At 69.1% G+C, this 43,742-nt stretch carries 37 protein-coding genes, 5 tRNA genes and 1 pseudogene; 15 read left to right on the top strand and 28 right to left on the bottom strand.

The genetic code is table 11. The features are described 5' to 3' along the window. The 3 genes from AB0K14_RS21260 to AB0K14_RS21250 all read right to left on the bottom strand — a co-directional run. Positions 1 to 1,951: tetratricopeptide repeat protein (locus AB0K14_RS21260; RefSeq protein WP_364338524.1), on the bottom strand; the 1,951-nt coding region annotated here is incomplete at its 3' end. Between the two features lie 308 nt (positions 1,952 to 2,259). After that, positions 2,260 to 4,572 carry a hypothetical protein gene (locus AB0K14_RS21255; RefSeq protein WP_360463171.1) on the bottom strand — a complete coding sequence of 771 codons (2,313 nt, stop codon included), beginning with the start codon at positions 4,570 to 4,572 and terminating at the stop codon, positions 2,260 to 2,262. A 22-nt stretch (positions 4,573 to 4,594) separates the two neighbouring features. Then, a tRNA-Gly gene (locus AB0K14_RS21250) sits at positions 4,595 to 4,666 on the bottom strand. A gap of 290 nt (positions 4,667 to 4,956) precedes the next feature. Between AB0K14_RS21250 and AB0K14_RS21245 the strand changes: the two genes are divergently transcribed. Then, positions 4,957 to 5,811 (top strand): DUF4253 domain-containing protein, encoded by an 855-nt coding sequence (locus AB0K14_RS21245; protein WP_360463174.1) that lies wholly within the window; start codon positions 4,957 to 4,959, stop codon positions 5,809 to 5,811. Between the two features lie 48 nt (positions 5,812 to 5,859). Here AB0K14_RS21245 and AB0K14_RS21240 read toward each other — a convergent pair whose 3' ends face one another. Beyond that, the gene (locus AB0K14_RS21240) at positions 5,860 to 6,501 is read right to left on the bottom strand and encodes a response regulator transcription factor (RefSeq protein ID WP_360463177.1); all 642 of its coding nucleotides are present in this window, start codon (positions 6,499 to 6,501) and stop codon (positions 5,860 to 5,862) included. A gap of 116 nt (positions 6,502 to 6,617) precedes the next feature. Between AB0K14_RS21240 and AB0K14_RS21235 the strand changes: the two genes are divergently transcribed. After that, complete coding sequence (locus tag AB0K14_RS21235; RefSeq protein WP_360463180.1) at positions 6,618 to 9,551, top strand: BTAD domain-containing putative transcriptional regulator; 2,934 nt, start codon at positions 6,618 to 6,620, stop codon at positions 9,549 to 9,551. A gap of 46 nt (positions 9,552 to 9,597) precedes the next feature. Here AB0K14_RS21235 and AB0K14_RS21230 read toward each other — a convergent pair whose 3' ends face one another. The 6 genes from AB0K14_RS21230 to AB0K14_RS21205 form a co-directional block, all read right to left on the bottom strand. After that, complete coding sequence (locus AB0K14_RS21230; protein ID WP_360463183.1) at positions 9,598 to 9,780, bottom strand: hypothetical protein; 183 nt, start codon at positions 9,778 to 9,780, stop codon at positions 9,598 to 9,600. A gap of 198 nt (positions 9,781 to 9,978) precedes the next feature. Next, the gene (locus AB0K14_RS21225; protein WP_360463211.1) at positions 9,979 to 11,124 is read right to left on the bottom strand and encodes a BMP family ABC transporter substrate-binding protein; all 1,146 of its coding nucleotides are present in this window, start codon (positions 11,122 to 11,124) and stop codon (positions 9,979 to 9,981) included. A 173-nt stretch (positions 11,125 to 11,297) separates the two neighbouring features. Then, positions 11,298 to 12,452, bottom strand: a complete 1,155-nt coding sequence (locus AB0K14_RS21220; protein ID WP_360463186.1) for an acyl-CoA dehydrogenase family protein — start codon at positions 12,450 to 12,452, stop codon at positions 11,298 to 11,300. 183 nt (positions 12,453 to 12,635) lie between these two features. After that, the gene (locus AB0K14_RS21215; RefSeq protein ID WP_360463189.1) at positions 12,636 to 13,166 is read right to left on the bottom strand and encodes a GNAT family N-acetyltransferase; all 531 of its coding nucleotides are present in this window, start codon (positions 13,164 to 13,166) and stop codon (positions 12,636 to 12,638) included. A 45-nt stretch (positions 13,167 to 13,211) separates the two neighbouring features. Further along, complete coding sequence (locus tag AB0K14_RS21210) at positions 13,212 to 15,659, bottom strand: tetratricopeptide repeat protein (protein WP_360463191.1); 2,448 nt, start codon at positions 15,657 to 15,659, stop codon at positions 13,212 to 13,214. A gap of 181 nt (positions 15,660 to 15,840) precedes the next feature. Continuing rightward, a complete protein-coding gene (locus AB0K14_RS21205; RefSeq protein WP_360463193.1) occupies positions 15,841 to 16,734 on the bottom strand; it encodes a fibronectin type III domain-containing protein in 894 nt (297 codons plus the stop codon). A gap of 510 nt (positions 16,735 to 17,244) precedes the next feature. Here AB0K14_RS21205 and AB0K14_RS21200 point away from each other — a divergent pair. After that, positions 17,245 to 21,126 carry a GDSL-type esterase/lipase family protein gene (locus AB0K14_RS21200; protein WP_360463196.1) on the top strand — a complete coding sequence of 1,294 codons (3,882 nt, stop codon included), beginning with the start codon at positions 17,245 to 17,247 and terminating at the stop codon, positions 21,124 to 21,126. A 100-nt stretch (positions 21,127 to 21,226) separates the two neighbouring features. Here AB0K14_RS21200 and AB0K14_RS21195 read toward each other — a convergent pair whose 3' ends face one another. Further along, on the bottom strand, positions 21,227 to 22,105 hold the full coding sequence (locus tag AB0K14_RS21195) for a hypothetical protein (RefSeq protein ID WP_360463199.1): 879 nt from the start codon (positions 22,103 to 22,105) through the stop codon (positions 21,227 to 21,229). Positions 22,106 to 22,291: 186 nt separating this feature from the next. Next, positions 22,292 to 23,164, bottom strand: a complete 873-nt coding sequence (locus AB0K14_RS21190) for a helix-turn-helix transcriptional regulator (RefSeq protein ID WP_360463202.1) — start codon at positions 23,162 to 23,164, stop codon at positions 22,292 to 22,294. A 131-nt stretch (positions 23,165 to 23,295) separates the two neighbouring features. Between AB0K14_RS21190 and AB0K14_RS21185 the strand changes: the two genes are divergently transcribed. Continuing rightward, complete coding sequence (locus AB0K14_RS21185) at positions 23,296 to 24,201, top strand: oxidoreductase (protein ID WP_360463205.1); 906 nt, start codon at positions 23,296 to 23,298, stop codon at positions 24,199 to 24,201. Positions 24,202 to 24,404: 203 nt separating this feature from the next. Here AB0K14_RS21185 and AB0K14_RS21180 read toward each other — a convergent pair whose 3' ends face one another. After that, positions 24,405 to 25,859, bottom strand: coding sequence for a non-reducing end alpha-L-arabinofuranosidase family hydrolase (locus AB0K14_RS21180; RefSeq protein ID WP_364338518.1), 1,455 nt, complete (start codon positions 25,857 to 25,859; stop codon positions 24,405 to 24,407). Positions 25,860 to 26,666: 807 nt separating this feature from the next. On the opposite strand from AB0K14_RS21180, the gene AB0K14_RS21175 reads away from it, so the two are divergent. From AB0K14_RS21175 to AB0K14_RS21160, 4 genes are all read left to right on the top strand, one after another. After that, positions 26,667 to 27,155 carry a DUF1345 domain-containing protein gene (locus tag AB0K14_RS21175; protein WP_360458809.1) on the top strand — a complete coding sequence of 163 codons (489 nt, stop codon included), beginning with the start codon at positions 26,667 to 26,669 and terminating at the stop codon, positions 27,153 to 27,155. After that, positions 27,077 to 27,247, top strand: coding sequence for a hypothetical protein (locus AB0K14_RS21170; RefSeq protein ID WP_360458960.1), 171 nt, complete (start codon positions 27,077 to 27,079; stop codon positions 27,245 to 27,247). The genes AB0K14_RS21175 and AB0K14_RS21170 overlap by 79 nt, the downstream gene beginning before the upstream one ends. A gap of 793 nt (positions 27,248 to 28,040) precedes the next feature. Then, entirely contained in the window at positions 28,041 to 28,331 is a 291-nt protein-coding gene (locus AB0K14_RS21165; protein ID WP_360458811.1) for a DUF4342 domain-containing protein, read from the top strand. 421 nt (positions 28,332 to 28,752) lie between these two features. Beyond that, positions 28,753 to 29,073, top strand: coding sequence for a hypothetical protein (locus AB0K14_RS21160; protein WP_360458812.1), 321 nt, complete (start codon positions 28,753 to 28,755; stop codon positions 29,071 to 29,073). Here AB0K14_RS21160 and AB0K14_RS21155 read toward each other — a convergent pair. From AB0K14_RS21155 to AB0K14_RS21145, 3 genes are all read right to left on the bottom strand, one after another. Further along, positions 29,066 to 29,482 carry a MerR family transcriptional regulator gene (locus tag AB0K14_RS21155; protein ID WP_360458814.1) on the bottom strand — a complete coding sequence of 139 codons (417 nt, stop codon included), beginning with the start codon at positions 29,480 to 29,482 and terminating at the stop codon, positions 29,066 to 29,068. The genes AB0K14_RS21160 and AB0K14_RS21155 overlap by 8 nt on opposite strands. A 122-nt stretch (positions 29,483 to 29,604) precedes the next feature. Further along, positions 29,605 to 29,808 carry a thioredoxin domain-containing protein gene (locus tag AB0K14_RS21150; protein ID WP_360458816.1) on the bottom strand — a complete coding sequence of 68 codons (204 nt, stop codon included), beginning with the start codon at positions 29,806 to 29,808 and terminating at the stop codon, positions 29,605 to 29,607. Between the two features lie 105 nt (positions 29,809 to 29,913). Further along, positions 29,914 to 30,216, bottom strand: a complete 303-nt coding sequence (locus AB0K14_RS21145; RefSeq protein ID WP_360458818.1) for a metalloregulator ArsR/SmtB family transcription factor — start codon at positions 30,214 to 30,216, stop codon at positions 29,914 to 29,916. 61 nt (positions 30,217 to 30,277) lie between these two features. On the opposite strand from AB0K14_RS21145, the gene AB0K14_RS21140 reads away from it, so the two are divergent. Together AB0K14_RS21140 and AB0K14_RS21135 are read left to right on the top strand one after the other, a co-directional pair. Next, entirely contained in the window at positions 30,278 to 31,312 is a 1,035-nt protein-coding gene (locus AB0K14_RS21140) for an NAD(P)/FAD-dependent oxidoreductase (RefSeq protein ID WP_360458952.1), read from the top strand. A 155-nt stretch (positions 31,313 to 31,467) separates the two neighbouring features. Next, entirely contained in the window at positions 31,468 to 31,668 is a 201-nt protein-coding gene (locus AB0K14_RS21135) for a hypothetical protein (protein ID WP_364338514.1), read from the top strand. Between the two features lie 167 nt (positions 31,669 to 31,835). Here the strand turns inward: AB0K14_RS21135 and AB0K14_RS21130 are convergent. The 4 genes from AB0K14_RS21130 to AB0K14_RS21115 form a co-directional block, all read right to left on the bottom strand. Next, positions 31,836 to 31,907: transfer RNA gene (locus AB0K14_RS21130), tRNA-Val, on the bottom strand. Between the two features lies 1 nt (position 31,908). Beyond that, a tRNA-Cys gene (locus tag AB0K14_RS21125) sits at positions 31,909 to 31,980 on the bottom strand. A 58-nt stretch (positions 31,981 to 32,038) separates the two neighbouring features. After that, positions 32,039 to 32,111 (bottom strand) — tRNA-Gly (locus AB0K14_RS21120). A 144-nt stretch (positions 32,112 to 32,255) separates the two neighbouring features. After that, positions 32,256 to 32,681: an SsgA family sporulation/cell division regulator gene (locus tag AB0K14_RS21115; protein ID WP_360458820.1), complete on the bottom strand. Its 426-nt coding sequence runs from the start codon at positions 32,679 to 32,681 to the stop codon at positions 32,256 to 32,258. Between the two features lie 243 nt (positions 32,682 to 32,924). Here AB0K14_RS21115 and AB0K14_RS21110 point away from each other — a divergent pair, with 243 nt between their 5' ends. The 4 genes from AB0K14_RS21110 (at position 32,925) to AB0K14_RS21095 (ending at position 34,935) form a co-directional block, all read left to right on the top strand. Then, positions 32,925 to 33,569 carry a sigma-70 family RNA polymerase sigma factor gene (locus tag AB0K14_RS21110; RefSeq protein ID WP_360458822.1) on the top strand — a complete coding sequence of 215 codons (645 nt, stop codon included), beginning with the start codon at positions 32,925 to 32,927 and terminating at the stop codon, positions 33,567 to 33,569. Beyond that, a complete protein-coding gene (locus tag AB0K14_RS21105; protein ID WP_360458824.1) occupies positions 33,566 to 34,360 on the top strand; it encodes an anti-sigma factor in 795 nt (264 codons plus the stop codon). Before AB0K14_RS21110 ends, AB0K14_RS21105 begins: the two co-directional genes overlap by 4 nt. A gap of 25 nt (positions 34,361 to 34,385) precedes the next feature. Continuing rightward, entirely contained in the window at positions 34,386 to 34,814 is a 429-nt protein-coding gene (locus AB0K14_RS21100; RefSeq protein ID WP_360458826.1) for a TIGR02611 family protein, read from the top strand. A gap of 49 nt (positions 34,815 to 34,863) precedes the next feature. Beyond that, positions 34,864 to 34,935, top strand: a tRNA-Val gene (locus AB0K14_RS21095). 117 nt (positions 34,936 to 35,052) lie between these two features. Here AB0K14_RS21095 and AB0K14_RS21090 read toward each other — a convergent pair. From AB0K14_RS21090 to AB0K14_RS21080, 3 genes are all read right to left on the bottom strand, one after another. After that, complete coding sequence (locus tag AB0K14_RS21090; protein WP_360458828.1) at positions 35,053 to 35,859, bottom strand: site-specific integrase; 807 nt, start codon at positions 35,857 to 35,859, stop codon at positions 35,053 to 35,055. Positions 35,860 to 35,961: 102 nt separating this feature from the next. Continuing rightward, entirely contained in the window at positions 35,962 to 37,059 is a 1,098-nt protein-coding gene (locus AB0K14_RS21085) for an integrase core domain-containing protein (protein WP_360458830.1), read from the bottom strand. Continuing rightward, positions 37,029 to 37,448: a hypothetical protein gene (locus tag AB0K14_RS21080; RefSeq protein WP_360458832.1), complete on the bottom strand. Its 420-nt coding sequence runs from the start codon at positions 37,446 to 37,448 to the stop codon at positions 37,029 to 37,031. Before AB0K14_RS21080 ends, AB0K14_RS21085 begins: the two co-directional genes overlap by 31 nt. 1,101 nt (positions 37,449 to 38,549) lie before the next feature. Here AB0K14_RS21080 and AB0K14_RS21075 point away from each other — a divergent pair. Next, positions 38,550 to 38,702, top strand: a pseudogene (locus AB0K14_RS21075) (IS481 family transposase); the annotation flags it as partial. A 258-nt stretch (positions 38,703 to 38,960) separates the two neighbouring features. On the opposite strand, the gene AB0K14_RS21070 reads toward AB0K14_RS21075, so the two are convergent. The 5 genes from AB0K14_RS21070 to AB0K14_RS21050 form a co-directional block, all read right to left on the bottom strand. Beyond that, positions 38,961 to 40,931, bottom strand: coding sequence for a hypothetical protein (locus tag AB0K14_RS21070; protein WP_360458834.1), 1,971 nt, complete (start codon positions 40,929 to 40,931; stop codon positions 38,961 to 38,963). 29 nt (positions 40,932 to 40,960) lie between these two features. Continuing rightward, positions 40,961 to 41,587, bottom strand: a complete 627-nt coding sequence (locus AB0K14_RS21065; RefSeq protein WP_360458835.1) for a hypothetical protein — start codon at positions 41,585 to 41,587, stop codon at positions 40,961 to 40,963. Further along, positions 41,584 to 41,895 carry a hypothetical protein gene (locus AB0K14_RS21060; RefSeq protein WP_360458837.1) on the bottom strand — a complete coding sequence of 104 codons (312 nt, stop codon included), beginning with the start codon at positions 41,893 to 41,895 and terminating at the stop codon, positions 41,584 to 41,586. The genes AB0K14_RS21065 and AB0K14_RS21060 overlap by 4 nt, the downstream gene beginning before the upstream one ends. A 300-nt stretch (positions 41,896 to 42,195) precedes the next feature. Further along, on the bottom strand, positions 42,196 to 42,459 hold the full coding sequence (locus tag AB0K14_RS21055) for a hypothetical protein (protein WP_360458838.1): 264 nt from the start codon (positions 42,457 to 42,459) through the stop codon (positions 42,196 to 42,198). Next, positions 42,460 to 42,780 (bottom strand): DUF6247 family protein, encoded by a 321-nt coding sequence (locus tag AB0K14_RS21050; protein WP_364338508.1) that lies wholly within the window; start codon positions 42,778 to 42,780, stop codon positions 42,460 to 42,462. Positions 42,781 to 43,742 lie beyond the last annotated feature (962 nt).

Genomic DNA, 43,742 nt, shown 5'->3' with positions numbered 1-43,742 from the left:
CCAGATCACCCGCCGACTGGTGGGCGTCGGCAAGGTTGTTGCGCGAGACGAGCGTGTGCGGGTGGTCGGGGCCCAGCACTCGCTCGAGTTTGGTGAGGGTGGTTTCGTACAGCGGGATTGCCCGACCCAGATCACCCGCCGACTTGTAGGCGAAGGCGAGGTTGTTGCGCGAGAGCAGCGTGTCGGGGTGGGCGGGACCCAACACTCGTTGGCGGTCGGTGAGGATGGCTTCGTACAGCGGGATCGCCCGGTCCAGGTCGCCCGCCGAGTCGTAGGCGGTGGCCAGGTTGCTGCGCGAGGTCAGTGTGCTCGGGTGGTCGGGACCCAGTACTCGTTGGCGGTCGGTGAGGGTGGCTTCGTACAGCGGGATCGCCCGGTCCAGGTCGCCCGCCGAGTCGTAGGCCGCGGCCAGGTTGTTGCGCGAGAGCAGCGTCTCCGGGTGGTCGGGACCCAGCACACGCTCGCTGTCCGTGAGAGTGGCTTCGAACAGTGGGATCGCCCGACTCAGGTCGCCCGCCGAGTCGTAGGCGGCGGCCAGGTTGTTGCGTGAGGTCAGTGTGTCGGGGTGGTCGGGGCCGTGGAGGCGGTGGAGGCTGTCGGTGGCGCGGCTGTGGTGGGCGATGGCGGTGCTGACGTCGCCTTGGCCCTTGTGGTAGCGGCCCAGTTCGTTGAGGAGCCAGCTGGTGTGGGTGGTGTCGGTGTCGGGTGTGGTGTGGTCGAACAGGGTTCGTGCGTGGGGCAGGACCGTCCGGTAGGTGGGCCAGGCGGCGGGATCGTGCGGTTGTCCGGCGAGAGCGGTGGTGAGAGCGGCGGTAGCGGCGTCACGGGCGGCGGCGATGTCCGCGGGCTGCCGGTGGGGGTCGGTGGGGTCGGGGGTCCGGGTGACCGCTTGGACCAGACGGTGCACGGACACCGTGTCCGTGGTGAGGGTGATCATGTTGTAAGCGGCCAGCCTGCCCAGTGCCTCCGACAGCTCCGGCTCCCCGACGATCCCGCCCGCACCCACCAGGGTGCGGGGGATGCCGTCGGGTGCGTACCAGGCCAGCTGTCGCAGCACCTGCCCGGCGGTGGGGGTGTCGGCGAGGTGGTCGAGGGTGACGTGCCAGACCCGTGCCATCGTGCGCTGCGCGTCACCGCCCTCGGCCGTCGCGGTGAACATCCTGACCGGATGCTCCCGCAGCCGCTCCAGGTAGGCGGTGGGGGTGATGCGGGTCTGGGCCAGGTAGGCGGCCGCCTGCTCCACCGCCAACGGCAGCCGGCCCAACTCCGCGCATAACCGATCGGCTCCGTCCAGGTCGGCGTCAGACCACTCCGACCGCACGACCCGGACCAGCAACTCCACCGCTTCCCGCTCCGGCAGCACGTCCAGGGGCACGGTCTCCATCCCCCGCCACCCCGAACCCCGACGGCTGGTGACCACCACCGTCCCCGTCCGCACCCGGCCCAACAGGCCCTCCACGTCCCGCGGGGCGGTCACATTGTCCAGCACCAGCAACCAGCCCTCGTGGGTCGCCAACCACCGCACACCCAGCTCCACGCGCTGCTCAGACGGCAACACCGCCGCCTCCGGCGCCACCGCGACAGCAAGCTCCGCCAACCCGGTCTCGACCGCCGCCGACGAATCCGCCGTCACCCACCACACCGGCGAAAACCGCCCGGCGTGCACCTCGGCGAACCGCGCGGCCAGAGTGCTCTTACCCACCCCGCCCAGACCGTGCACCGCCACCACCACCGCACGACCGCCCGACCCAGCGACGGCGGCCTCCAACCGCGCCAACTCACCCAACCGGCCCACGAACACACCCGAACCCACCGGAACACGACCAACACCCGGAACCGCGGCAACCGACTCCATCCGCGGCACCACCAACGGCGCCTGGACACTGACATTGACGTCCCGCCCCGCCTGGTTGAGCACCGACCCGCCCGAGGCCGTGCCCTCCTGGGTCACCGAGCCCGGCCTACCAGCAGCGTCAGAACCAGCCAACACCCACCCCGAACCCCTCGACAACCACACCCGCCCGCCACCACAACCGACCCACCAACCGAGCACAACGCACAACTGCGGAAACCACCAATTCGAGATCAGGCGAAGATCCGCTCATTCCGCCGAGCGAGCACTCACCTGACGTGAATGCTCAAGCAACGCGAACGTTCGCGAACGGTTCCGCGTGTACAGGACCCTCTCGACGGCCCTGGTGCCGCGTTGTCGGCTCTCGGTGGCCGGTGCGGCTGCCCCCGGTCTGCTGCAGATCCGGGTCAGCTGCGGCCGGAGGGGGTCAGCAGCGGGTGTTTGTTCTCGGTCCAGCCGAGGAACCGCACGGCCGTGCCGTGCTGCACGGTTCCGGTTGGCGTGAAACGGCCGCCGTGGAGCACGTGCAGCAGACCTTCGACCGCCGGTTCGAGTGCGGTGCCGCGCGCCTCGCCCGCCAGCCTTTCCGCGTGGGCGAGCTGCACGGCGGGCTCGCAGAAGGCGAGCAGGAACAGGGCTTGTCGCCACGCGTACGCCGCGTTCTTCACCTGGATCAGCGCCGCGTGCCGGTGGGCCGCGCGCTGGGTCAGCCTGCGGACGATCCAGCCGAACGCCTGCCACGCGAGTTCCGGCGCGCGTTCGCGCAGCTCGTCGGTCAGGTCCAGGCCGTCGACCAGCACGGCGAGGTTGTGCGTGGTCAGGATCTGGCTCTGCTCCAGCACCATGCCGTTCGCCGCGGTGGAGCCGCCGGAGGTGCCCGCCCGCTCCCGGCACAGCGCCGAGAAGTCCTCGGCGGTGTGCTTGCCCCAACGCAACCTCCCCTTGCGCGGGGGCTTGGGCCAGTCTGTCGGCAGGTCGTAGTAGTTCGCGTAGAGCGTGCCGGCCAGCAGGCGGCTCGCCACCGCGCCGGCATCGCGCCATTTGGTGGTGAACGTGCCCATGAAGATGTCCGCGGCCACTTCCTCCACGAGCGGCAGTTCCAGCCCCGCCTGCTTCGCCAGCGTCCTCAGCTCGGTCACCAGCGGGTTCGGCAGCAGTGCGTGCGGGAACGCGGTGAGCGCCAGCATCGTGGTCTGCCGCAGGGCGCGATGTGCGGCCGCGGCGTTGTCCGGCTTGGGCGAGCGGCAGGGGGCGAGCGCGGCCACCCAGGGCAGCTCGGTGAACCGCACCTGGTGTTCGAGGTTGAGCAGCAGCAGGCCGCGACGACGCCGGAACGCCGTGTAGGTCTGCTCGTGCAGCCCCGCCACGACCGGGTCGTCGATCGCCGCGCTCAGCAGCCGTGAGGTGAGTTGCGGCAGCACGATCGCCAGCGTCTCCCCCGACGTGATGACGCCGAGGCGCACCAGCTCGTCCACCGGTGCTTCGAGCGACCGCGCCGCCTTGTGCACCAGGTGGTCCGGCATCGTCGTGCCGCAGGGGATTTCGTCGGTCGCCTCGGCTTCGGACACCTCGGCCGCCGCGACGTCGAGCGACGGCAGGCCTCCGTCCGCCGGGTACCGGTCCAGCCTGCCCGCGAGCACGCCGGCGAGTGCGGCGTGCGTCGGCGCCGCGACGGTGGCCACCCGGGCGGTGCGCCACGCGTTGCGTTGTCCGGTTCCCGGAGCGCCCCGGTGGGTCACCGTGCTCGCGATGACGCGGCGGATCCAGCCGACCTCCCGCGCGGTGAGCGCGTCGCTGCCGTCCGGGCAGGACTCCAGTGCGCTGCGCAGTCTCGCGAAGTTGCTCTTCGGGTTGGTCTGCCTGCCCGAGGGTGCGTGGGTGCGAGACGTCTCGGCGAAGTCCGCGAGCCACTCGGTCCTGGCCGCCGTCCAGTCCGCGGGCCACGTCCGGCACGGCCAGCCGCCGCGTACGGTCCCGTTCTCATCGAGGTGCGGCAGCTCGTCGTCGACGGTGCGGCACCACAGCGCGACCAACCGGTCGTACAGCGGATCCCACACGGTCAGCGCGTCGCGCATCCTGGCGAGCTGCACCGGCACCCGCGCGGAACGCAGCGACGCGGCGGCTTCCTTCACCGAGGTGAGGCGGACGGCGGCATCCGAAGGCCGCGCGACCGGTTCGAACCGTGGCGTCAGCCGCAGCCGGTGCATCAGCGGGCGCAGTTCGGCGACCAGGTCGAGCGCCTGCTCCGGGAAACCCTTGTCCAGCAGCAACGCCACGACGGGCAGCGCCGCGTCCTCCGGAACCTCGACCCGGTAGTGCCCGCTGCGGATCGCGTCCAGCAGCTCGGCCTGGCCGGCGTCGCCGAGGTACCAGGAGTTGAGCCGTTCCCGCTCGTTCCTGCCGGGCACGTCGTCCGGGAGGGAGGCGACGCGGGCCGTTTCGTCCTCGGACAGCTGCACCTCGGCCAGGTACCGGCCGGTCGCGAACCCGCCGTGCGCGACCTCGAGCGTCACCCATGCCGGGGTGTCCGCGACCGGGGTGCGGGAGCCGACCGTGAGCGTGCCGTCGGCCATCCCGTTGACGACGTCCTCCCAGCGCCGCAGCTTGCGCAGCGCCCGCTCGCGGTCGGCCTCGGTACCCGCGGAGACCGCCGCGGCCAGCGCCCGCGCCAGCTGACCGGTCGCGTAGCCGGACGAAGCGGTGTGGACCTGGTCGGACACTGCGGACTCCACGGTTGATCGGACATGGAGGCGGGGATCGAACCCGCGCCCTCCCCGTTGGAAGCGGGGCGATCTGCCACTGATCTACTCCATGAGGTGGGCGGATCGTATCGACCACGCACGCAGGCCGCTCCCGATTTACCCGAAGGACCATGACCGCCGACCTCCACGGCGACTCCGAGCTGATCGCGCCGCGGCCATCCTCACCAAGCTGGACCTCGACAACCGCGTCCACATCGCACTGCTCGTCCACGACGCCGACCTCGATCCGCAAGCGTGAGCCGACCGCTCCCAGAACGCGCACGTGCCGCGAAGAGGGTGGTGGAGCGGGCCGTTGTTCGCTGACTTCCGCGTCGTTCCCGCTCCCGCACTACGATCCGCCTCGTGATCTCCGAACCGCCGCTGCCCGCCGATGTCCGGGCGCTGTTCGCCGACGGCGCCGAGGCCGGCCGGTCGCTGTCCGTCCCGCTGCCACCCGGTCGCCCGGTCACCCCGCAGGGCGGTTCCGGGCGTCCCGCGTTCTGGCTCGGTGACGGGCCGGCGGCGGCGGGTCTGTGGGCGCGGCTGCGCGCTGAGCACGAGCGGTCCGGGTTGTGGCCGTTGCTGCTGGACGCGGCGGACGACGAGGATCCCCAGTACCGCCCGTGGGGCAATGGTGACGTGCGGCCCGACGTGATGTCCTCACCCGACGGGCACGACCCGGCCGTGCTGCTCGCGCGGTGGTGGACCGACCACACCGCCGAGGACCCCGACGACACGCTGACCGCGGCCGAACGCGCCGCCATCACCGCCCCGTTCGGCACCACCTGGCCGGGCCCGGCAACGACCCCGCCCTCGGTCGGGGACGTGGACCGCATCGCCGACGGCCTCGCCGAGCACCTCCTGGCGGGCCACCCGTCGCTCCGCCTCGGGCTGGTGGCGACCGACCGCGTCGCGGACGCGGTGACCAGGGCCGGCTGGACGGGTGCGACGAACCAGACCGGTGACACCGCCGAGATCTCGGCCGTGCTGCGCGGCTGGGAGGACAGGTTCGGCGCACGGGTCGTCGGCGTCGGGCCCGCCACGCTCGTGCTGAGCGTCGCCGGCCCACCCACCACGCGCGAGGCCGCACTGGCCGTCGCCGCCGAGCACTTCGCCTTCTGCCCGGACAACATCTGGCAGGGGCAGGACCCCTGCACGCTGGCCGCCTACGCCGAACGCCTCGTCGACGACCACTCGTGGACGTTCTGGTGGGACTGAGGGCGGCCGACCCGACCGGGTCCACCGCCGTGTGCCGTCGCGCGCCCCTCAAGCGGTGAGTTCCCCGATGGAGATGAAGCCGTCGTCGAGCAGCCGTGTCACCAGGTCGCTCTTGGTGGGCGCGTGGCGGCCCGCGTTCGCGTACTTCGTCCGGACCCGCTGGATGTAGGTGTCCACGGTCTTCACGCTGAGGTAGAGCTCGTCGGCGACGAGCTGCTTGGACGGTGCGGCGAACCAGGCGCGCAGCACCTGCAGCTCACGGGGCGTGAGCTTCGGCCGCGTGGCGGAGTCCGCCAGGACCGCGCCGCTCAGCTCCGGGCTCAGGTAGGTCCGGCCCGCGGCGGCCGCGCGGATCGCGGGCACGAGGCGGTCGGCGCCCTCGTACTTCGGCACGCACCCGTGCGCGCCGAGGGCCAGGCACCGCACCGCGGCGCCCCGATCCGGGTGCTGGGCGTACACGACAACCCGCCTGCCGGCCTCGACGAGCCGCCGCAGCGCGGTGGCGCCCTGGCTGCGGGAGAGCTCGACGTCGAGGATCACGACGTCGGCCGCCGCGCCCGGGCCGGTCCACGCACCGGCGAGGCTGCCGCCCGTGTCGAGCAGCTCGATCGGTGGATCCGCCTGCGCACACCACTGCCCGACGCCCGCGACGATCGCCGCGTGGTCGTCCACGATCACCGCCGTCGTCACAGGTCCCCCTCACCGTCACACGCACTGGTGGTGAGCCTGTCCGGTCGACCTCTCCAACGGATATCGGATGATCATGAACCGCCACTACCCTGGGGTCGGAGGCTGAAGGGGACTTGATGGAGTTTCGTCTGCTCGGACCGCTTGAGGTCGTCGACGGCGGGACAACGGTGCGAGTGGGCGGCCTGCGACAGCGCACACTGCTGGGTGTCCTGCTGCTGCACCGCGGCCGGGTGGTCCCGCTGGAACGGCTGGTGGACGCGGTGTGGGACACCGACCCGCCGCCGTCGGCCCGGGACCAGGTCCGCAACGGCGTGTGGGCGCTGCGCAAGGCGCTCGGTGACGCACCGGGCCGGATCGTGGTCACCGAGGACGCCGGCTACCGGCTCGACACCGACGGGCACGTCGTGGACGTGGACCGGTTCGAGGACGGCGTGCGCACGGCCCGGGCCCGCGCCGAAGAGGGCGATCCGGATCAGGCGAGCGCGGTGCTGCGCGCGGCCCTGGGCCTGTGGCGCGGGCCCGTGCTGGCCGGCCTGCGCGCCAGGCTGGTGCGTGACACGGCGACAGGGCTGGACGAGCGACGGCTCCTCGCGCTGGAGGAACGGCTGGAGCTCGACCTGTCCCTGGGCCGGCACGGCGAGCTCGTCGGCGAGCTCACCGACCTCGTCGGCGAACACCCCGGGCGGACGCGGGTCGTCGGCCAGCTGATGCGCGCCCTGCACGGAGCCGGCCGCTCCGCCGACGCGTTGACCTGCTACCGACGGGCCAAGCGGTACCTCGCCGACGAACTCGGCCTCGACCCGCCCGCCGAGCTGCGGGAGCTGGAGGCCGCCATCCTGCGGGACGACCCGGAGCCGGCCGCACCGCGCGCGGCACCAGGGCTCCACCCCATCGAGGTGCCGCCCACGCGTGGCCGCACGGTGCCCAGGACGTTGCCGTACGACGTGCCGGACTTCACCGGCCGACCCGCCGAGCTGGAACGGCTGGTCGCCATGGGCGCGGCGGCGCGGACGGTGGTGATCTCGACGGTCGAGGGCATGGCCGGCGTGGGCAAGACCGCGCTGGCGGTGCACGCCGCGCACGCGCTCGCGGACCGGTTCCCCGACGGCCAGCTCTTCGTCGACCTGCACGGCTTCACCCCCGACCGGGTCCCGACCAGCCCCGAGGACGCCCTGGCGGTGCTGCTGAGCACGGTGGGCGTGCCCCGCGACCGGATACCGTCCTCCGTGGACGAGCGGGTCGCGATGTGGCGGACCGAGGTCGCGGGCAGGCGGCTGCTCCTGGTCCTCGACAACGCCGCCGACGTCAAGCAGGTCGCACCGCTGATCCCCGGTGGCCCCGGCTGCCTGGTGCTCGTCACCAGCCGCCGCAGGTTGACCAACCTCGACGGGACCGTTCCGGTGGAGCTGGGCGTGCTGCCGGAGCGGGAGGCGGTGGCCCTGGTCGTCGCCATCGTGGGCGCGGCGCGGGTCGCCGACGAACCGGGGGCCGTCACGGACCTGGTCGGGTTGTGCGGGCACCTGCCGCTCGCGATCCGCATCGTCTCGGCCCACCTCCAACGTCGTCCACAGTGGACCATCCGGTCCCTCGTCGAGCGGATGACCAGGGAGAAGCGCAGGCTCGCCGCGCTCACGGCGGCCGCCGACCACGCGGTGACGACCGCGTTCACGCTGTCGTACCGGGCGCTGACCCCGGACCAGCGACGGGTGTTCCGGCTGCTCGGACTGCACCCCGGTGTCGAGATCGACTCGCACGCGGCCGCCGCGCTGGCGGGCCTCGACGTCGACGTCGCCGACGCCGTGCTGGAGCAGCTCGCCGACGAGTACCTGCTCCAGCAGTCCGGCCCCGGTCGCTACACGTTCCACGACCTGCTCCGCGCCCACGCCCGCGCGTGTGCCGAGGACGACGAACCCGCGGCCGCGCGGTACGAGGCGCTCACCGGCCTGTTCGACCACTTCCGCCACGCCGCCGCGGAGGCGGTGAACCTGCTGGACCCGCACGAGCGGGACCGCAGACCACGTGTCGAGCGTCCCCGCGCCGGTCACCTGCCGTTCGGGCACGACGTCGCGGCGGCCCGCGCCTGGCTCGACCGGGAGACCCCGAACCTGCTCTCCGCCGCAACCCAGGAGGGCTGGCCGGCCCACACCTGCGACCTGTCCCTGATCCTCTGGCGGTACCTCGAACAACAGGGACGGCACCGGGAGGCCGAGGCACTGCACACCGACGCCGTCGCCGCCGCACGTGCCACGGCCGACCCCGTCGCCGAGGCGGGCGCCACCCGCAACCTCGGCCGCACCCAGTGGTACCTGGGCGACCTCCCCTACGCGGCGCAACAGTTCGAACGTGCTCTCGAACTGTTCGACCACTCCGCGAACCCGCTGCTCACCGTGACCGTCCTCAACGACCTGGCCACGACCGTGTTCCAGCTGGGGCGGCACGACGAGGCGATCAACCACTGCGAACGCGCGCTGACCATCTGCGCGGGGACCAACGACCCCACCGGCGAGATGCAAGTGCTCATGACCCTCGGCAACGGCCACTCGTTACTCGGGGACGACGAGGCGTCGAGCCGGTACCTCCACCAGGCGCTGCGGCTCGCCCACGACGTCGGCAACCGCAACATCGAAGCCCGCGCCCGGCTGAACATCGGTGACATGTACGCCGGCACCGGCTTTCCCGACCTGGCGAAGACCTACCTCGAACGCGCGTTGGAGCTGTACCGGGAGATCGGCAACCGCGAGGGCGAAGCGGTCGCGCTGGCCAACCTCGGCAGCGTCCACACGCGACTCGGCGACGAGCGACGGGCCGCGGGGTACCTCGACCGGGCACTGGCCTTCTTCCAGCGCAACGGCGACCGGCGCTGGCAGAGCGAGGCACTGCGCGAGATCGGCACCCTGCACGCGCGAGCGGGGCGGCACGAGCAGGCCGACCGGTACTACAACGAGGCACTGGACCTCGTCCGGCAGATCGGCAACCACTCGGCGGAGGCGGGCATCCTCGACCGCCTGGGCGAGAACGCCGATGCGCGCGCCGCCCGGGCGACCGAGTGAGACCTCACCACCGGACGCCGTCCCGGGGCTCACGAGGTCGCGGCCGTCACCACCAGGGGAAACCCCACTTCCGGCCCTGAGTACCCACTTCGGCGCCCTCCGCGGAGCCGGCACCCGCGTTCGCCGCCGAGCCCGCCACGACGTCCGTGCCACGACCAGCCGACACCTCGCGGTTGTCGTCCAGCGCCAGCGCCGGTGCCACAGCACCGAACGCCATCGCCGCGGTCATGACCCCCACCACCACCGATCGGTTCCACAGCCTCATCCGAAACGTTCCCTCCAGTCCGTGCCCGTCAGCGAAGGCGACTCCTTGAACCTCGCCCTGGATCCTAGGAACGCCGACGCCGCCGCACTGTCAGGCGAACACCCGACACCTGCCCGCCGGGGACCGGCGTCCGCAGGGGTCGGGTGGCCGTGAACCGAGGGCCTACGGCTTGTCCGCGACCTTGATCCTGCCCTCGATGATCTGGGCCTTGAACCCTTCGAGGATCCCTTGCAGCTCCGCGTCGATCCGGCCGCCCGACGTGGCGTAACCGACACCGTCCACCTTGAGGTCGAAGACGTCCGGCAGCGAGGCCAGGTCATCCCTCGCGGCGGCCTCGAAGAAGTCGTAGACGGCCACGTCGACGCGCTTGAGGCTCGACGCGGCGATGACGTCCCTGTTGTCCGCGAGCGCCGGCTGGTTGTACTGGTCGGCGTCACACCCGATCGCCAGCACACCAGCCTGCTTCACCGCGGCGAAGACGCCGATGCCGGACGCGCCGGCGGCGGGGTAGAGGACGTCCGCGCCCTTGTCGATGAGCCCCTTCGCGGTCTCCGAGCCCTTCGCCGGGTCCTGGAAGCCGGTGAAGTCGGTGGCCGGCGTGATGTACTTCGTCTCGACCACGATCTTCGGCGCGGCGGCCTTCGCACCCTGCACGTAGCCCGCCTCGAACTTCCGGATCAGCGGGATGTCGACGCCGCCGATGAAGCCGATGTGGCACTTCTTGCTCTGGTACGCGGCCACGACGCCGGCCAGGAACGCCCCCTCCTGCTCGGCGAAGACCAGCGGGGTGACGTTGGCCGCGCCCTCCACGGCGGAGTCCACCAGACCGAACCGGACGTCCGGGAACTCCGGCGCGACGACCTTCAACGCCTCGGTGTAGGCGAAGCCGACGCCGACGATCGGGTTGAAGCCCTCGCGCGCGAGTTGGCGCAGGCGGGACTGCTTCACCGACTCGTCCTCGTTCGGGGCGGCGGAGAGCTCGCGGGTGTTTCCCCGCTCGATGCCCAGGTCCTTGATCGCCCGGTCGAACCCGGCCGCGGCGAGGTCGTTGAACGACGCGTCGCCACGACCACCGATGTCGTAGGCCAAACCGATCTTCAGCGCACTTCCGTCGACCTTCCGGTCCTCGGCCTCGCCGACGGCGGCACTGGTGTCCGAGGTGGCGGGCGGGCTGGGCGGCGTCGCGAACTCGCAGGCGGCACCGGCGACGTCGGTCGAGCCGGTGGTCCCGCCACCGGGGTCCTTCGCGCAGGCACTCGACACCATGAGACTGGTGAGCGCGATCGCGGCAACAGCGGTGCCGAACACAGGACGGCGCACGGCTCGTCTCCCTCCCTGCTCATCGAGCAGACAACCGTCCCCGATGGCCGTATCAGGGCTTTCGCGACGGACCGTACCTTCTCGCCGTGATCATCCGGGTGGGCGCTCATCTGCTGGGAACGGCGTTCGGCCACCCGTCCGGCAGACCCGGTTCGGAAGGGCTAATCGGGGTTGTCGGGCCGTTCGGGAGCCGCGAGCATGGCGGCGGCTCCGATGTGGTTGAGGCAGAACTCCACCGAGTGGGCCATCAGCCAGCCGGTCTGCGCGTCGCGGAAGATCCGTTGGATCGGGGAGGTGGCGACGAAGCCGGATCCGCCGCCGACTTGCAGGCACAGCTGCGCGATGTCGCGGGCGACGCGGTTGGCCGTCGGTTTCGCGCGCATCGCGGTGGGCAGGAAGTCGGGGGAGTTCCGGTCGGCGAGCCAGGCGTTGTTGTGGGCGACCAGTGCGGCCGCTTCGAGTTGGAGCACGGCGTTGGCGACGTCGAACTGGAGGTGCTGTTCGGCCGCCAGGGGTTGGCCGGTGGAGGGCAGCGTTCGTGTGCGCGCGTAGCGGATGAGCGTGTCCAGCGCGGTGTCGGCGATGCCGAGTGAGAGCCAGGCCAGGCCGGCGGCGATGTGGTTGGGCCCGGGCCGCGAGGACGGCGGGCAGCGTCGGTCGGAGCGGAGCACGGTGCCGTTGAGACCGATCAGGTGGCTGCGGGTGGCGCGCAGTCCCAGGGTGTCCTGTGGTTCGAAGGTCACGGTGGGGTCCGGTTCGAGCCCGAACAGGGTGGGTTGGCCGTCCACGAGTGCGTTGATGAGGAAGTGGTCGGCGATCTCGCAGCCGGACACGAACCGCTTCGCGCCGGTGAGCCGGTACCCGCCGTCGACGGGTTCGGCGACCTGCTGGGGCGAGAGGAACTGGTTGCCGCCCGAGGGTTCGGACAGGGCGTTGGCGAAACGGCGTCCCGCGATGAGCTCGTCGGCGTAGTAGCGGGCCACGTCGGGGGTGGAGTGGCGCACGAGGCCTTCGGCGGCGCCGATGTGCATCAGCCACAGGCAGGCGGTGGACGGGTCCGCGGCGCTGAGGACCCGCAGGACCGCGCCGACGGTGCGGTAGCTCAGCGACTGCCCGCCCCACTCCCGCGGCAGGGTGGCCTGGTCGAGGCCACTGCCGTGCAGTGCCCGCAGGTTCGCGACCGGCAGTTGCGCGGTCCGGTCGAACTGGTCGGTGGTCGCGGCGAAACCGGTGGCCAGGTCTGCGGCCACCCGAACCCACGAACGCTCGTCCGGTGGTGGGCCGAGCGGGTGGTCGTCGGACATCGGCGTGGTCATGGTTTCCAGGTCCTCCCGCGTGAGCGTCTGTGCAGGTGGTCGAGGTGGAACGGGTGGTGAGCGGGCCGGCTCGACCCCGGCCCTGCGCGACACGGGCGCGGTCGAGGCTGCCCATCGCTCGTTCTACAGCCCCTGGCGTCAGGAGCCGGCTCGACAGCGGAGCCGCCCTCAGGCCCGACCGGGTCAGAGCCGTTTCGTGGTGAACAGGGTGGTCCCGTGGACCGCGTCCACCTCCTTCCGCCCGGTCTCGGTGAACCCGAGTTTGGCCAGCACACGGCGAGAAGCGGTGTTCCAGTCCCAGACCGTGGCCCACAGACGTTCGTACCCGGACGATCTCGCCCAGTCCAGGACCGCCGCCGAGGCTTCGGTCGCGTATCCCTGACGCCAGACCCGGCGCAGCAGCTCGAACGCGAGTTCCGGTTCCCCCTCCGAACCTCGACCGCCGACCAACCCGCAGTAGCCGACGACGTCACGAGTGGCCTTCCGCTCGACCGCCAGTAGCCGGGACGACGACAGGTCGGTCCGGATCGAGTCTTCGAGCTCCTCGACCGTGGGGTGCCCCTCGGCATCGATCCGGCGGTGCGGCGGCACTCGTGGATCACGTTCGGTCCACAGCTCACGCAGGACGACAGCCTCGGCCACCCGCCACGGCCTGAGCAGCAGGCGACCCGTCTCGAGTGCGACCTCGCGTCCCGGCGTCCTCCCGACTGCCATGACAGCAACTCTCCCACGCGCCGTTGACTCGGCTGGGCACAGCCGTCAGGGGCGTGGCCGTTCGGGGTCGAGGGTGGCGAGGAGGCGGGTGGTCCGGGCTGCCTGCGGGGTGTTCATCGCACGTTGGACGGTCAGTGCTTCGTGGAGGCGTGAGATGGCTTGGAGGGTGTCGCCCGCGTGGTGGAGGCAGTGAGCTTCACCGATGAGGGCGTTGGCTTCGTGGCGTTTGGTGCCGCAGGCGCGGGCGAGCCCGAGGGCGGTGGTGTAGTGGTTGTGGGCGGATCCGCTCTCCGGGTGGTCGAGGGCGAGGTCACCCAGTGCGTTGTGGGTTTCGGCTTGGGCGTCGATGTCCTCGCCCCGCGTGAAGAGGTGCAAGGCGCGGGTGAGGTGGGAACGGGCGGGTTCGGGTTCGTGTCGTCGGTGGTGGGCGATGCCGACGCCGAGGTGCGCGTTCGCCTGTCCCAGCAGGTCTCCTCTGCGGGTGTGCAGGTCCAGCGCCCGTTCCAGCGTGTCGACCGCCCGGTCCGTCTGCCCCCGCAGCAAGTGCACGTAGCCGAGGTTGTTCAGCGCGTTGGCTCGTGCCAACGGATCCTCGCTGCGGCGGTACACCTCGACCGCCTGCGCCAGGGTGTCGCCCGCCTCGTCGGCCTCTTCCCGCAGCAGGTGCACGTAGCCGAGGTTGTTCAGCGCGTTGGCGCGGGCCGCCAGGTCGTCGCTGCGGGCGTACAGGTCCACCGCGCGCCTCGAAGTGTCGACGGCCTTGTCCGACTCGCCTCGCAACAGGTGCACGTAGCCGAGGTCGGTGAGCGTGGCGGCCTGTCCGGGCGTGTCGTCGGTACGGGTGTACAGCTGGAGGGTCCGGGTCAGAGTGGCTGTGGCGGCGTCCAGGTCGCCTTGTCTCCGGTACACGTAGCCGAGATCGCTCAACACGGAGGCTTGGGCGCGGAGGTCGCCGGTTCGCGTGGCGGTGGTCAGGGCGGTGCGCAGCATGGCGCGGGCGTGGTGCCAGTGCCCGACCGCGCGGAAGTACGGGTAGAGCGCGGTCGACAGGCCCAGGGTGTGGGTCGGGTGCGTGGTGTGGGTGTGCTCGACGGCGGTGACGAGAACGGGTAGTTCGGTGGTCAGCCAGTCGAAGGCGTGGTCCGTGGTCGTGATCGGAACGGGGTGTGCCGGGGGAGCGGGAGCGATCGGTGTGCTGCGCGGGCGGCGCGCTGGGAGGAGGCGGGTGGCAGTGTGCGCGGTGTGCAGGTAGTAGTCGAGGGCTCTGGTGGTGGCTTGCCCGCGGTGCTCGGGGGACAGTCGGGTGGCGCGGGTGTGGGAGTAGGCGCGGAGCAGGTCGTGCAGGCGGTAGCGCTCCGGGCCGGTTTCCTGGACGAGGTGGCGGATGTGCAGGGCGTCGAGCGTGCGGCGTGCGCGGGTGGGGGTGATCCCCGCGAGGGCCGCGGCGGCCGGGACGTCGATCTCGGGGCCGTGGTGGACGCCGAGCAGGGCGAACATCTGCTGTTGCCGGGAGGTCAGGTCGTGGTGGCTGGTGTCGAAGGCGGCTTCGACGGAACGGTCGCCGTAGTCGAATTCCTCCAGCTTGTCGGCGTCCTGGGCGAGTTGGGCGGCGACGGTGTCCGCGAGGTGTCGGACGGGCCAGGCCGGGTGGGCACGGAGTTGGGACGCGGTGATGGCGATCGCCAGCGGCAGTCGTCCGCACAACTCGACCAGTCGGGTCACCTGCTCGGCTTCGGCCGGGTCGGGTGTTCGGCGGGCCAGGCGCAGCAGCATCCGGGTGGCCTCGGAGGGTGGGAGGACGTCGAGGGTGAGGGGGTGGACACCGTCGAGTTCGGGGAAGCGGTTGCGGCTGGTGATCAGCACCAGGCTTCCTCTGGTGCCGGGGACGAGAGGGGTGACTTGGTGGTGGTCGGCCGCGTCGTCGAGCAGGATCAGGAGCCGGCGATCGGCGACGACGCTGCGCCACAGGCGCGTGCGATCATCGAGGGTGCCGTGTCGGGCGAGGACGTCGTTGCGCACCCCCATGTCCACCATCAGCGCGTGCAGGGCGTCGAAGGGATCGCGGGGTTTCTGCCCGGGGGTGTGGCCCCAGAGGTTGAGGAACAGCGTGCCGTCGGGGTAGTTCGAGGCGAGGGTGTGGGCGGCGTGGACGCCCAGGGTGCTCTTGCCCACGCCGGGCATGCCGTCGATGGCATGGATGGCGACGGCAGTGGCACCACCGCCGGAGGCTTGCTCGACGGCATTGAGCAGTTGGCGGAGTTCGCGTTCACGACCGGTGAAGTCGGCGAGATCCTGCGGCAGGGTTCTCGGCACCAGCGGCATACCGGCCGAAGTGGGGCGCATGATCGACGAATCGGCGGACATCGTCGTGGTGTGGAAGTGGACGCCGCCGTGGACAGTTCCCGCCTGCACGATGTGGCCGTAGCCCGACTCCAGGTGGTTGACGACGCGCGCTTCGCCCTCACCGTCGTCGCGAACCGGTCCGCGTTCCACGACGGCACCCTCCAGAGGAGTTCTGTCCAAGCCCGGTCGGGCCCATCGTGCCAGTGGCGTAGCTCATCAAGGCGGACTTCCCGACAGCTCGTCGCGAGTGGCTGACGCGCGCATGCCGACCCTGTCGTGGCGCCGGGGTCCGCCGAGCGGCGGACCCCGGTGATCGGGAGACGCGCGCGGGTCAGGCGCGCGGCAGGGTGAAGATCAGGCCTTGGCTCATGGTCGAGCGGATGCCCTGCACGTCCACGGTGACGACCTTCGCCCGGTGCTGCTTGTCCGGGGTCAGCCCCGTCAGCGTGACCTGCTCCTCAGTGACAAGGCCGGTGTGCCCTCCGTCCAGGTACACCTCGTAGCCCTTGGTGGGGTTCCACCAGGAGTAGCCCTCCCAGTCCAGCGTCACGGACGTCGGCGTCATCGAGACCACCCGCAACCAGCTCGGGCGCGGTGGCCGCTCGAAGTGGGCCGCCTGCGACAACACGGTGCCCAGCAGGTCGTTCTGCGCCGGGTCGTGCGAGCAGGACGCGGTGACCGTGCCGAGGGGCGTGCCGTCGGCGCGCTCGGGGCGCAGTGTCAACGTCAGGTCGTCCACGCGCAGGTCGTAGGAGCCCGGTGTGCTCAGCCGCTGCACCGGGAAAGAACCCGCGGCCCGCACCGCGGTCCTCTCGGTGGTCGTCAGCCACGTGGGCGCGAGGGTGAACGCGGCCTGGGTGGTCCGCGTCCCGTCCGGGCCGATGATCCTCGCGTCGAGCGTCGCGGTGCTGTCGCCGTCCAGGCGCACCCCGCCGGCGAAGGTCATGGCCGGGCGCAGCTCGCGCAGGTCCAGGTCCACGTCGATGTGGGCGTAGTCGTGGCTGGCGACGGTGTTCAGGCCCGCGCCTTCGTCCGGCAGGCCGCCGACGACCCACACGGTCAGCCCGACGTCCGGTCCGAGGGAGGTCGTGCAGGCGTAGCTCATCCGCACCGCGGTCGTCTGCGCCGACGCCGAACCCGCGGCCCCCGTCAGCGCCCCGGCGGCCACCAATGCCGGGACCAGTGACCACGCGGTGACGCGAAATGGGTTCCATTTTTTGCGCAACTTTATGCCCCCTCCGTGTTCGCTCGCCCACGGACAGTGTTCCGCACATCAACGTCTTTGCGTGTGAACCATTCAGCCGCAGCAAGCGAAAAACGATGCCGATCAACGCCGACACACCACGCCACAACGAAAGCGCACTCCTGCCACAGAACGGTCGTCATTGCGACGCAACCACATTCCGACCGCGTGTCACCTATCCTCGGTGACCTTCATAGCTTCAGTGTTGACCAAACAAGCAATATGACCTCCCTGTCAGGTGTTCACCGGACACCCGAGGCGGCCTCGGCTTCCTAACGTTGTAGGCGGGCCGCGGCGGTCGAATGGGGACGAACCGCCGCGCCCGCCCTTCTTCCGCGCCGCCGCGCCTACCGCATCACGCATCCAGCCCCACCAGCGGCTCATCACGAGCGGGGCACCTGGTGACGGCACTCGCGAGGGGAGCAACAATTGAGACGACGATTCGCCAGACGCAGGAGATTACCCGTCCTGATCGTGGTCGCAGGTCTGCTGGTGACCGGATCGATCACCGATCAAGCCCTGGCGTCGCCGCCGCCGAACCCGGTGCCGCCGAACGCGGCCTCGGGCTGGAGCACCCCGGCCGGCGACAAGCGCGGTGAAGGGCGACCGGACCACGTGCCCCCGGCCGACCGGAACGCCCTGCTGGGCGACGGCTACGAGAAGTCGGCCGACCGCGCCTGGGACACGTCGTCCGACGCGACCGGGTTCCACCTCCTCGTCGCGGACGAGAAGAGCGGGTACACCTGGCGAACGGCCGCCTCCCTGTCGGAGCCCGGGTTCGACACGGACATGTGGGTCGGCAACGCCTGCCTGGCCGACCCCGAGCACGCCGTCGTCACCTACGCGCCGCGCACCTTCACCAACGAACCCCAGCTGATGGCCCGCGGTGCGTTCGCCGCGACCGTCGACCTCGCCACGGGTGAGGTCACCAAGCTCCCCCACACCGCGTCGCTGGCCTACTTCTCGCCCGGCTGCGGCACCGACGGCACAGCGGTGCTGTCGCAGTTCTCCGACGAGACGACGTCGGAGAAGAACGAGACGCGCCTGATCCCCGTCGACGCGCGCACCGGCGCGGCGGGTGAGCCGGTCACGCTGGCCGGTCAGGTCACCTCCGCCGTGCCGGTCGCCGACGGGTGGGTCGCCGCCGACGGCGACCGCCTGGTCAGGGTCGGGCGCGATGGCGAGCAGAGCGCGATCGCCGGCACGCACGGCACCCCGTTCCAGCTGACCGTCGACGGCGAGGGCGGTGTCACCTTCCTCGACCGCGCTCCCGCCACGGGCGAGGAACCCGCCAAGGGGTACGTCAAGCGGATCACCGGCGGTCAGATCCGCACGAACCAGGAGGCCACGACGCTGGCCGCGGGGGAACTGACCGGTCTCGACCTGACCCGCACCGCGACCGGCACGGTGTTCGTCACCGGCCAGGCCGAGAGCACGGGCGCGCTGCCGGCCGCGGTGAGCAATCCCGGCGGGATCGACAAGGACGCGCGGGTGTCCACCCACGGCCGTGCCGCGGTCAGGGCGGTGTGGGCCGACGGCACGGACCCGCGCGGCAAGTCACCGGACGAGCTGCGGCAACGCCCGGCCCGCATCGACCTCACCCACCTCGTCACGGGCCGCAAGACGGCGTTCGAGGTGGTCCCGGAGGAGGAGTCGGAGCCGCAGGCAGGGGTCCGGCCCCTGTCGAACGTCAGCGACCCGGCGTCGGTCCGCACGTGCGCCGTGGAGCGCGGCAACCCGCAGCTCCAGGCGATGCAGCCCACGCCGAGGCAGGTGGAGTGGGCCGTCGACCAGGCCATCACCGGCGCCCTCGACCAGGGCGCGTCGCGTCCCGCGAACTGGAACAACACCGGCCTGCCCGCCTATCGACCACAGGCCCTCGCGGGCGGGCTCACCACGATCCGCTCGCCGTTCTCGAACCGGCGAATCCCCGCGCAGATCATGCTCGGCATCACCGCGCAGGAGTCGAACATGTGGCAGGCCACCCGGTACGCGGCACCGGGCATGACGGCCAACCCGCTGATCGGCAACTACTTCGGCATCCGCTACGACCCGGGCGGCGACACGCAGGACCAGTGGGACATCGACTGGGCGGCGGCCGACTGCGGCTACGGCGTCACGCAGGTCACCGACGGCATGCGGCTCGCGGGCAAGGAGAAGCCGGGCGAGACGGCGAAGTCCCCGCTGGCGCAGAAGGCGATCGCGGTCGACTACGCCGCGAACATCGCCTTCGGCGTCAACATCCTCGCCGAGAAGTGGAACCAGCTCTACGCCGCGGGGATGCAGGTCAACGACGGCGACCCGCTGAACATCGAGAACTGGACCATGGCGCTGTGGGCCTACAACTCCGGGTTCCACCCCAGTTCCGACGCCGCCGCGAACGCCGGCAAGTGGGGTCTCGGCTGGACCAACAACCCCGCGATGCCCTGGTACAAGGCGAACCGCGCGCCGTTCCTGGCGAAGCGGACCCTCTGCCACACCCCGGGCTGCACCTACCTGTACGAGGACGACTACTCGCACGCCGCGAGCCCGCAGTACTGGCCCTACCAGGAGAAGGTGATCGGGTGGGCCGCCCGGCCGATCTCGGCGATGGAAGCTCCCGGCCAGTACGTGGCCGGCTACCGTCCCGCGTGGTGGACCACCGAGGAGGGCCGGTGGGCCGCCAAGCCGCCGGTCGACCTGTTCTGCACCACGGCCAACGAGTGTGATCCCGATCTGATCGAGGGCGCGGAACCGGGCAACGACGCCACGTCGCCCTGCCTGCGCCGGCACGACTTCCGCTGCTGGTGGACGCAGGACGTGGAGTGGAAGGACTGCGGCGACAACGAGTGCGGGTACGAGCTGTTGCGGTTCAACCCCGGCTACGCGCCGCAGCCCAACGGCACCCCGCACACCCCGAGGTGCGGCGCGATCCTGCCCGCCGCCGCGGTCATCGTGGACAACGTCGCCGACGGCCAGCGGATCGCGTCCGCGCCGGAACGCGCCTGCCCGTCCGGCACGGCGTCCTCCGGCGGCAGCTTCGCCTTCGACTTCAGCGGCACGGAGGACTCGGCCCGCATGGAGGTGCACCAGCTCTCCGGCGGCTACCAGAACCACGTCTGGTTCTCCCACACCGTGAAGAGCTCCGACTCGCCCACCGCCGTGACCGGTACGTGGACCGCGCCGGAGAGCGTGCGCGGTTGGCACCGGGTCCTGGTGCACATGCCGAGCATCTCCGCCCGTTCACAGCAGGCGAAGTACACCGTCCAGGGCACCGATTCGAGTTCACCCTCGCGGGTCGCGCCGCAACGCCTCATGACGAACACGTGGCGCTCGCTCGGCACCTTCAACTTCACGTCCCGGGCGAAGGTGTCCCTGTCGAACCTGACCGCCGAGAAGGCCGAGAACCTGCCCATCGCCTGGGACGCCGTGGCCTTCCAGCCGATCGCCGACAACCCGTACCACGTGGTCGGGATGGGGGATTCCTACGCGTCCGGCGAGGGCGCCTCGGCCGGCGGCGGCCTCGACTACCTCCCGGAGACGGACTACGTGGAGGAGTGGGAAGGCGGTGACCTCCGCAACTCGTGCCACCGCTCGAAGGACGCGTGGATCCGGAAAGCGAGGCTGCCGGGGGACGTGGACAACATCGGCAGGTTGTCCGACATCTACTCCGACGTCGAGCTGTCGTTCGTCGCGTGCTCCAGCGCACGCACCTACCACGTGCGGTCGGGCGGGAAGTGGCAGTCGAGCTCGCTGCCGCAGAACGACCTCGGCTACCTGGACAACCACACCGACCTCGTGACGTTGTCGATCGGCGGGAACGACGCCCGCTTCAGCGCCGTGTTCGACAACTGCGTCGCCCAGATCGGCCAGGGGATGTGCATGAGCAGCACCCTGCCGGTCGTCGACCCCCTGACCGGCGACGAGAAGGCCGGCCAGACGGAGGAGTTGGAGACCCACCTGCCGAAGTGGATCGACAACGAGGTCAGGACCAACGTCGTGTCGGTCCTGACGGAGATCAAGCAGAAGGCGCCGAACGCGCGGCTGATCCTCATGGGGTACCCGAAGCTGATCGGACCGGAGGACTGCCTGGCGGCGTCGGTCGGGTTCACCCTCCAGCAGGCCGAGCGGGCGTGGCTCGACGAGACGCTCGCACCGAAGCTCTCCAGCATGCTGGCCGCGGCCGCCGGTCAGGTGGGAGCCGACTACGTGGACCCGGACGGCGAGTTCGAAGGGCACCGGATCTGCGACGACGACCACGCCATCTGGGGCGTGGTGTTCACCGACAAGGCGAAGGCCGACAGCGGGACGGGGAAGCCGGCGATGAAGTCGTTCCACCCCGACACCGACGGCGCGGCCCTCTTCGCGCGGGCACTGGAGCGCGAACTCTCGTGATCGGCGCTTCAACCGCGTGGTCGTGGTGATCGGTGAGGCGGTCCGGCAACGGATCCGACCGATCGCGGGGACGTCCCGGGCACCCGGGGCGTCCCCGCGGTCAGCGGATCTCCGGTCGACCTCTTGTCGACAGCAGGACGCCGACGACGACCATGGCGGTCATCGGGCCCACCCGCAACAACACCGCCAGGAGGTACGAACCTCCCGCCCAGGGCACCAGGACCTCGTCGAGGAGGATGTCGATCGCGAACGCGATGCCGGCGCCGAGCACCCAGCCGGTGAGGACCCACGCGGCGGATCGGCCGGGGCCGATCACGGTGACGAGCGCCGGGAAGGCGACTTCGGCGAGGAACACCGCCACGACGAGGATCCACAAGAGCACGCCGGAGGTCGGCACGGCCTCGACGATCGAGGGCGAGTCGACGGCGAACCACACCGCCCCCGCGACCCCGGCCACCGCGGTGGACCACTGACGTCGCCGGTGGCCGCCGCGGAGCACCCGTGTCGCGGCGAGCAGTGCCGCGACCGTCACCGGACCGCACAACGCGAGTGCCGTGGCGGGGTACGCGAGGTGGCCGATCCCGATCGTGATCCACAGCGGCAGGCTGCCCGCGAGGACACTGCCCCAGACGGCCTGTCGCCGCGCGCCGAGCAGGCGGTGTCCGATCGCCACCTGGACGATCGCGGGCACTCCCAGTTGGGCGAAGTCCCGGACCGTGAACGTGGGGGGAAGGCCCCCGACGGTGAGCACGACCACGAGGAACGCCCCGAGAACCGGAACCGGGATGCAGAGAAGCCCGCACAGGACCAGCCACGGATCGCGCCGGGGTGGTGGTGGTGGCACGGCATCAGCGGACTGGTGGAAGTGGACGCCGCCGGTCACCCAACCGGCTTGCACCAGGTTCCCGCTCACCGGACCGTTGACCTCGTTGCGGGTCGACGACGCGGGCTCGTCCTGCTCCGGTCCTCGTTCGTCCATGGCCACCGTCCGCGACTCGCAGGGGCCACCAAAGTAGTGCTGTGGCCGGCCGGACGGACGTGGTTCGGCGGTCGGGTCATCCGGTCGGACGATCAGCGCCGAACGTCGCGCCGGTTGCTCAGCAGGGGCTGCCCGGCACGCTGAGGTTCCCACCCCACAGTTTCGCCGCGGAGCACTCTTCCCGGCCTAGGAGAAGTGCTCGTCGGCGAGTGCCGAGCGGGTCGCGTGCAACGACGCCAGGAGTTGCAGCCGGTCCGCGTCGGTGCTGCCCGGCTCGGCGGTGAAGACCAGCATGATCGGGCCGGGACTGCCCGGCAGTGGGTACGTGTCCCAGTCCAGGACGATGTCGCCGACCTCGGGTACCCGGAAGGTCTTGGTGCCGCTGACCGACTCGCGCACGTCGTGCCGGGCCCACAGCCGTCGGAACTCGGCGCTGCGGATGCTCAGCTCACCGACGATCGCGGTGGCGCGGGGATGGGTGGGGTCGGTGGCGACGGCGGCGCGCATCATGCCGATGTAGTCCAGGGCCTGCCGCTCCCAGTCCGGGCAGCTCCGCTCGCCGGTGACCGTGTCGTCGAACATCAGCAGGAGCATGTTGAGCCGGTCGGGCGGGTAGGCGTCCGGGGCGCCGAGCAGCGCCTCCGCCATCGGGTTCCAGTCGAGCAGGTCGAGGTGCCGGCCGAGTACGACCGCCGGGGTGTCCATCACCCGCAGCAGACGCCGCGTGCCGTCCGGCACCCGTTCCGGGCCGTGGTCCACCCCGGCGGGCATCGGCCGGCGGGCGGCGCGGGCCAGGGCGAACAGGTGCCGGCGTTCCTTGTCGTCGAGGCCGAGCGCGCCGGCGAGCGCGTCCAGGACGTCGTCGGACGGGCGTACCTCCCGGCCCTGCTCCATCCGCTGGTAGTAGTCGGTGCTCAGCCCGGCCAGCTCCTCGCGTCGCAACCCGGTGACCTTGCGCCGGCCGCCCGGCTCCAGACCGACGTCGTGTGGACGCAGCCGGCTGCGCCGGGCGCGCAGGAAGTCTCCGAGCTCACGAGCGTACGGATGAGAGCTGCTCACGCCGCAAGTGTGCGTCGGCCCCGACCTCCCAAGGTAGGTCGCTCAGACCTGGGCAACCGGGGACCAGCGAGCCGTCCGCAATCGCTCCTAGCGTCGTCGGTCCAGCGCACCGACACTCCCAGGAGCAGCAGATGACCGAACGGACCGCCGACCGCATCCCCGACCAGCGCGGCCGGGTCGCCGTCGTGACCGGCGCGAACTCGGGCCTCGGCCTGGTCACCGCCACCGAGCTGGCCCGCCACGGAGCCCACGTCGTGCTGGCCGTCCGCGACACCGCCGCCGGCGAGGAGGCCGCCCGCCGGATCGGGGGTGACGTCGAGGTGCGCGAGCTGGACCTGGCCTCCCTGACCTCCGTGCGGGTCTTCGCGGCGAAGCTGGCCGCCGACCACCCGGCGATCGACCTGCTGGTCAACAACGCCGGCGTGGTGCTGCTCGGCCCGCGCCGCACCTCCGCCGACGGCTTCGAGCTCCAGTTCGGCACCAACGTGCTGGGCCACTTCGCGCTGACCGGCCTGCTGCTCGACAACCTGGCCGCGGCGCGGGAAGCCCGGGTGGTCAGCCTCAGTTCGATCACCCACAAGACCGCGCACCTGGACTTCGACGACCTGATGTTCGAACGTGACTACCGTGCCGCCGCCGCCTACGGCCGGTCCAAGCTCGCCACCACGGTCTTCGGCGTCGAGCTGGACCGCCGCCTGCGCCTCGCCGGATCCCCGATCGTCAGCGCGCTGGCCCACCCCGGTCTCACCCGCACCAACCTGACCCCGCGTGCCTGGGAGCACCGCGGCCGGTTCGGGCGGCTGATCGCGTGGCTCGGCCTGCTGGCCACCCAGCCGGTGGCGCAGGGCGCGCTGCCGCAGTTGCGCGCCGCGACCGGACCCGGGGTGCGGGGCGGCCAGTTCTTCGGCCCGTCCGGGCTCTGGGAGACGCGGGGCCGGGTCACCGAGACCCGGCTCAGCCGGGAGGCCGCCGATCCGGCCGTCGGCAAGCGCCTCTGGGCGGCGGCCGAGGAATTGACCGGCGTCAGCTACCTCTGAACCCGGCGGTCACCGTCCGCGTTCGGCATCCGGCCGGGATCCCGGCGAAGCCTCGTGGGCCATCGGTCCAGTCAACAGCGTTGAGCGTCCACGATCGCCGCAGGAGCCGAACCGCTGTGGAGTTCCGACACACCGCAGGCCCACCCCTCACTCCGGTGAGGGATGGGCCTGCGGGCTTGGTCGGGCGGCCTTGCGTCAGGCGATCAGCGTCGCAGCGTCAGCAGGCCCGGTCGGTAGGGCAGCAGGCCGTAGTCCGTGCCGTCGGAGCGCGGGTCGCGGCCTTGGTAGAGGAGTTGGAGGTTGCAGGGGTCGATGGTCTTGGTCTGGTCGGCGTTGACGCGGATCAGGTCGCCGTGGCTGATGTCGTTGGTCCAGGTGGCGCCGCTGTTGGCCTTGCCGGCGAAGGGGTTGCTCTCGGTGGCCGCGTTCGGGGTCCAGGAACCGCCCAGGCTGCTGGAGGTGAACGACCGGAAGTAGCGGCCGTTGGAGCCGATCGCCTCGACGATCATGAGGTACTGGTTCTGGCCCTGGACCTTGTACACCTCGACCGCTTCGAACAGGTTGTTCGTCGTGTCGCTCATGATCGTGGTGTAGGACGAGCCGAAGCTGCTGGGGAAGTTGCCCAGCGGCATGACCTGGCGGTAGATCTTGCCGTTGTCGCCGGCGAAGAACAGGTACATGTTCGTGCCGTCGCCGATGAGCGTCTGGTCGATGGGGCCGGTCTGGGAGCCGGTGATGCTGGCCGTGGAGAGCACCTGCGGCGAGGACCACCCGTTCGGGTTGGTCGGGTCGCTCGACGTCCGGTAGGTGAACGCGGTCCCGCCCCACTGGTAGGCCAGCACCCAGATGTTCTTCGGGGCGAAGTACAACAGCGTGGGCGCCACGGTGCCGACGTTCATGGCCTGCTGGGGCGCCGAGGCCATCTCCGACCAGTTGCTGAACAGCCCGAAGTTCATCGACCCCCACCTCGTCCCGAAGTCGTGGGTCGTGCCGTAGACCAGGTGCTTGCCGTTGTGGGGCACGTAGGTGAAGTCCTTGAGCGAGACCCACCCCTGCCTCGGGTTCGCCAACGAACCCGTCGACGTCCAGCTGTACCTCGACGGCAGGGTGCACTGACCGGGCGTCGAGGTCGTCGTGGTCGTTGTGGACGTGGTCGTCGTGGTGGACGTGGTGCTGGTCGTCGTGGTCGTGGTCGTGTCACCGGTGCAGGCCACGCCGTTCAGGGCGAAGCTCGTCGGAACCGGGTTGCTGCCCGTCCACGACCCGTTGAACCCGAACGACACCGTGCCGCCGGTCGCCACCGATCCGTTGTAGCTCACGTTCTTCGCGGTCACCGCGGAACCGCTCTGCGTCAACGACGTGCTCCACGACTGCGTCACCGCCTGCCCGGCGCCGAACGACCACGTCAGCGTCCACCCGTTCAGCGGGTCACCCAGGTTGGTGATCGACACGTTGGCGCTGAACCCGCCCTGCCACTGCGACGCCACGGTGTAGTTCACCGAACAGCCGGCGGCCGCGGCGCTGGCGGGTGTCGTCGCCAGCAAGGCCGCCGCGACCAGCGCTGCGGTGCTCACCGACGCGGTGACGGCGGCGGCGACACCCGCCAGACGACGCCGGCGGGGGAGGGCTGTGGGCGGTTGGAGGCCTGATCTGGCCATGGGCGTGCTCCTCTTCGTTGAGGTGTCGGGGGAACGCGGTACGGGCCGGGCCTGCGCGTGCAGCTACCGCCCGCCGCGAGTTGTCGGTGCTACGCCGGAGTGCCGGTGGACGTCCCGTTGCCGGTCATCCGTGCCGTCCGGCCGTCGTCGTCCTGGTCGCAGTGACCTGCGCGGAGTCCCGGCGACCGCTGGGTCCGCCCGTGTTCGGGCGCGGCCGCCACGCGGACCGGCGGTTCAGTCGGGGGGAGCGGGGAACGCGATGTCGCGTGGACCTCGTCGCATGGTTGTCCCGTCGTCGTCGACGTGAGTCGCATCGGCTGGGGACCGCAAGGTCACCTTGAAACTTTCGCCTCTGCGCCCTGAACTTTCGGTCAATATAGCTGTGCGCGCATCGGTTGACAACGGGTCGTGACCGGTCGGTTGTGCGCGCTCACTCCGACCTTCCGGGCGGAACCGTCGTCCGGTCAAGCGCTTAGGCGCAGGTAGAGGCACTATCCGTTCCCGTCGCCTGGCTGGATGGACACAGCGGGCTGAACGAACAGTGTTAGCGCTAACTCGCCGTCGGTAGGGCGGTTGTTGATCATATTGACTCAACGGCTCGAACGCGCGTGCCGCCGGACTGCTCGGGTCGCGCGAAGAGCGTCAGCCGCGTTCATCGGCGTTCGGCTACTCGACCACACCGCGCTCCGACGCCTACTGCGAACGCGGGATCGGCGGCCCGGCCAAGCTGTCGTGAACCAACGGGTCGTGGCGTCACTCGGCCTCGGATGGACGTGGTGACCACATCCGAGCTGCCATCTGTCCTCTATGGAGCGTCCGGTGCGCACGCGCTCGGGCCACGGACGGCCTATAGCCGTTCTCAACGTCGCTCCCGCGGAATGGCCGTCGTCGTCCGGACGGGGTGGTGGGCCGCCGCAGCGGCACCCTGTTCACCAGCTTCATCGGGATCACGTCCGGCCTGACCATCGTGCTCATCGAGGACGGCAGTCGAGCGGCGGTGCTCGGCAAGGCCGTGGGTGTGCCCGCCGTACTACTTGCGTGGGCGATCCTGCACTTCGGCTACGCCGACCGCTACGCACAGGCCTATACAGCGCCCTGCCCGAGGAGCTGCTGGTGTTTCCCGGCACCGAGCATCCGACGTTCATCGACTTCGCCTACTTCTCGTTCACCGTCGGCACCACGTTCGCGGTCTCCGACTCGAGTCACGCACCTCCGGGATGCGGCTGCGGGTCCTCGCGCACGGCGTGCTCTCGTTCATCTACAACACCGCGATGCTCGGCATCGCCATCGGCGTGATCCGCGGCTGCCACGAGTCGCACGTTGGAACGTCCGCTTCTGCCGACGAGCGCATGTTCCGAAAACCCGTTGACCGGCGGTCGGCAGGTTGAACATCATGGCCGGCATGCAGCAGTGACCAGTGACGACCGGAGAGGCCGACGGCGGGTTCGAGCAACTCCCCGCCGCCCTTCGCCGTGCCGCTCGAAGCCCGCACCGTGTGATCGGTGCCGGCCGCACACCACTGGTTCCGAGGCGATGCACCGCATCACGCCTCCTGCACGAGCACTGGAGTCCACGGAAGCCATGAGCGAACTCCGTCGTACCGTCCTGCCCGCCGAACGTCCCGGGTCCGGCATCGACCGCGAAGCGCTGTGGGTGATCGATGACCTCGGCCTACCCGCCGCCCACACACCGAGAGAGCTCAGCCGCGAACGCATCCACGTCCCACTACCGGAACGCGATCGGCGGCGGATGTTCGAAGGCGACGAGCACGTCCACGGTCCGTCATCCGGCCGGGGCCGCCACACCGCCCGGCAAGGCCGCGTGCGAGCCCGACGGGAGCGGCACCTGGGCACCGGTGCCCGGCACGCCGTGCTCCGCGCTCGACTGCGGGGTCGAGGTCGCCGGCAGCTGTGAACGGCTGTCACCGGCGCGCTGCAACACGACGCGCGTCGGTGCAGTCCCGTGCGGCGTCACCTTGTACAGCGGTGACACGATCACTGGGACATGTTCTCGACACGGTGTCGCCCTGCTCTACCAGCGATGATGACGTTCGAGCGGCACAGGCGTCGGTGAGCGGTGTCAGGGACGAATCAGGCGAGGGTCAGGGAGACCCCTGATGGCAGGGTGTCCGACCGCGGGCACGCTGGAGGCGTCAACGATCATCCGCTGTCGAGGAGAGTCATGAGCGAGTTCAAGCCCGAGTCCACCCGTGCCGCCGTCGATGCCGTGGTCGACACCGTTCGCGGACTGGTCAGCGAGGGCATCAACCGTCGTGTGGTCGTGCGTGACAGCAAGGAAGATGTGGTGCTGGACGTGCCGGTGGCACTCGGGTTGGTCGTGGCGCTGGCCGCTCCGGTGGTTACGGCGATCGGTACCGGTGTCGCGCTGGCCGGCAAGTGCGGGATCAAGCTCGAGAACCGCCAACAGCCCGGCAGCCGGCCCGTGGCAACGGTCGACACCGAGCAGGCGTAACCAGTCGCGCGCAACAGCACGGCCATGCGGAGGACGACCGAGGGGATCCAGCGACTGGCGGACAACGGGCAGATCACCGGAGTAAGCGGTGGCCCCCCGACATCGAAGGCTCGGGAACAGTTCGCATGACCAACCTGGGCAAGTGATGTGCGCCGTCGACGCCAGGCGGGGATCGGACCGGCCGGGCGAGCCGGTCCTGGCCGCCTACACCGGCCTGGTCCGCCAACCTACCCAACCCGCCTCCCGAAGGACTCCCGCATGACAACCGTTCATTGACAGCGCTCAAGATCGAGACGCGGATCGATTGTGGTGAGGAAGCGACATTGCGGACGCCGGCCCTGCGCTCGAAACGGCGACCAATCCCGTTGTCCGACGTGCGGCGTCGACCAGTGAACACGGCCGGGGGCGGTCAGCACGAGCAGTGGCCGCCCGCACAGTCATGGCCGGTCTCGCGCCGCCGCGTCCGGCGGCGGTGGACGAACCAGAGCAACCGGCGACACCGAACAGCGCCACCGACACGGCGAGGAGCCCGGTTGTCGCCGCCGCGATGCCCGCGCCGCTGATCAACCCGAGCGGAACCAGCAATGGCAGCGCGCAGCACCCGACGCACGCGATCGCGGCCAGGAATGCGACGACCTTGCTTCGCCCGGGCGGCCCGACCTGGTCATCGTGGGCCTGGTGGACGGGCTGGATGGACAGAGACACGGTGTCGGGCCCGGGCTTGACCGGTGTGTTCACGTGAGACCTTCCGCAACGGTGGCCAGTTCGACGAAGGGAAGTGGACAGTCCGGGCACGTGCAGTGGGTCAGGCTGTCGCAGCGGGCGTCGATGACCTGCACGAGTTCTTGTCGGATCGTGTTCAGGTCCTCCATCCTGCGGTCGACCTCGGCGAGCTTGGCCCGCGCGCGGGACTGCAGGTCCGGAGTGGGATGGCGCCGTCGACCGGCATCGACGAGTTCGGCGACTTCATCGAGGGTGAAACCGAGCCGTTGTGCCGACTTGACCACGCGGAGCAGTGCCACCGCGTCCTCGTCGTAGTTTCGATACCCACCCGGTGAGCGTGGCGGCTCGGGCAGTAGCCCTCGCCGCTCGTAGTAGCGCAGCGTCTGTACGTTGACCCCCGCCGCGGCGGCCAACTCTCCTGATCTCATCGCCGATCCCTCCTCACCTGCGCGGTCGCCGCCGCCTCAACCTGGGATGCCAAGCCGTCGAGGACCACTTCCCTCGTCCGCCGGCACCCGTACGTCGACGACAACCTCGTCACCGTCGCGGCCTACGACGAAGTCGAAGAGCAGGTCCCGCAGTCGGCGTCGACCTTCACCAACCGCACGCGAGGCGCGAACTCGGCCGCCAGTTGATCGAGGGCCGGCGCGATCCGTCGGCAGTTCCCGCACCAGGTCGCGTAGAACTCCACCACCGGGACAGGAGATGAACCGACTTCCTGCTCGAACGTCGCCTCGGTGACCTCCACCGCCATGCCGCCCCACCTCTGGATCACTCCCGGTCCGACCAACACCACAACGCTAAGGCTGTACCTCGGTACAGCCTTCAACATGGCTTGTGTCACAGGGGAGCGAACCGGTTAGCCCATGGTGGGAGGGCAGCAGGCGCCGAGGTAACCCTGTAGTTCGGCGAGCGCGGTGGAGATGCCGGTGGGGTTGGCGCGGTAGTGGACGGTCTTCCCGTCGCGGCGGGAGGTGAGCAGGCCGCCTTGGCGGAGCGTGGAGAGTTGCTCGGAGGCGGTGGAGTGGGCGATGCCCGCTCGTTCGGCGACCTGGCCCACGGTGAGTTCGATGTCGCCTGCGAACTCCAGCATGAGCTGCTGCCTGGTCTCGCTGGCCAGGGCCTTGAGGAAGCGGCGGGAGGTCTCGCCCAGTTCAACCACGTGGTCAGGATTGCAGACGTATCGTTATTTCGCGAATATCCGATACTATCGAGCAATGTCGATGGAGCAGTGGGTGGTGATCGGTGGTGGCCAGTCCGGGTTGGCCGCCGCCTGGGCTGTGAAGGCGGCCGGTGGACAGCCGGTCGTGCTGGAGGCGGGGAAGTGGCCGACCGGATCGTGGGCCGGCTACTACGACAGCCTGGCCTTGTTCTCTCCGGCTCGGTTCAGCTCGTTGCCGGGCCTGGCGTTCGGCGGTGACCCGGACCGGTACCCGCACCGGGACGAGGTGGTGGCCTACCTGGCGCGGTACGCCGAGTGGCTTGGGGTGGAGATCCGCACCGGGAGGCGGGTGGAGAAGGTCGTGGCCGGTGCCGGTGGGTTCGAGGTGGCTGTGGCCAGTGGCGAGCGGGTACCGGCTCGGCGGGTGATCGCGGCGACCGGCGGGTTCGGTACGCCCTACCGGCCGGCGTTGCCGGGACTGGGGCGGTTCGCCGGTTCGGTGGTGCACGCGGCGCAGTACCGAAACCCGGAGCCGTACGCGGGCAAGCGGATCGTGGTGGTGGGAGCGGGGAACTCTGCGGTGCAGATCGCACACGAACTGGCGGCGGTGGCGCGGGTGACGCTGGCGAGTCGGAAGCCGGTCCGCTTCGTCAAGCAGCGGCCGTGGGGGCGGGACGTGCACTGGTGGTGGTCGGTGACCGGGGTGGACCGGGCGCCGGTCGGGCGGTGGTTGCCCAAGCAGTTCTCCACCCCGGTGTTGGACGAGGGCACCTATCGGGCCGCGATCACGGCGGGTCGGCCCGATCGTCGGCCGATGTTCACCGACCTCGACGGTGACAGGGTCACTTGGGCCGACGGTAGCCGTGAGCGGGTCGACGCGTTGGTCCTGGCCACCGGGTACCGGCCGGGGCTGGGGTACCTGGAGGCGATGGGCGCGTTGGACGCCGACGGCTACCCCCGGCACCGCTCGGGCCTGTCGACCACGCATCCTGGTCTGGGGTTCGTGGGGTTGGAGTGGCAGCGCAGCCTGTCCTCGGCGACGCTGCGCGGCGTCGGACCGGACGCCCGCTACGTAGTGCGGCGCCTGGGACGGTGACCGGCGACTGCTCGCCGTGATATCCGGGATGCTTCCGCCGGTGGGCGGGGACCAGCAGCACTACCTGGCCTCGGTGCTGCGCCCGTTCCTGTCCCAGCGTGACATGGTCTCCCGTCGTCTGCTTCGGACAGTTCAGGCAGGGGTGCACCGATCCGTTGATCGCCAAGGGTTTCGACGACCTGCGGGTGGATTGCAAGAGGGCCAGCCAGAGCGTGTACTTCGGCGGTGATGTCGAGGCCGAGTTCGGCCAGCGCCTGGGCGGCGGGGTTGACGGCGGGGGCGGAGCTGGCCGAGCGGATGGGTGGGTCCGGGGCGTCTACTCGCATGTGACCCAGGTCATGGTGGACGGGATGTAGCCCCGGTGGGAACGTGCACCGGTCGCTCCCACGGGTCGGGGAGGGGTGACCACATACGGTGTCGACGATCACACCAAGATCGTTTGCTCCCCATTTGCTCCCACGACAGCAGAACAGCCCGCCGGTGATGATCACCGACGGGCTATCTGACCTGCATGTATAGCTAGTGGACGATACTGGGATTGAACCAGTGACCCCTACCGTGTCAAGGTAGTGCTCTCCCGCTGAGCTAATCGTCCGAGGCGGAGACGGGAATCGAACCCGTGTACAGGGCTTTGCAGGCCCTTGCCTAAGCCACTCGGCCACTCCGCCACGATTCCTGAAGGCTAGCACCCAGGAGTCTGGCCTGAGCCCAAGGGGCCCTCTGCCGAGCGGATGACGAGACTCGAACTCGCGACCCTCACCTTGGCAAGGTGATGCGCTACCAACTGCGCTACATCCGCATGCCCCGCGGATTTCCCGGAACTTTTCCCTTTTGGGGCTGTCGTTCCGGTGTTCCCCGGTGCGAGAGGAACTTTATTACATGCACCGCAGCGGGATCAAATCGGGGGTGCGTTGACCCCTGTGCAGGCCCGCTACCTGCACTTTTACATCAGATCGTTGGAGATCAGGTGGGTCAGGGCCTCGTCGACGTCGACCCACAGGTGCTCGTTCCCGGGCACCACGACGTCGTAGGTCCGGTCGAGGAAGTCGGCCAGTTCCTGTGCGGACGCCTCGAACATGGCGTGGCCCGACGGGGAGCTCAGTTCGATCACCACGACCTCGGGGTCGTCGGCGGCCGGGCGGATTCGGACGTCGCCGTCACCCGCGTCGGCGATCAGGCCGTCGGCGAGCAGATCGCGGGCGAACACCCACTCCACCCATCCGGCACGGCCGGTGCGGAACGCGGCGACTACCGCGTACGGGTCTTTCGTGTCATAGCGAAGCTCCACCTGCACCGGCACGGCCGGGGTCCTCGGCGCCAGCAGGTCGAAGACCGCTGTTGAGCGGAGTGTCACGTGGTCGTTGCGCATCGTCGTTACCCTCTTCTCCCTTCCCGGCCAATCGAACGACCGAGCTCTCTACTTGTGACGTATATGTGGCGAGGAACGCTCGACTCTACGTGGTTTATCACCCGATTGGGGCCATGCAACTCCACTGGGCGACCACCTCGATGCGTTCCGTGTCCACTGGGCCCCGGCTGCTCCCATCTTGCTGGGTTTAACCTGAACCCGGTACCGGCTGTTGCGCGAATGTTGGACGTGAGGACCCCTCTGGTGGCTGACGCACCCGCGCCGCGACGCGAACCCGACCGGCGTCCCACTGACGTGGAACTCGCCGCACGGGTGACGGTCGGTGACCGCACGGCGTTCGGTGAACTCTACGACCGGTACGCGAAACCGGCGTACTCGCTCGCCCGGCGGATCTGCGTCGACCCCGGCCTGGCCGAGGACGTCGTCCAGGAGGCCTTCCTGGCCCTGTGGCGCAATCCCGCGGCCTACGACCGAACCCGTGGCAGCTTCGGCACGTGGCTGATGACCGTGGTGCACCACCGCGCGGTCGACGCGGTGCGCCGGGAGAACACCCAGCGTAGACGAAGTGTGCCGCTGACCGACGAGGTGTCGGAGCGCGACGTCGCGCCGGCGGACGGAGCCGATCACGCTGCGTTGACGGGCGTGGTCGGCGCCGAGGTGCGGGAGGCGCTGAAGCGGCTCCCCGACGACCAGCGGCAGGTGATCGCGCTCGCCTACCTGGGCGGTTACACGCAGATCGAGGTCGCGGCATTGACCGGCATACCCCTGGGCACGGTGAAGTCGCGCACGTTCGCCGCCATCCGAAGGCTGCGCACGGTGCTGCACTCGGTGTGGGCAGGGGAGACCGGCGGCGACGCGCCGGGCAGGACGACGGGAGCACAGCGGTGACCGGGCAGCGGAGGGACGACGCGTGCCCTCAGGAAGAGCTCGCGGTCGGGTTCGCGATGCACGCGCTCGAACCGGACGAGGAAGCGCGGATGCGCGCCCACCTGCCCGGCTGCGCGCGGTGCCGGGAGTCGGTCCGCTCCACCCAGGAGGTGACCGCCGCGCTGGGAGGGTCGGTCCGCCAGTACGACCCGCCGGAGCGGTTGCGAGCACGACTGATGGCCGCGATCGAGGACACGCCCCAGGTGCACGTGCCCGAGGAACGGGTCGAGCCGGTGCTGCTGGAGTCCAGGCGGCGTGAGTCCGGTGGGTGGGGGCGCAAGCTGCTCGTGGCAGCTGCGGCGCTCGTCGTGGTCGCCGGGATCGGTGTCGCCAGCGTGCGGTTCGACCGGCTGAGCGATCAGGTCGCGCAACAGGACGCGCGGGCCGAACAGCTCGAACGCGCGCTCCGGATCGCGGCCGACCCCGGGACGAACCGGGCTGTGTTGCAGAACACGTCGGGTGACGCGCTGGCGGTGCTGCTGTCCGACGACGACACCGCGGCGATCATGCCGATGAAGCTGCCGGCCAACGACGCCGCTCGGCAGATCTACGTCGTGTGGGGCACCAGCACGCCGGAGCCTGTGGCATTGGCCACATTCGACGTCACGGCGGGTGATTCGGACGTGCGGCTGCTGACGTGGTCGCCGGACGCGCACCGGCACCGCGGCTTCGGCGTCTCGCTGGAAGAGGGCCGCGCGGCGCCGGTGGAGCCGTCGACCGTACTGGCATCGGGCCAGGTCGGTCCCGTCTGAGCCTCGAATGAGCGATGATGTGGGCATGAGCACAGAGCAGCGCGAAGACACCGACAAGGGCGCGGAGCACCGCCACGGCTTCCGCCGCAACCCCGCGCTGAACATGACCTACCGCATCGGTGTCGGCGTGGTCGGCGGCCTGGTGCTGGTCGCCGGCGTGTTGATGATCCCGTACCCGGGCCCGGGCTGGCTGGTCGTCTTCGCCGGTCTCGCGATCCTCGCCACGGAGTTCGAGTGGGCGGGCCGGGTGCTCAAGTTCGCCAAGCGCTACTACGACTCGTGGATCGCGTGGCTGAAGCGGCAGAACCTCTTGGTGAAGGGGTTGGTGCTGGCGGCCACCGGCCTGGTGGTGGCCGCGACGTGCTGGCTGCTCGGCGCGTTCGCGCTGGTAGGCGGCTGGTTCGGGCTTGAGTGGGCCTGGCTGCAGAGCCCGATTTTTGGTTCGCGGGGATGATGTTGTAAGCTATGGCCACACCGCGAGAGCGGGAGTGAGAACCGAATATGGGCGTTTAGCTCAGCGGGAGAGCGCTTCGTTCACACCGAAGAGGTCACTGGTTCGATCCCAGTATCGCCCACAGTGTGTTTTACCTGGTCAACGGCTCGTAGACGATCTTCGTCTGCGGGCCGTTGATCGTTGCGGGGAGCAAATTGGGAGCGGATGATCTTGACCACCTCCGTATTTGCGAAGGTGGTCATGGGTTCGTGCTCCCCGTTTGCTCCCGGGTTTGCTCCCATCGGTGTTGGAGTGCGGCGAGCATGGTGTCGATCATGGGCTGGGTGACGTGGGAGTAGACGCCCATGACGCCGTGGAACTTGTGACCGATCCTTTTGTGCTGCAGGACTTCGGGGACGCCGTGTTCGATGAGCCAGGTCTTGTGGGTGTGGCGTAGGTCGTGGAAGTGCATGTCGGGATTGATCCGCGGTCGGCCGGTGGCCGTGTCGCCGCGGAGCGCCGGTAGCCAGACGCGGCGGCGGAAGTTGGAGCGTCGGTGGAAGCCGCCGTCGGCTCCGGTGAACACGAAGCGGGCGGCGGGGTGACGGTCGCGGTGGTCGTCGAGCAGGTCGGCCAGGAACTCGGGTAGGTGCACGGTGCGGACACTGGCCGGGGTCTTGGGTGGTCCGAGGGTGAGTTTGCCGCCGACCTCGTGCAGCGCGCCGTCTTTGCCGTCGACGCGGATCTCTCGGTTGCCCGTGTCGACCCGTGACCATTGCAGCCCGGTCAGTTCACCCCAGCGCAGCCCGGTGTAGGCGGCTGTGACGATCAGGGCGGCGTTGTCGGGGGACACACGGGCGGCCAGGCCGGTGATCTGGGCGGCGGTGGCGTGGGGCCGTTCTGGTTGGTCACCGGTGGCGAGGCGCAGTTTGCGGCAGGGGTTGGCGCCGATCAGTTCCTCGTCGACGGCTTCGCCCATGATCCGTGACAGCAGGTTGACCACGTCGCCGACGCTGCGTTCGCTGAGCTTCCGGCGTAGCTGCTTGGCCCAGACTTTGATGGTCATCCGGGTCATGTCGCCCAGTTCGGTGTCGGCGAAGCGGGGCAGGATGTGGTTGCGCAGGTGCGAGTCGTAGGTGTGTGCTTGCCGAAATGTCGTCCGTGCAGGTCAGGCGGCGTGGTGGTACTCGTTGAGGATGCCGCCGAGTCCTTGCCGTCGGCGGATGTCGAGTCGGGTGACCGCTGCTTGATCGGTAACGGCTGGCGGCAGCGTGCGCAGTGGTCGGGCGTTGGCGATGCCCTGGTGGGGCCGGTGGGTGTTGTAGAACCGCTCGTACTCGCGCAGGGCATGCAGCAGGTGCTGCCGGTTCCAGATGAGAGTGCGGTCGAGGAGTTCGCGGCGGCAGCTGCGGATCCAGCGCTCCATGATCGCGTTCATCCGCGGGATGCGGACTCCGCTGAGGACGACCTGGATGCCGGCGTCGGCGAGGACGGCGTCGAACAGTGCCGGGTACTTCCCGTCCCGGTCGCGGATCAGGAATCGCGCGTGTCTGCCCTCGTCTTCGAGGTCCATGGCGAGGTTCCTGGCGGCTTGGGTGACCCAGGAGGCGGTTGGATGTGCGGTGGCGCCGAGGACTCGGATCCGGCGGCTGGCGTGCTCGATCACCGCGAGCACGTGGAGGCGGGTGCCGTTCAGGGTGGTGGTCTCGAAGAAGTCGCAGGCCATCAGGGCGTCGGCTTGTGAGCGGAGGAAGGCCGACCAGGTCGTCGTGGTGCGTTCGGGTGCCGGGTCGATTCCGGCGTCCTTGAGGATCTGCCACACCGTGGACGCGGCGATCTTGATACCGAGCACGAGGAGTTCTCCGTGGATGCGGCGGTAGCCCCAGGCAGGGTTCTCCTGCGCCAGGCGCAGCACCAGGAGTCGGATGGAGCGGATGGTTCGTGGTCGGCCGGGCCGCTTGGGGCGGGATCTGGCTGCGCGGCGGCGCGCCTGGAGGTCGCGGTGCCACCGCAGCACCGTCTCCGGACGGACCAGCAGTCGGAGCCGGTGAAGCGGGGCGGTCGGGAGTCGGTGCAGCAGTGCCGCGAGGAACGCCCGGTCGGCGGGCGAGAACCGAGGGCGGTCCTTACCCAGCTGGCGTTCCAGGATCGCGATCTGGTGCCGCAGCGCCAGGATCTCCCTGTCTTTGTCCCGGTCGCTCATGGGCAGCAGGCGCAGCAGCGCGAACGTGTTGATCATGGCCAGGTAGGCAAGTCGGAGCAGCACAGCTGGCCATCATGCCGCGCCCGTGGAACACGAGCACCCTCATCGGCCATCCCGAGACCTTGTCCCGACCGTGCTCTCACCTGCATGGATGGGATTATCGGCAGGCACAAGGTCCACTTCTTTGCGACCAGGCGTCGGTGCCACCGCAGGACGGTGCCCGGCGTCACCAGCCGGTGGTGTCGTAACCAGTCGGGTAGGCGTCGCGCCAACGCGGCGAGCACCGCACGATCGGCCCAATCCAGTCGCGGGCGAGGGTTGGTCCGGCGCAGCACGGCGACCTCGTGCCGCAGCACCAGCAACTCGACGTCCTTGGCCGCCGATGACCGGCCGAGTAAAACCAACCAGCCGACGATCCGGGCGAAGATCAGGTACAGCAGTCGTAGCGCCATGCCTCACGATCATGCTCCTGCAGCACATGGTGCGCGATAGCCGCAGCTCAGCGCCCCAGTGCAGAGTTCTGGCACCCCACAACCTGCACGGATGGAGTTCTCGGCAGGCACAACGCCACCGGCGCAGATTTGAGTCCAATGTCGGAGTTGACCTACAGTTTGTCATCGGATTTGTAGCCGAATAATGCCGCGAGTTGTGAAGTCTGATCTGGTCCGACGCGGTGGCCTTCCGGTACCGTCCCTCCGCGAATCCAGGCAATGGTCTTCCCGGGAAGAGTGTCTAGTTGTGACAGGTCCGCTCGCTGTGGAGGATTATGGAGGAGTTCCCATGCATTTTGACGTCTTGCGAGCGGGTGGTTAATGGATATCCCCGGATGGGAAACTACTGTCACACATAGACCTGTGGTAACCAGCGACAACTCGTGGCATAGGGCACTAGTTCCATCGGATCTCGATACAGAACTAGGAAGTATCATCCTGAACGCGGGTACAGCCTCTACGATGGCCCCTCTGAAAACCCACACCGACAAGTCGCGAGGCGGAGGTCGGCCGTCCGTCATCCACGTGTAATCGGGTGGCTCACTGTCGAATCGTACGGCGATGGCATTGAGTCTCTCGTCGGCTACTCTTGCCTCTGGGTGGCCGAGCATCAAAAGTACCTTAGCCCACCACATCCCTACTGCATGCCAGTCATCTTGGTCGAACATCCCTGCCCAGCCATTAATCGCGAGCGCTTTGACGGCGACTTTGGCCGGCTTCTCGAAGCGTATGTTCAATTCCGTGTTGCAATCTCTGCATACCGGTAAAAGCACGCGTTGACGAACGGGATGTCGAATTGGCTTGCTCTTCTTGTTCAATACCGGCTTTGAATTGACTGCCCATGGATGCTTGGGTGGCCCAAGTGAGTCCATCGCTTTGAGGAACCATTGAGGCCAAATATGTTCGCCCTGTCCGGGCGCCGGGTTATTCCTGCAGACTGTGCAAACCTTAGCATGTGTCATTCGGACATGCTTGCACATGTCCGAGCTTTTCGGCGAGGTGGGCATGACGGCCCGGTTCGGCCAGCCCCCACGGCAGCTCGCGTCGCACCCGCCGGTGGTCCGCCGGATCGTGCACTTGCGGTGGCGCAAGCGCCTGAGGCCGGTCGCGGTCGCCTGCGAGGTCTGTCTCGCCCCGTCGACCGCGCACCGGGTCCTGGTGGGCTGCGGGTTGAACCGGCTGTCCACACTGGACCGACGCACCGGGCCGGTCCAGCTGCAGATGGGTGAGTCGGTGGCGAAGCCGGTCTTGGGTTGGGCTTGGGCGTTGCGCCGACGAATGTAGGCGGTGATGGCGTTATTATATGTTCGGCGTGGGTGCGGTGGTCGGTGCCGTTAAGTGCAAAGTAGCGCAGGGCGGTGAACTCGGTCTCGATCCAGTTCAACCAGGAGTCGTAGGTCAGAAGGAACACAAACTCGACGTCGTTGTCGGCGGCCCACCCCAGGATGTCGGGGTCTAAGCAGCGACACGCTACTAGTCGAGCAACTCGTGCGGGCCGCCGTCTGTCAGCACGGCTTTCAGTTCGCGAGCCTTTTTCTCGACGCTCTCAAAGTTCCGGTACGATGTGGTGATCTCGTCGAGGTCTGCCTGGGCGCGCACTGAATCGCCGTCTTCGAGCGCCCAATCGACGCGGAGGAGCCTCGCCTGCATTTTTTGTTCGATGGCGATATCCTCGGTGTCCAGGATCTTTGACACGTCGTCGTAGGCTTCGGCGCTGCTGCCCCGCTTCCGTAGGGATTGGGCACGACGGGCCAGGGCGATGTAGCGACGGTCGTAACTCGTGCCAGTCAGCTCCAGTACCGACGACCGGTCAGCGATCGCTCCGTGGATGTCTCCCTGCTCGTCGCGGATATCTGCCCGGTTGTTCAACGCGCAGGCGCGGGTTTCCGCCGCTGCGGACCTCGATCCGATGACCGTGCTGAAATCTGCTGTAGCTGCCTCTACATGCCCCAGCTCCAGGAGCGTGATGCCCCTGTTGTTGAGGATGGAGTCGTACTCGGGCCAGGCGGGATCGCAGTCGGCGAGCGCCTCGGTATAGAGGTTATAGGCTTGCTGTGCGTCGTCCTCCTGTCGAACCAGGTTGGCGAACTTGAAGCGCATAGTCGCGATCAAGCGGCACGTCTTGTCGATAAGACCCTCCGCGATCGCGGCCGCGATCCGATCGAAGATCCATTCGGTCACGGGGTGATCGCTCCGTCCCAGGAGTTGCATGACCGCCACGGCCTGCTCCAGATCCGAGAGCGTCGATTTCCCGTCCCCGCTCGCCTTCAACAGGTCGAGCAATTGGGGATGGTCGGCGTAGTCGGTAACGACCCGTTCCATGAAACCGCGGTAGGCATCCGGTCGCGTCCTCGCGGCGTAACCCAGCAACCGGGCCGACGCGAGCGCGACGGTAGGTTCGGCACCGAGCCGGTCAAGGACGAAGAGCTCACCAACGATGTCCGGGCGGACCCCGTCGATGAGATCGTCGACCGTTACTGACGGCCCAAGATGTTGGAAGACGTTGGGCAGCAGGTCATTGAGCGGATCGGGCAGGGGATGCAGAGACTCGTAGTCCCCGACGGTCAGGCCACCTACTGAGGTGGCGAAGAAGCGGAGGTTGTGGGCGATCGCCGCCGACGGCAGCGCGACACGTGCGTTCAACCACGCGGTCTTGCGTGCGACGATGCGGCGCAGCATGTCGTCCCGGCCTGAACGCTCCTCATCCTGATCCAAGTGGTCGATCGTTGCGACTTGCACGAACAATGGACGCAGTGCCGGATCCATGGCCTCGGCGCGGTCCACGACACTTTCAGCCTGGCTTGGGGTGAGCGGAGCCGCGTCGAGCCGAGCGGCCATGTTCTTGACTAGCGTTCGTGCCTCCATGCGATTCAGTCCGGACATTAAGCGAGGGTTTGCGTACATCGCGGCGGTGACCTTGAAGGACTCCTCCATCCGATTTACCCGTTGTATGGTTGACCACCAGTCACCGGAAGCACTTCGCTCCAGAACCAGAACCCGCACCGGAGGCTCGTGGCGTCGCCGACTCCACAGAGCCAGAGTGTCGGAGAGCCACTTGCTGCGCTGCGCCGCGTAGTCGACCACCACCAAGGTTGGACGCTCGACGCGGAAGGAGCCAAGCCCCGCTTGGTCCGTCTCGCGGAGGAAGCCGGCGTGCCAACCCGAGGCGGATGCGAATCGGCAGAGCTCGACGGCGAGTCGGCTCTTGCCGATCCCGGCGGGACCGGTCCACACCCACCACGCGAACGGCGACTTGGCCGCTAGGAAGTCCTTCAACTCCTCCAACTCGCCTGCGCGCCCAATGTAGTCGACGGTGACGTTTGCGAAAGACAGCAAAGACTCGATCGTGTCCAACGTCGGAATGGCAAGTTCGGGCGGCTTGTCCCCCGTCTTTCCCAGCAACACCTGCGCGGTGTGGGCCTGAACCAGGATGCTGTCTTGCATGGTGCCGATCGTGATACCGCTGGCGCCGGTCACGTTCCCGGCGATCGATGCTGTTGTTCTGGCCTGTGGCGGTTCTGCCGACGCGGCCCGGCCTGCCGCCGCGTCGGCGCCGGAGGGTCCGGCTCGTCGCCCACCTGCTCGATGTGCACTCCGGTGGTGGGCCCGGAACCGGAGCCACCGGTCACGTTGCCAGTGAAGATCACTCCGCCGCCGGTGGCCGTCTGCGGTGTCGCAGATGAGGATGCGGGTGCATCTTGAGCGGCGGTGTGGTCACGTCCCTGTCGTAGTGCCACCAGTGCCACCATCAAGCCGACGACAGCGGCGATCCAGCTCAACGCTTCCAGCACGGGACGTACCGGGTGCTTCTCGTCGGTCAGGAGAACCGGCACGCCGCAGTGCAGTACCGCCCACACTCCGCCACCGCCGACTAGTGCGCCACCGGCCGCCCACCAGCTGCGACTGCGACCGACCACCACCACAACGACCTCCTCAACCAAGGGCTGCGCCCTGCATGTCGCTACCTGATAATCGCACTCCGCCCGCGTATTGCTACGTGACCGGGTCAAACGAGCGGTTCTGTCGCTGATTGCGTGATCAACGACGAACCAGTCGTTGCCGTCGGTGCATGTCGAGTCGGGTGACGGTCGCTTGATCACTTGATGATCGCCCAAGCGACGGCGCTGCACGTGCGCTCATCCGGCGCGAGCAAGGCCAGCTGGATGCCGCCGCCGTAAAGCTCTTCTAGCAAACGCGCCGAGATATTGCTTCGAAAGTGTCCGCTTGCCTTCTGGTCAAGGCTGTGACCAGCTGGTTCGCTGTCAGGAGGAAGGCAACCATACGCTTTCGTTTCAATAGGTGACTTGGCGAGTGAGAAGCCGGCGTTCGTGCACGACCTCGCACGCGCCGTGCCTCCCAGCCTGTTCCAGGTGTCGAACAGGCGAGCAAGACCGCCATCGTCGAGCAAGGTGGAGAAAGGGACATGATCACCCGGACATGGTCTTAACACCGTGACAGCCTTGCTTCTACCAGCGACGATGACTTTTCGAGCGGCACAGGCTTGAACTGCGGTTACTTAGCTGTGGGTTGCACCCGTCGATCAGACCGTCGAGGACTGGTCGGCGGTGTGTCTACGGCAACCCGATGACTTGTCGAGCGGTATAGCACAGCTCGGTGTGAGTCGCCCCTATAGTTTCAGTTGTAATTGAACCGAGCTGTGGTCGCCAGGTACCGGGAGCGCAATCGTGAATCTTTAGTGGCGTGGTGGTCAGCCGAGGTCTTCGAGCCAGAGGACTCGTTCGACGACGATGCGTTTTTGTTGTTCGAGGATGAGGTAGATGATGAGGCCGTTGCCGTACCCGTAGACGAGTTGGCGCAGGGCGCCGGTGGGGTTGGCGCGGTGGTAGGGCTCGCCGTGCCAGGGTTCGTGGGCCAGTAGGGTCATGGCCTCGGCCAGCGGTTCGTCGGCCTCTGCAGGCAGTGCGTGGATCTGGTCCCAGACTTCGTCGGGGAGTTGGATCTGGTAGGTCACTTATCGGCCGCCGCGCTCCGTCTGCAGTTCGTCCCAGGTGCGTAGCCGTCCGGGTGTTTGCCCGGTGGTCTGGGTCTGGTCGATGCGGCCGAGCATCCTTCGGTGGGCGGCGGGGTCGTGTCGGGTGACGGTGGCGATGCGCCACCACTGCTCGATCACGCTGCGGACCGGTTCGAGACTGGACTCGGCCGCGGCCTGGCCCAGGGCGTGGCGGCAGTCGGCGTCGAAGGCGTCGCGTTCCTCGGGCAGCAGTGCGGCGCGGATCGCCTCGGGAGTCTTCTCGACCTCCGGCGAGGGCGGGTGCGCGGCTGCTGCGGTCACACCGACACGATAGCGGGTCGACGTCGACGGCGGCCCGGCGACAACGGCACGACGTCGCGTGTCGTCATGCCCGCCGGTCATGCGGGCATGACCCTCGTCCTCTGCGGCGACCGATGCGTTCGCTGTCCGCGCCGGAATGAGAGGCGGATGCGCGACCGGTCATAGCCGGTGGTCCTTAGATCGTCAGGGAGCGGGGGAGTGCGTGGGAGCAGAATGGGAGCCGGCGGACGCGTTCAACAGCATTGAATCGCATTCAACTGCATCCAATAGCTGCATTTTTCCTGCGGTAATTACATCTCCGCTGGTAGAGGCTTTGTTCCGGCTTCATTCACGCCGAAGAGGTCACGGCTGCGGTTGACGGTCGTTCGGGTCGGTTGGGTGACTTGTGCGAGGTCTTGCCGGGCCGGGTCGGCTGTCACCGCGTACTGGCCCGCTACTTATGACCTGGGCTGGTGACGTCGTGGGAGGGTGTCCGGCTGGTCGAACAGCGGCCCGGGGGTTGGTGCACCAGTGCGGGGATCGCTGTGTGATCGGTCCGGTCTGCGGGCATGGGTTGGTCCGGAGCGCCTCGCCTCGTACTGCAGGGACACGATCACCCTGACATGCCCTCAAGCGGCGTCAGTACTGGTCTACCAGCGACGATGACTTCGAGCGGTACAGGGTTGCCGGCACCGCGCGCCACGTCCGGCGTGGTGCGCCGATCGCCGCAACGCCACGGAGCAAATGGGACAACCGCGCCCGAACCCCGAGCGGACGGGTCGGGTGCGGGGGGATGATCGGCGATCGGCCTCACCGCGAGGGAACCTCGCAGGCTGAACAAGGGGGGAACCTTGTTATTACGAAGAGCCTTGACCGCGCTGTTAGGTGCAATACCGGTGACTTAGAGTGGTTTGCGCTGTTTGTTGGCGGAGGCGGTGCGGTAGTGCGGTGCGATCCGGACTGTCTCGGCGGGGTCGCGGGTG

Source organism: Actinosynnema sp. NPDC050801, assembly GCF_040673975.1.
Classification (GTDB): domain Bacteria; phylum Actinomycetota; class Actinomycetes; order Mycobacteriales; family Pseudonocardiaceae; genus Actinosynnema.
This window is presented reverse-complemented; position numbering and strand designations above follow the sequence as displayed.

Bases quoted from the DNA above. Each gene is read 5' to 3' on its own strand.
- AB0K14_RS21235 (WP_360463180.1), top strand. From the start codon at position 6,618: ATGGAGTTTCGTCTGCTCGGACCGCTTGAGGTCGTCGACGGCGGGACA.
- AB0K14_RS21230 (WP_360463183.1), bottom strand. From the start codon at position 9,780: ATGACCGCGGCGATGGCGTTCGGTGCTGTGGCACCGGCGCTGGCGCTG.
- AB0K14_RS21220 (WP_360463186.1), bottom strand. From the start codon at position 12,452: ATGACCACGCCGATGTCCGACGACCACCCGCTCGGCCCACCACCGGAC.
- AB0K14_RS21215 (WP_360463189.1), bottom strand. From the start codon at position 13,166: ATGGCAGTCGGGAGGACGCCGGGACGCGAGGTCGCACTCGAGACGGGT.
- AB0K14_RS21195 (WP_360463199.1), bottom strand. From the start codon at position 22,105: ATGGACGAACGAGGACCGGAGCAGGACGAGCCCGCGTCGTCGACCCGC.
- AB0K14_RS21185 (WP_360463205.1), top strand. From the start codon at position 23,296: ATGACCGAACGGACCGCCGACCGCATCCCCGACCAGCGCGGCCGGGTC.
- AB0K14_RS21180 (WP_364338518.1), bottom strand. From the start codon at position 25,859: ATGGCCAGATCAGGCCTCCAACCGCCCACAGCCCTCCCCCGCCGGCGT.
- AB0K14_RS21175 (WP_360458809.1), top strand. From the start codon at position 26,667: ATGGAGCGTCCGGTGCGCACGCGCTCGGGCCACGGACGGCCTATAGCC.
- AB0K14_RS21170 (WP_360458960.1), top strand. From the start codon at position 27,077: ATGCGGCTGCGGGTCCTCGCGCACGGCGTGCTCTCGTTCATCTACAAC.
- AB0K14_RS21165 (WP_360458811.1), top strand. From the start codon at position 28,041: ATGAGCGAGTTCAAGCCCGAGTCCACCCGTGCCGCCGTCGATGCCGTG.
- AB0K14_RS21155 (WP_360458814.1), bottom strand. From the start codon at position 29,482: ATGAGATCAGGAGAGTTGGCCGCCGCGGCGGGGGTCAACGTACAGACG.
- AB0K14_RS21150 (WP_360458816.1), bottom strand. From the start codon at position 29,808: ATGGCGGTGGAGGTCACCGAGGCGACGTTCGAGCAGGAAGTCGGTTCA.
- AB0K14_RS21140 (WP_360458952.1), top strand. From the start codon at position 30,278: ATGGAGCAGTGGGTGGTGATCGGTGGTGGCCAGTCCGGGTTGGCCGCC.
- AB0K14_RS21115 (WP_360458820.1), bottom strand. From the start codon at position 32,681: ATGCGCAACGACCACGTGACACTCCGCTCAACAGCGGTCTTCGACCTG.
- AB0K14_RS21100 (WP_360458826.1), top strand. From the start codon at position 34,386: ATGAGCACAGAGCAGCGCGAAGACACCGACAAGGGCGCGGAGCACCGC.
- AB0K14_RS21090 (WP_360458828.1), bottom strand. From the start codon at position 35,859: ATGACCATCAAAGTCTGGGCCAAGCAGCTACGCCGGAAGCTCAGCGAA.
- AB0K14_RS21080 (WP_360458832.1), bottom strand. From the start codon at position 37,448: ATGGCGCTACGACTGCTGTACCTGATCTTCGCCCGGATCGTCGGCTGG.
- AB0K14_RS21070 (WP_360458834.1), bottom strand. From the start codon at position 40,931: ATGCAAGACAGCATCCTGGTTCAGGCCCACACCGCGCAGGTGTTGCTG.